Below are 57671 nucleotides of genomic sequence, written 5' to 3'. Positions count from 1 at the left end.
GGACCGACGTCACCTGCGCCGAGGCCGCCGGGCAGATTCGCGCCGCGGCATTAGGCCTGATCTCGCTGGACGTGCAAGCCGGCGACCGGGTGGCCATTTTTTCGGCCACCCGCTACGAGTGGGCGATCTTCGACCTGGCCATCCTGTCGGTCGGCGCCGTCACGGTCCCGATCTACGAGACCTCGTCGGCCGAGCAGGTGCGCTGGGTGTTGCAGAACTCGGAAACCGTCGTGGCGTTCGCCGAGACCGATGCGCACGCCGCGATGGTCACCGAGCTCACCGGCGAACTTCCGGCCCTGCGCCGGGTGCTGCACATCGACGGTTCGGGCCCCAAGGCGCTCGATCAGCTCGTCGAGGCCGGCGCGTCGGTCGACGCGCAAGAGCTGACCGCCCGGCTGTCGGCGTTGCGCCCGGAAGACCCCGCGACGCTGATCTACACGTCGGGAACCACCGGACGTCCCAAAGGCTGCCAGCTCACCCATGCCAACCTGCTCTACGAGACGCGGGGAGCCAAGGAGTGCCTGCCGACGCTGCTGCACGAGGGCCAGCGGCTGCTGGTCTTCCTGCCGCTGGCGCATGTGCTGGCCCGCTCGCTCACGCTGTCCGCGTTCGCCAACAAGGTCACCGTCGGCTTCACCAGCGACATCAAGAACCTGCTGCCCATGTTGGCGGTGTTCAAGCCGACGGTCGTGGTGTCGGTGCCGCGGGTGTTCGAAAAGGTTTACAACACCGCCGAGCAGAACGCCGCCAACGACGGCAAGGGGCCGATCTTCGCCAGGGCTGTGCAGACCGCGGTCGACTGGAGCGAAGCCCACGACAACGGCGGCCCCGGGCTGCTGCTGCGCGCCAAACACGCGTTGTTCGACCGGCTGGTCTACCACAAGCTGCGCGCGGCGCTGGGCGGTGACTGCCACGCGTCGTTGTCCGGCGGCGCACCGCTGGGCGCCCGGCTGGGCCACTTCTACCGCGGCGTCGGCCTGACCATCCACGAGGGCTACGGCCTGACCGAGACCAGCTCGGCCATCACGGTCAACCAGGTCGGCAAGGTCAAGATCGGGACGGTCGGAACGTTGTTGCCGGGCAACAGCATGCGCATCGCCGACGACGGTGAGCTGTTGGTGCGCGGCGGCGTGGTGTTCAGCGGGTACTGGCGCAACGAGCAGGCCACCGAGGAGGCGTTCGCCGACGGCTGGTTCAAGACCGGCGATCTCGGCGCGCTCGACGAGGACGGCTTCCTGAAGATCACCGGCCGCAAGAAGGAGATCATCGTGACCGCCGGCGGCAAGAACGTCGCCCCCGCCGTGCTGGAGGACCAACTGCGGGCACACCCGCTGATCAGCCAGGCGTTGGTGGTCGGGGACGCGAAGCCGTTTGTCGGCGCACTGATCACGATCGACCCGGAAGCCTTCGACGGCTGGAAGCAGCGCAACAGCAAGTCGTCCGGCTCGTCGGTGGGCGATCTGGCCACCGACCCGGATCTGGTCGCCGAGGTCGACGCCGCAGTCAAGCAGGCCAACCTGTCGGTTTCGCATGCCGAGTCGATCCGCAAGTTCCGCATTCTGCCGGTCGACTTCACCGAGGACACCGGCGAGCTGACCCCGACGATGAAGGTCAAGCGCAACGTGGTGGCCGAGAAGTTCGCCTCCGATATCGAGGCGCTCTACGACAAGGAGTAGCCGCCCGGGTCAGGCCAGTGTGGCCGACGAGGGCTTGCCCCGCAGCAGATTGGCCAGGCGGGCGGCCAGAATATCCCAGCGCCACTGCGACGTCACCCAGTCGCGTCCGGCCGCACCCATCGCGGTGGCCCGGTCACGATCGCTCAGCAATTCGGCGACGGCATCGCCCACTTCTTGTACCGAGTTTCCGTCGACGACAAGCCCAGTCTTGTTGTGCTGCACAGCTTCCGGCGCGCCACCCGACTCGCCGGCGATCACCGGCACGCCGGCCGCCGAGGCTTCCAGGAACACGATCCCAAGGCCTTCGACATCCATGCCCGCGCCGCGAGTGCGGCACGGCATCGCGAACACGTCGGCCAGCGCATAGTGGGCGGGCAGCTCGTCGGATGGCACGCCGCCGGTGAATGTCACGTGGTCGGCCACCCCGCAGTCCTGCGCGAGCTTGCGCAACGTGTCGAGGTAGGGGCCGCTGCCGACGATCACCAGGGCGGCGCCGTCGACGCGCTGCCGAATCGACGGCAACGCCTTGATCAGCATGTCCTGCCCCTTGCGGGGCACCAGCCGGGAAAGGCACACGACGGTCGGCCGCTCCCCCAGCCCGTAGCGCTTGCGTAGCTCGTCGCGGCCGGCCGGGTCGGGCCGGAACCGGTCGGTGTCGACGCCGGACGGCAGGTATTCCAACGACGCGGCCGGCCCGAACGCCGTCGCGAACCGGCCCCGTGTGTAGCGGCTGACGAAGGTGACGACGTCGGTGTCGTCACCGATGCGCCGCAGCACCGAACGCGCCACCGGAAGCATCGACCAGCCCACCTCGTGGCCGTGCGTGCTGGCCAGCACCCGACTCGCCCCGGCGCGCCTGGCACGCGCCGCCAGCAGCGCCAGCGGTGCGGCCGCGCCGAACCACACGGTGTCGATGCCGTGGTCGCCGATCAGCCGGCGCATCCGCGCGTCGACCGTCGGCACCGGCAACATCAGCGTGCCCGGATGGCGCACCACCCGATAGCCGGCCGCGTCGGCGTCAAAAGCGTCGGCGCCCTTCCATTGCGGCGCGTACACCAGCACCGAATGTGACCCGGTGTCCACCAGCCGCCCGACGAACTCGCGCAGGTAGGACTGGATACCGCCGCGTCGCGGCGGAAAGTCGTTGGTTACCAGCAGGACCCGGCTCACCTGCGTCAGGCTAGCCGAACATCCATTGCCGCCAGCGCGCGAGCAGGCCTGCCGAGTCGATGCCCAGCACGTCGCGGGCGGCGGTGAACGGGTCGACGTGCGCTACGCCGCAGACGGCCAGGTAGTAGTCGCGCAGCTTGGGCGTTCCGAACGTGTCGGCGACGAAGCGGGCGAACCACCAGGCGCGGTCGTAGGCTAGCGAACGCTGCGGCCCCGGGGTGTCCAGCTCGAGATCCGACGGCAACGACGGGTTCGGCGAGCGAGCCTGCGGCGGCACCGGGGTATTGGGCCGGGCCACGAAATCGGCGACGCCTTCGGCTAGCCATCGCGGCGCATCGAGCGCGGTGTCGGCGCGCGATGCGTAATGAAAAAGTTCATGAGTCAACACAATTCGAAATGCCGACGCACTCATTCCTGCCGCGCCCGGGGCGAATACGATCCGCTGACCGACCACCACCCGATGGGCGGGATCAATCTGATCGGCGACGGTCACCGCGGCGATGTCCGCCCATTGCTCGGGTGCGCCGCCGCCGGCGGCGGCGCGAAACTGGTCGTCGGAGCCGGTGGCCACCACCGAGATATCCCGCGACCAGCCGACCCCCCAGAACGCCTCTACCTTGTCGACCGCGGCGCCCACATCCGACGCGACCCGAGCCAGCAGCGCCTCGGCAGCGGGGCCGCCGAGGCGCAGCAATCGGATCTCGCGGTCGCCGACGATCAGGGGTGCTCGGGCGCCGAGCGGGTGACCATGAGCGGGCGCAGCGAGCTGGGCGCCTCTTATCCGGCCATTACGCGCGTCCAACGGCACGGCCGCTGCCGCGACGAACTCGACAACAAAGACCCACGCCAAAAGAATCGGGAGCCACCGGCGATGCCGACGGAAATGGCCGGGCGCCGAACGATCAGTAACGGCGGGCGTCGTAAATCGGGCCGGAGGAGTTCATCGGCACCACCCGCACCGGCACGCCGTAGGTGGACGAGTGGATCATCATGCCGTCACCGACGTATATGCCGGCGTGCGACGCGTCCGAATAGAAGGTCAACACGTCGCCGGGCTGCAGATCCGACAGGGAAATCGGCTGACCGCCATGAGCGAGCGCCTGGCTTGAGTGCGGCAACGAGATACCGGCCTGCTGGAAGGCCCACATCACCAATCCGGAGCAGTCAAACCCGCCCGGTGCCGAGCCGCCCCACACGTAAGGCGATCCGACCTGGGTCAACGCCGCTTGCACGACGTTGGCACGGTCACCACCGGGACCGCCAGGAATCATCCCCGGCATACCGGGCATTCCACCTGGCGGCGGAGCCTCACCCGGCGGTGGCGCACCGGGCGCCGGCGGGGCGCCGGGCGGCAATGCGTCCGGCGCGGGTGCGCCTGGCGCCGGAGCCGCCGCGGGCAGCTGCCCGGGGTCGGCCAGCGCGGTGCGCTGCTGTGGCGACAGGGACACGTACTGCAACTTCACGACGGCAATCTGAACCTGCAGCTGGCTCTGCTTGGACTGCAGGCTGGCCCGCACCGCGGCGGCCTGCTCGGCCGCGCTCTTGGCATCAGCGGCGGAGCGGGCCGAAGCCTGTTCGGCCTTGGCGGCCTGCTCACCGGCAACCCGGAAACTCGCCATTTGCGTGGACATTTGGGCCGCCATCACGCGCTGGACGGCGATCTTGTCGATTAGCCCCTGCGGCGACTGCGCGGTCAGCATCGCTTCCATGCCGTCGATGCGTCCACCCATGTAGGTCGCGGCCGCGAGCTTGTTGACAGCGATCTGGAAGGTGGCCAGGCGAACCTTCGCCCCATCCACCGCGGCCTGGTCGTCGGTGTGCTTCTTGTCGGCGGCCCGCTGGGCGGCGAGTTTGTCGTTGAGGTCGAGCTGCGCGCTGTGCATGGCCTCGGTGGTCTGCTCGGCCTGCCGGGATAGCTCGGTGAGCTTTGCCAGTGCGTCGTCGGCGGGATCGGCCATCACGTTGGCCGCACAGACACCGGACAAAACGGTGAGGCATGCCAGCGTTCCGACGACTGACCGCGTGATGACACGCGAGATCGAATGCGCGGAGCCGAAACTCAAAGTATTGCTTCCTTAAACTGCCGTCGACGTTCGAGGTCGATCTGGGTTTAGGTCTCAAACAGGTTACGAAACGATATCGGCGTTTGTCCAAACCAGATCGTTAAGAAAATAGATAGATTTCTGTCATAAGTATGTGAACGACACGGGGTAACTGAGGCGGTCCAGGGGTTTTGACACTCAACCCCTCTAGGCGACGCCGAACCCATGATTGCGATGAATGGGCACCAAACGCAAGCGCGGCGCCAATCCCACCTCCGCAAGCACTTCGAGTGCGGCACGTTCGTCGTGCAACAAGGTATCCGGTACCCCGAGTAGCACGCTGATCACGCAATCCCGGCACCCCGGGCCGCGAGCCGCACAATCGTCGCAGTCGATTACCACCGGGGCAACCGGTCCTGACGCCGCGACGCCTTTGCTGTCGGGTCCGCTGCTGTAGGCCATCGGAATCGGTCCTCTCATCCGCACTTGGTCGTGCTGACCCGAACGCTAACCGCGGGCACCGACACTTTTTGGCGAGCACGAACCGGCGTGGGAACGCCGCCGGTGTCGGTCGCGATGCTTAACGTCACGCCCATGGGTGTGACTGGTGGGACTCAACTGAGTTTCGCCGACCTGGGATCCAGCGCGGAATCGAGCTGGACGCCAATCGAAGAAACCCCGCTGCGCGAGACCACCTTCGTCGTGGTGGACCTGGAGACGACCGGCGGGCGCGCCCGCGGCGGCGACGGGACACGTGCCGACGCGATCACCGAGATCGGCGCGGTGAAGGTTCGCGGCGGCGTAGTGCTCGGAGAATTCGGCACCCTGGTGGACCCGCAGCGCAGCATCCCGCCTCAAATCATCCAGCTCACCGGCATCACCACGGCCATGGTGTGTGACGCCCCGACAATCGACGCGGCGCTGCCGATGTTTCTGGAGTTCGCCGGCCTGGACTGCGGGGCGGTGCTCGTCGCCCACAACGCGGGGTTCGACGTCGGGTTTCTGCGAGCCGCCGCCGAGCACTGCGAAATTCGTTGGCCCCAGGCACGAGTGCTGTGCACCGTACGACTGGCGCGCCGCGTGCTGAGCCGTGAGGAATCCCCCAGTGTGCGGCTGGCGGCCCTGGCCCGGCTGTTCGCCGTCGCCACCCAGCCCACCCACCGGGCCCTGGACGACGCCCGCGCCACCGTCGAGGTGCTGCACGCACTGGTCGAGCGCGTCGGCAATCAGGGCGTGCACACCTATGCCGACCTGCGCTCGTATCTGCCCAACGTGACGCCGACCCAGCGCCGCAAGCGTGTGCTCGCCGATCAGCTGCCGCACCGTCCCGGGGTCTACCTGTTTCGCGGCCCCTCGGGCGAGGTGCTCTACGTCGGCACCGCTGTTGACCTGCGCCGGAGGGTGAGCCAGTACTTCACCGGCGCCGACCCTCGCGGCCGGATGAAGGAGATGGTCACACTGGCCGGCGCGGTCGACCACGTCGAGTGCGCGCACGCGCTCGAGGCCGGGGTGCGCGAGCTGCGGATGCTGGCCGCGCACGCGCCGCCGTACAACCGCCGGTCGAGGTTCCCGCAACGCTGGTGGTGGGTGACGCTGAGCGACGAGGCCTTCCCCCGGCTGTCGGTGGTGCGCGCCCCGCGACACGACCGCGCCATCGGGCCGTTTCGGTCCCGCGCCGATGCGGCCGACACCGCGAGGCTGCTGGCACGTTTCACCGGAATTCGAACGTGCACAAGACGACTCGGACGTTCGGCGCTGCACGGACCGACCTGCCCGGAAGTCGAAGTGTCGCCCTGTCCCGCCGCCCGCGACGTGACCGCGGTGCAATACGCCGCGGCGACACAGCGGGCCGCGGCGCTGATCGATGGCGCGGACAACAGCGCGTTAATCGCGGCCGTCGATCAGATCACCGTGCTGGCCGAGCATCGGCACTACGAGAGCGCGGCACGGCTGCGCGACCGCACCGCCATCGCTGTCGAGATGCTGTGGCGAGGCCAGCGGCTGCGGGCGCTGGCCGCCCTGCCCGAGCTGATCGCCGCGGCGCCCGACGGCAGTGGGGGCTACCACCTCGCCGTGATCCGCTACGGCCAGCTCGCCGCGGCCGGCAACGCCAGGCGCGGGGTGCCGCCGATGCCGGTGGTCGACGCCATCCATGCTGGCGCACAAACGATTTTGACGGCCAATGCCCCGCTGGGCGGTGCGCTGGTCGAAGAGACCGCCCTGGTCGCGCGCTGGCTGCTGACCCCGGGAGTGCGCATCGTACGGGTCGCCGACGACATCGGGTGGGCCTCACCGGTGCGATCCGCCGGCGCCTGGGCGGGGTGGGCGGCCGCGGCGCGCTCGGCGCGGCTGGCCCGCACACAGGATCCAGCGCCGGTCCCGGACTCGGACCTGCCGGCAGTGCACTACACGATTACGCAAAGGAGCACCGGGCACCCCAACGCTGAGATCCAATGCTCCTCGGAGGGGGCCTGACCGATGCTTGCTGTGAACCGAGCGGCTGATATCCATCGACGCCCACCCATCGATTCCGATCTCGTGGTGACGATGCTCTGACCGGACTAACTCATCACTGTCGATTACGTCGCCTGGTACAACCGGCTGCACCTCATGCGCCAGCTCGGACGCTTACCACCCGCGGACCAACCTGTACCGCAACAACTTCCATGAAACCCATGCGCCTGAATCGACGTTGGTCAATCGATGGGCCAGGCATAGACGATATGTCGGCCCGGTTGGGCCGGAACGAAATCGCGCACTCTTTGCACTAGGCTCTCGCCGAGAAGTGTCCGAAACACCAAGTTGCGCTTGACTCCCAGATGCCTAGGCGACCTGCTGGCCGAATCGCACCCAACGCGCGAGCAGCTGCTCGGCCGCCCCGGAGTCGATGGCGGCACCGGCGCGCTCCAGCCCGTCCTCCCACGCCGGCAGCCATTCGGCGCGACTGGATAGGCCCGCATGCGCGACGATCGCACCGGCGGCGTTGAGCACGACGGCATCGCGGACCGCGCCCTTGGCACCGCCCAGCACGGCCCGCACCTCCTCAGCGTTAGCCGCAGCGTCACCCCCCACCAATTCGTCGAGCTCGGCGCGGGCGAACCCGAATCCCGCGGGATCAAAGGTCAGCTTGTCGACCGTGCCCGCTTGCACCCGCCAGATCGTGCTCGTGGTGGTCGTGGTCAATTCGTCCAGGCCGTCGTCGCCGTGCACGACCAGCACGCTGGCGCGCCGCGCCGCGAACACCCCGGCCATCACCTCGGCGAGGTTCGCGAACGCACAGCCGATCAACCCGGCTCGCGGCCGAGCCGGGTTCGTAAGTGGCCCAAGCAGATTGAAGACCGTCGGTATCCCGATCTCGCGGCGCACCGCTGACGCGTGCCGGTAGGACGGATGGAACACCGGCGCGAAGCAGAACCCGATCCCGACTTCGGCGAGACTGCGTGCGACCTGGTCGGGTCCCAGATCGATGCGCACACCGAGGGCCTCGAGCGTGTCGGCGCCACCGGACAGCGAGGACGCGGCCCGGTTGCCGTGCTTGACGACCGGCACCCCCGCGGCGGCCACCACGATCGCGGCCATCGTGGACAGGTTGACGGTGTTGACGCCGTCGCCGCCGGTACCGACGACATCGACGGCGTCGTCGCCGATCGCGTCACCAGGGATCTGGCGCGCATGGCTGAGCATCACGTCGGCGAGCTCACTGACCTCGGCCGCGGTGGGCACCTTCATCTTCATCGCGACGGCGAACGCGGCGATCTGGGCCGGGCGCGCGTTACCGGTCATGATCTGGTCCATCGCCCACGCGGCCTGCCCCCGCGCCAGGTTCTCCCCGTCGGTCAACCGGCCCAGCAGCCGCGGCCACGTCGGCGCAGCCCCGCCTTTTGCGCCCGGGGACGTCGCGGAAAACGCCCGGGCCGAAGGAACCTCAGATGACAGAGCCACGCGCCGATGGTCCCACGAGGACCAACCGCTGCCCAACCGTCGTTTCCGGTCGGTGGAATGCGACGCGCGGAGGCGAATTTCCGCCCCGGGTAGTGTTCAACAACTACAAAGCGTCATACTTGCGGATGTGACGAGTGCTGTAGGGACCTCGGGGACCGCGATCACGTCGCGAGTTCATTCGCTGAATCGGCCCAACATGGTCAGTGTTGGCACCATAGTGTGGCTGTCGAGCGAGCTTATGTTCTTTGCTGGCCTGTTTGCGTTCTATTTCACAGCGCGGGCGCAGGCCGGCGGGAACTGGCCGCCGCCGCCCACCGAGCTGAATCTGTACCAAGCCGTGCCGGTGACATTGGTGTTGATCGCATCGTCGTTCACCTGCCAGATGGGCGTGTTCGCCGCCGAGCGCGGCGACGTCTTCGGCCTGCGCCGCTGGTATGTGATCACCTTCCTGATGGGACTGTTCTTCGTCCTCGGGCAGGCCTACGAGTACTTCCACCTCGCCACCCACGGGACGACCATTCACGGCAGCGCCTACGGCAGCGTGTTCTATCTGGCCACTGGGTTCCACGGCCTGCACGTCACCGGTGGACTGATCGCCTTCATATTCCTGCTGGCGCGCACCGGGATGAGTAAGTTCACGCCGGCCCAGGCGACGGCCAGCATCGTCGTTTCCTACTACTGGCATTTCGTCGACATCGTGTGGATCGCGCTGTTCACCGTGATCTATTTCATCCGTTGAGCCGGCGCTAGACGAACAGGAGTGCTCGGTTGAAGAAGTTGGGATTCACCCGATCCCGCGGCCGCAAGCCGCAGAGTCAGCCCCGCAAGCAAGAGCAGTCGCGGCGGCGTCTTCGCCGCCGGCTGTCCGGTGGCCTGCTGTTGATGATCGCGCTGACCATCTCCGGCGGACTGGCCGCTGTGCTGACCCCCACCCCCCAGGTGGCCGTCGCCGACGAGTCGTCGTCGGCGCTGCTGCGCACAGGCAAGCAGCTGTTCGACACCTCGTGCGTGTCCTGCCACGGCGCCAACCTGCAGGGTGTGCCCGACCACGGGCCCAGCCTGGTCGGCGTCGGCGAGGCGGCCGTCTACTTCCAGGTGTCCAGCGGCCGAATGCCGGCCATGCGCGGCGAGGCGCAAGCACCGCGTAAGGAACCGATCTTCGACGAGGGTCAGATCGATGCGCTGGGCGCATTCGTCCAAGCCAACGGTGGTGGCCCCACTGTGGTGCGCAACCCGGATGGCAGTCTCGCGATGCACTCGCTGCGCGGCACCGACCTGGGCCGCGGCGGCGACCTGTTCCGGCTGAACTGCGCCTCGTGCCACAACTTCACCGGTAAGGGCGGTGCGCTGTCGTCAGGCAAGTTCGCGCCCGATCTGGGCGAGGCCAATGAGCAGCAGATCCTCACCGCGATGATGACCGGCCCGCAGAACATGCCGAAGTTCTCCGACCGGCAGCTGTCCTTCGAGGCCAAGAAGGACATCATCGGCTACGTCAAGGGCGTCTCCGAGGAGCGTTCGCAAGGCGGCTATGGCCTCGGCGGCTTCGGACCCGCGCCCGAGGGCATGGCGATGTGGATCATCGGGATGGTCGCCGCCATCGGGCTGGCACTGTGGATTGGGGCGCGAGCATGAGCTCGGAAAGCACCGGGGTCGGTAAAGGCCCAGAGCCGGACCAGGCCGCACTGGCCGCGATGTCCAACCAAGAACTGCTCGAGCTCGGCGGCAAGATCGACGGCGTCGAGACCGTCTTCAAGGAGCCTCGCTGGCCGGTCGAGGGCACCAAGGCCGAGAAGCGCGCCGAGCGCGGCGTGGCCCTGTGGCTTTTGCTGGGCGGCGGTTTCGGGCTGGCGCTGCTATTGATTTTCCTGTTCTGGCCGTGGCAGTACAAAGCGAATGAAGAAGCCGGCAACTTCCTGTACTCGCTGGCCACCCCACTGTACGGCCTGACCTTCGGGGCGTCGGTTCTGTCGATCGCCATCGGTGCGATCCTGTATCAGAAACGGTTTATCCCGGAAGAGATTTCGATTCAGGACCGCCATGACGGGGCGTCCCGCGACATCGACCGCAAGACCGTCGTGGCCAACCTGACCGACGCCTACCAGACGTCGACGATCGGGCGCCGAAAGCTGATCGGGGCATCGTTCGGCCTGGGCATGGGCGCGTTCGGTCTCGGCACCCTGGTGGCGTTTGCCGGCGGCCTGATCAAGAACCCGTGGAAGCCGGTTGTGCCCACCGCCGACGGCCTCAAAGCGGTGCTGTGGACATCGGGCTGGACCCCGCGCTTCCACGGCGAGACGATCTATCTGGCGCGCGCGACGGGGGCCACCTCCGGGGCGCCGTTCGTCAAAATGCGCCCCGAGGACATGGACGCCGGGGGGATGGAGACCGTGTTCCCGTGGCGGGAGTCCGACGGTGACGGCACCACGACCGAGTCGCACGAAAAACTGATCACCATCAAGATGGGCGTGCGCAACCCGGTGATGCTGATCCGGATCCGGCCCACCGACATGCCGAGGATGGTCAAACGTCAGGGCCAGGAGAGCTTCAACTTCGGCGAGTTCTTCGCCTACACCAAGGTCTGCTCGCACCTGGGCTGCCCGTCGTCGCTGTACGAACAGCAGTCGTACCGAATCCTGTGCCCTTGCCACCAATCGCAGTTCGACGCATTGCATTTCGCCAAGCCGATCTTCGGCCCGGCCGCCCGTGCGTTGGCGCAGCTGCCGATCACCATCGACTCAAACGGGTATCTGGTTGCCAACGGTGACTTCATCGAGCCCGTCGGTCCTGCATTCTGGGAGAGGACGACAACATGAGTCCGAAACTGAGTCCCCCGAACATCGGTGACGTCCTGGCCGGCCAGGGCGAGGCAGTCGACTCCCGCTATCACCCGTCGGCGGCGGTGCGCAGACAGCTCAACAAGGTCTTCCCGACGCACTGGTCGTTCCTGCTCGGCGAGATCGCGATGTACAGCTTCTTCGTGCTGCTGATCACCGGCGTGTACCTGACACTGTTCTTCGACCCGTCGATGGTCGACGTCACCTACAACGGCGTCTACCAACCACTGCGCGGCGTCGAGATGTCGCGGGCCTACCAGTCGGCACTCGACATCTCCTTCGAGATCCGTGGCGGTTTGTTCGTCCGTCAGATCCACCACTGGGCGGCGTTGATGTTCTCCGCGTCGATCATGGTGCACCTGGCGCGCATCTTCTTCACCGGCGCGTTCCGCCGGCCCCGCGAGGCGAACTGGGTGATCGGCTCGCTGCTGCTGATCCTGTCGATGTTCGAGGGCTACTTCGGCTACTCGCTGCCCGACGACCTGCTGTCGGGTATCGGTCTGCGGGCCGCGCTCTCGTCGATCACGCTGGGCATGCCGGTGATGGGAACCTGGCTGCACTGGGCACTGTTCGGCGGTGACTTCCCCGGCACCATCCTGATACCCCGGATGTACGCCCTGCACATCCTGTTGATTCCGGGCATCATCCTGGCCTTGATCGGGATGCACCTGGCCATGGTGTGGTTCCAGAAGCACACTCAGTTCCCCGGCCCGGGTCGTACCGAGCACAACGTTGTCGGCGTCCGCGTGATGCCGGTGTTCGCGGTCAAGTCCGGCGCGTTCTTCGCCGCCATCGTTGGCGTGCTCGGCCTGATGGGCGGCCTGCTACAGATCAACCCGATCTGGAACCTGGGCCCCTACAAGCCATCTCAGGTGTCGGCCGGATCGCAGCCTGACTTCTACATGATGTGGACGGAAGGCCTGGCGCGTATCTGGCCGCCGTGGGAGTTCTACTTCTGGCACCACACGATTCCCGCCGTGGTTTGGGTGGCGCTGATCATGGGTGGGGTCTTCATCCTGCTGATCATCTACCCGTTCCTGGAGAAGCGGTTCAGCGGCGACTATGCGCACCACAACCTGCTGCAGCGGCCGCGGGATGTCCCGGTGCGCACCTCGATCGGCGCGATGGCGATCGCCTTCTACATGCTGCTGACGCTGTGCGCGATGAACGACATCATCGCGTTCACCTTCCATATCTCGTTGAACGCGACGACATGGATCGGGCGCATCGGAATGGTGATCCTGCCGCCGTTCGTCTTCTTCATCACCTACCGGTGGTGCATTGGTCTGCAGCGCAGCGACCGCGCGCTGCTCGAGCACGGCGTCGAGACCGGCATCATCAAGCGGCTGCCGCACGGTGCCTACATCGAGCTGCACCAGCCACTTGGCCCGGTCGATGACCACGGCCACCCGCTACCGCTGGAGTACCAGGGGGCGCCGGTGCCCAACAAGATGAACAAGCTGGGCTCGGCCGGTTCGCCGGGTAGCGGCAGCTTCTTGTTCGCCGACCCGGTGTCCGAGGACACCGCGCTACGCGAGGCGGCGCACTCCGCTGAGCAACGCGCCCTGACCGCGCTGCGCGAGCGTCAAGGCAGCACCAACGGATCCACGAACGGCGAGCACTAGCTACAGCTGGCGGCGCGCTGCTGTTGAGCGGCCCGCAGGATGGAGCCCGCGGTCGCAAAGGCGGGCTTATCCCGGTCGGCGGCGCCAACCGGGAGATTGGCGGCGCAACGCAACACCATCAGGGCGAGCGTGCTGTAGGTCGCATACGGAATGATCAGCAGGTTGATCTGTTTATCGCCGCCGCTGATGGTCATCACGTGCTGGCGCTTTTGTTCCCATCCCGGCCAGTTGAAGTCGGGCGGTCGTTGCAGCGGTTGCCAATTGACGTTGATGGCCGTGATGTCCCCCAGCATGGGGGTCAGGATTGCAATCAGGTCGGGCAATTCATTGGTCATGCGGTCTGCGTGTGGCCACCAGGCGCCGTCGATGACGCGGCCAAGCTCACTGGCTACCGACAGCCGGACGGCACCGGCTCTGCCTCGACCGCCGGACGGACGGGTCATCGCAGACGTCGCCGGCCCACGATGGGCGGGGCTGCACAATTCACGGGCATTCCCTTCGCTGTCGACCACTTGACGGTACGCCACAGGTGGACGGCTAACGACCTGCCCCATCGGTGACAGCCACGGGACGCCGAATTGCGCGCCTGCCGTGCGGAAGCCAACTAGCCGGCGGCGACCTCGCGCCGCAGCTGCCGAACGAAAAACCACTCCACCGCAGGCATCGCTGCGGTGACCACACCGGACAGCCCGTAGAAGACCCACGACGGGCCGTCGTGCCCGACGGCCATCGAATAGGTCGCCGCGGCAACGGCAATCAGCGCGATGCCCATCGCGCCCGTCAAAACGACGGTGCCGCGCAACCAGATTCGGTCCACGGCCTCGCCGGACCAGTCCCCTGCCGCGCCGGCCGCCTGGCTCCGCTGCGGGCGGACTCGCTCGACGACGGTGCGGGTTGCGGGTGGTTTGGTCTGCGGGCGCCCCTGCAGAGCTGTCGACCGAACCACCGGCGGCTCGCCCCTGGTCATTCGGCGTGCTCGCAGCAGCACCGGAACGGCCCCGGCGATGATCAACGCGGACACGATGATGACGGCATACAACACCCACGGCGTGCTGTGGGTGTTCCTGGCCGCGCTGTGCAAGCCCCTGCCCAGATCGGCCAGTGCGACGGCAGCAGCCACGCTGACGCCCAGCAACAGCAACCAGATCGCGGCGCAGGTGCCCAGCAGGAGCCGATCGATGACGTCCGGCGGAACGGTATCGGACCCGCGCCGGTACGCGGAATATCTGCTGACCATCAGCAGCTCGTCTGCGGTTGGTCGGTGTTGTTCGACGACAGCACCGTCCCGTCGCTGGTGGTGATCGAGCAATTGAGCCTGCTGACCCGGAAAAGGCTGGACGCCTGGACGGAGCCGACGTCGGATTGCGAGATCGGCGTCACCGTCATCGACCACGGGATGTACACGTTGTGCTGCGTGCGCGACCGGCCCGAGGCGTCGACGTAGGTCACCGAGATGATGTCGCCCGGCGCTTTGGTCCCGGTCACCGAATAGGTGACCTGCCGTGGACCGGCCGGCGTTGTCGTCGGCGGCGGCACGGGCGGGGCCGCGGTTGCCGAGGTTGTGCCCGGCGGTGGTGCGAGGGGCGGCGCGGGTGGCGCCGGCGGAGGCGGGGCCGGTGGCGTCACCGTCACAGTCTGAGTCTCCGTAGCTGTCGGGGGCGGCGGTGGCGGCGGTTCGGTGGTGGGCGGAGGCGGGGGCGGCGGCTTGGTCGTGGTGATTTCGTCCTGCACCGGCTGCGTGGACGGCGTGCTGGTGCCCGGGTTGGCGAGTTTGTTGGCGTCGGTGCGCGCAAACAGCAGTGACACCGAAACCACGAGCGCAATCGCTGCCACGATGGCCGCAACCCCGACCACCCAGGGCCAGCGCGGGGTGCCGTCGTCGTCGTCATCGTCGTCGTCGGGTGTCTCGTAGTTCTCGTAGTCGTAGAGCCTCAGATCGGCCGGCACATACGGCCCGCTGAGGAAATGCTCGGACTCGGGTGCGGAGTAGGCCTGCGAATAAGCGTCCGTCTCACCGGTCTGGTCGGCTGCACCTATTGCGCCGCTATCGGCGAAGGGTTCGAGTTCGTGATGGGAATGCAATTCGCCGTCGTGCTCGTCGACGGGCCCCAATTCATCGCCGGGCTCGCTGCTCGAATTCGGTTCGCGGTTGAGCTCACTGGCGGAATCGGATTCGTCAGGATCGGATCCCGGGGGTTTCGGCCCGCTCATGTCTGCCTGCCCTGTTCAACTGCATTACCTGCGCACGGGGCTTCAGGCGTACCTCGTGTCGCGCGTGCTCGGGAGATTCTCATGTGCCTGCGCAAACCCTACCGAACCGAGCGACGCAAAGAAGTCTTGGCAAACGGGCGGCGGCTCAACTGATGCCCGGATTGTTACCTTCGAGACGCAATTCAGTGCTTCTCCGGGCCCACGTAGTACTCAAAGACCAATCCGGCGGCCGAAGCCAGGATGAACACCACGCCGGCGACGATCAGCCACGGCAGCCATAGCGCGATACCGACCGCGGCCACCGAACCCGACAACGCGACCAGCAGCGGCCACCAGCTGTGCGGGGCGAAGAATCCCAATTCGCCTGCACCATCGCTGATTTCAGCACCCTCGTAGTCCTCGGGCCGAGTATCGAGACGACGCGCGACGAACCGGAAGAAGGTGGCCGTGATCAACGCCAAACCGCCGGTGAGCGCCAACGCCGTGGTGCCGGCCCACTCTTCGCCGCCGGTGGCGAACATCGCTGTCAGTACCCCGTAGAGCACCGCGGTGACGACGAAGAACGCTGCGATGAACTCGAACAGCCTCGCCTCGATATGCATTGCGTGTCCTAACCTACTGGCTGCGTCAGTTCGCCGCGGCGGGTCTCGAACGGATGAGTGGTCACCGCTAGCGGGGACTGGGCAATCGCCTGCAACGCTTGGGCGTTCGTCTTTCCGTCGATCCGCTGCTGCAAATACGCCTTGAAGTCGTTGGGCTCGACCACCCGAACCTCGAAGTTCATCATCGAGTGATAGGTGCCGCACATCTCCGCGCAGTGGCCGACAAACGCCCCGGTCTTGGTGATCTCTTCCACCTGGAACACATTGACCGAGTTGTTTTGCTTCGGCCAGGCCATCACGTCACGCTTGAAGAGGAATTCCGGCACCCAGAATGCATGGATGACATCGGCTGAATTCAATTGGAATTCGATGCGCTTGCCGGCGGGCAGCACCAGCACCGGGATTTCGGTGGGCGTTCCCAGGGTTTCGACCTTGTCAAAGTTCAGGTAGGTCCGGTCCTCGGTGTTGAGCCCGTGCACCGGCCCCACGCGCTCCTCGCCGTGTTCGTCTTTGCCCTCCGGCTTGGAGACCATCGCCTTCTTACGGGCCTCGTCGGCTCCGTCGTAGCTCAGCGTGCCGTCCTTGAAGTTGACGCGCTGATAGCCGAATTTCCAGTTCCACTGAAAAGCCGTGACGTCGATCACAACCTCAGGGTTCTTGTCCAGGTGCAGCATTCTCTCCTGGACCACGACGGTGAAGTAGAAGAGCACCGAAATGATCAGGAACGGCGTGACGGTGAGCACCAGCTCCAGCGGCATGTTGTAGCCGAACTGCCGGGGCAGTTCGGTGTCGGTCGCCTTCTTCCGGTGGAAAACCGCCGACCAGAAGATCAGGCCCCACACGATGACCCCGACGACCAGCGAAGCGATCACCGCGCCGATCCACAGCTCCCGGTTGAGGTGGGCCTGCGGGGTGATGCCCTCAGGCCAACCCAGGGCAAACACCGTTTGCCAGCTGCAGCCGCTCAAAGTGAGCGCCAATACTGCCAGCGTCCCGGCCAGCGCCAGCGGTCGAAGACGACGCGAAAGACCCCGCGATGCATCTGACGAACGGCGCTGAAACATGCCCTGCGACAAACGCTGCGAACGGAACTGCCCGCCGGGTGTCACGTTGGCGCCTCCCTGCTCGAATGTCGAATACTACGCAGCGTAGACCACGCCGCTCAGCCCGGCGACCAAACCCCGACCGGCGCGGTGCGGCGCGCCCAAGCATTGGCGAAGTGCGGCATACTGAGGCGCCGTGTGTGGACTGCTGGCCTTTGTCGCGGACCCGGCCGGCCTGGACGACCAGGCGGCCGGCCCCGGCGTAAACGGGGACGACCACGCCGCTGCCGCGGCGCATGCCGCCCGAGCCGACACCGCAATCACCCGCGCTTCGCATCAGATGCGCCACCGCGGGCCCGACGAGCCGGGCACCTGGACGGATCCGGGCGCCGACGGGTCGGTCGTGTTCGGTTTCAACCGGCTGTCCATCATCGACATCGAGCACTCGCATCAGCCGCTGCGCTGGGGGCCGCCCGAGGCGCCGGATCGCTACGTCCTAGTGTTCAACGGCGAGATCTATAACTACCTGGAGCTGCGCGCCGAACTGACCGCCCAGCACGGCGTCGCCTTCGCCACCGATGGCGACGGCGAGGCCATCGTCGCCGGCTACCACCACTGGGGCACCGCGGTGTTGACCAGGCTGCGCGGCATGTTCGCCTTCGCACTGTGGGACACCCTTACCCGCGAATTGTTCTGCGCCCGCGACCCTTTCGGTATCAAGCCGCTGTTCATAGCGACCGGTACCGGCGGCACGGCGGTGGCCAGCGAGAAGAAATGCCTGCTGGACCTGGTCGATCTGGTGGGGTTTGACACCGCGATCGACGAGCGCGCCGTGCAGCACTACACCGTCCTGCAGTACGTGCCGGAACCCGAGACGCTGCACCGTGGGGTGCGCCGGCTGGAATCGGGCTGCTACGCGCGGATCCGGCCCGGGCTGGCGCCGCAGATCACCCGCTATTTCGTGCCGAGGTTCGCCGCGGTGCCGATCAGCCGCGACACCGAGCAGGCTCGCTACGACGAGATCACCGCGGTGCTCGAGGACTCGGTGGCCAAACACATGCGCGCCGACGTCACCGTCGGGTCGTTCCTGTCCGGCGGCATCGACTCCACCGCGATCGCGGCGCTGGCCATCCGGCACAACCCGCGGCTGATCACCTTCACCACCGGTTTTGAGCGTGAAGGATTCTCCGAGATCGACGTCGCGGTGGCCTCGGCCGAAGCCATCGGTGCCCGCCACATCGCGAAGGTGGTCAGCGCGGGCGAGTTCGTCGCCGCCCTGCCCGAGATCGTCTGGTATCTCGACGAGCCGGTTGCCGACCCGGCGCTGGTCCCGCTGTTCTTCGTCGCGCGCGAGGCCCGCAAGCACGTCAAGGTGGTGCTGTCCGGGGAGGGCGCCGACGAGCTGTTCGGCGGATACACGATCTATCGAGAACCGTTGTCGCTGAGGCCCTTTGACTACTTACCGCGGCCGCTGCGGCGTTCGGTGGGCCAGATGAGCAGACCACTGCCCGACGGCATACGCGGTAAGAGCCTGCTGCATCGCGGTTCGCTGACGCTCGAGCAGCGTTACTACGGCAATGCCCGCAGCTTCTCAGATTCCCAGCTGCGCGACGTACTGCCCGGATTCCGCGAGGAATGGACGCATACCGATGTGACGGCTCCGGTGTACGCCGGATCCGCGGGCTGGGACCCGGTTGCCCGCATGCAGCATGTCGACCTGTTCACCTGGCTGCGCGGCGACATTCTGGTCAAAGCCGACAAGATGACGATGGCCAACTCGCTGGAGCTTCGGGTGCCATTTCTGGACCCGGAGGTGTTTGCCGTCGCGTCCCGGTTACCCGTCGAGGCGAAGATCACCCGCACCACCACCAAGTACGCGCTGCGGCGCGCACTGGAAACCATCGTCCCCGCGCATGTGCTGCACCGGCCCAAACTCGGGTTCCCGGTGCCGATTCGGCATTGGTTACGCGCCGGCGAGCTGCTGGAGTGGGCGTATGCGACGGTGGACGCCTCGCAAGCCGGTCATCTGGTCGACCTCGCCGCGGTACGCCGGATGCTCGACGAACACCGCAGCGGCACCAGCGATCACAGCCGCCGGCTGTGGACGGTGCTGATCTTCATGCTCTGGCACGCGATCTTCGTCGAGCACAGCGTGGAGCCGCAGATCAGCGAGCCGGTGTATCCGGTGCAGCTGTAGCGAAGCATTCCGCGGCCCGGATGTGAACGGCCGTGCGCCTGTTAGGCGAGCACCGCGGCGATCTCGGCGGCGGCCTCGTCACCGTAGGCATCGGCCAGCCGCGTCTTGGCGATGGCGCTGTCCCAATTCCACTCCTGCGTGCCGGTCGACTCCAGCACCAGCACGGCCACCAGGGAGCCCAGCTGCGCCGCACGCTCCAGGCTCAGCCCGGCGCTGCGGCCGGTGAGGAAACCGGCGCGGAACGCGTCGCCGACGCCGGTCGGGTCGGTGAGGCTGTTCTCCGGCACCACGCCGACGTGCGTGGTGGTGCCGTCGCGATCGACGATGTCGACGCCCTTGGCGCCGAGCGTGGTCACCCGCAGGCCGACCTTTTGCAGCACGTCGGACTCTGACCAGCCGGTCTTGTTGAGCAGCAGCTCCCACTCGTAGTCGTTGGTGAACAAGTAGGCGGCGCCGTCGACCAGCTTGTCGATCTCTTCCCCGGACAGGCGGGGCAGCTGCTGGGACGGGTCGGCGGCAAAGTCCAAGCCGAGCTTTCGGCACTCCTCGGTGTGCACCACCATGGCGTCGGGGTCGTTGGCCCCGATGATGACCAGATCCGGCTTACCCACCGACGACACGACGTCGGCGAGCTTGATGTTGCGGGCTTCCGACATGGCGCCAGGGTAGAACGACGCGATCTGGGCCATGTCCTCGTCGGTCGTGCAGGTGAAACGGGCCGTGTGCGCGGTCTTGGAGATCAGCACGTTCTCGCAGTTGACGCCGTGGCGCTCGAGCCATTCGCGGTATTCACCGAAGTCGTCGCCGGCCGCGCCTACCAGCGCGACGTCGCCGCCCAGCACGCCGATCGCGAACGCGATGTTGCCCGCGACGCCGCCGCGATGAATCACCAGGTCGTCAACCAGGAAGCTGAGCGAAACCTTCTGCAAGTGCTCGGCGAGCAGATGCTCGGAAAACCGGCCAGGAAAACGCATCAAGTTATCGGTCGCAATCGAACCAGTCACCGCGATCGTCACGAAATCTCCACCCTTCATCGGTAAGCCCGTCCAGCCTACCCACGCGTTTCGGCCGTGCAGCCGACACCGCCAGCGTCCGCAGCCGCCGAAAGGTTGTGCGCTAGCCTGCCTAGGGAACTCACTCAAGTCGCCGGGACCGAAGACGCGGGCGGTACCCGCTCGTGGTCGGCGTCTACCATCGTAGGAGAACCACTATGGGCGGTCCGCACATGCCGAACCACACTGTCGGCGGCGACGGACCCGTGCCCTATACCGAACCGGTGGACTTCCCGCACGACCCTCCGCCCGGCGATGCAGCCTTCGCGCCCAGGTCAGCCAACGAACGGCCGCCAGGCGCATACCCCGGGCCGACGCCGCCGGGTTATCCGAGGCGGCGATCACCGCGGCGGACGATCATCGGGGTTCTGTTGGCCATCGGATTAGTGGCCGCGATGACAGCGGCGATTGTCTATGGCGTTCGCACCAATGGAGCCAATACCGGGGCCGCGTTCTCCGAAGCATCGGCGAGAACGGCGATTCAGGGCTACCTGAACGCACTCGAGAACCGCAACACCGACGAGGTCTCCCGCAACGCGCTCTGCGGCCTTTACGACGGCGTGCGCGACAAGCGGTCCGACCTTGCGCTGGCCAAGTTGAGCAGCGACGCCTTCCGTAAGCAGTTCTCGCAGGTCGAGCTGACCTCGATCGACAAAATCGTGTACCTGTCGCAGTACCAGGCTCAGGCGCTGTTCACGATGCAGGTGTCGCCGGCCACCGGCGGAGCGATGCGCGGGCAAGTCCAGGGCGTGGCGCAGCTGCTATTCCAGCGCGGCGATGTATTGGTGTGCTCGTACGTGCTGCGTGCCGGGGGCTCGTACTAGCCCCCGGCACTAGCCGCTGAGGCTCAGTTGAAGGAATCCCCGCAAGCGCAAGAACCAGTGGCGTTGGGGTTGTCGATGGTGAAGCCCTGCTTCTCGATGGTGTCCACGAAGTCGATCGACGCGCCTTCGACGTAGGGCGCACTCATCCGGTCCACCGTCAGCGTCACACCGGCAAAGTCGACGGTCAGGTCACCGTCCAGCGCGCGGTCGTCGAAGAACAGGTTGTAGCGCAGGCCGGCGCATCCGCCCGGCTGAACCGCGATACGCAGTGCCAGGTCGTCGCGGCCCTCTTGGTCCAGCAGGGACTTCGCCTTGGTAGCGGCGGCCTCGGTCAGGATTACGCCATGAGTCGTGGCGGTCGGCTCGTTTTGCACCGTCATTACTTCTCCTACATGCCTGTTGTTGGGTAGGTGCCCGGGCACCCGAACTACTCGGGTAGAACCCAATGCCTCAACGGTACCTCGCAGGACCGCTATTCCCGAGTCGCGCCGCCACCTGTGACGCTAATCCCATCAGCTGGTTTGCCGCGTCGGCCAGCGCCAATCCGACCGAGCCGGCATAGTCGGCCATCGACAGCGCCGACATGATGCCCGCCGTGCGCACCGAGGTTTTCTCCAGACCAACCTGCCCGGCCAGCACGATTATCGGAATCCCCAGCGGGCTGGCCGCAGCTGCGAGCGAGCCGACGACTTTTCCGTGCAGAGACTGCTCGTCGAATTTGCCTTCCCCGGTGATGATCAGCTCGGCAATCTCGAGGGCGTCCTCCAAGTGGGTGTGCTCGGCGATGATCGCCGCGCCGGACTCGCAGCGGCCCCCAAGCGCCAGCAATCCCGCGCCAATACCGCCCGCGGCGCCGGCCCCGGGCTCGGAGCTCACGTCTCGTCCGGCTGCCGCCTCCAGTTGCAGCGCCCACGCCTCAAGCCGGACTTCCAGCGCGGCGACCGTGACGGTGTCCGCGCCCTTCTGCGGCCCGAACACCCTGGCCGCACCCCAGGGCCCCACCAGCGGATATTCCGTGTCCGAAGCGGCGATCAGCTGCACAGCGGCCAGTTGCCGGCGCGCCACTTCCAGGCCGCCGAGCTCGGCGATCATGCCTTGCCCGCCGTCGGTGCACGCGCTGCCGCCCAGCCCGACCACGATTCGCTTCGGCCCGGATCGCAGCGCCTCGACGATCAGCTGTCCGACTCCCCGGCTGTGCGCCGCCAGCGCGGTCTCCGGGTCGGGCGGACGGCCAAGCCGCCCCAGGCCACACGCCTGCGCACATTCCAGGTAGGCGGTCCCGGACTCCGGGTCCCACACCCACTCGGCTTCCACGGTCTCGTCCAATGGCCCGGCCACCTCGATGGACCGCTTCTCCCCCAGCCGATTGATCAGCACGTCGAGGAAACCGGGGCCGCCGTCGGACTGCGGCGCCACCAGGAATTGGTCGCCAGGGCGTGACCGGACCCATCCGGTGGCGATTGCGGCGGCAGCTTCTACTGCCGAGAGGCTGTCGCCGTAGCAATCCGGGGCCACCAGGACGCGCATGGCCGGCAACTGCAGACGACCCGGAGAAACGCCAACGGCACCTTCGTCCGAAGCCATCGAGCCGTCGTCCATCACCCGTAGCCGTTCATCACCGTTAAGGGTAGGTCCAAGTATCGCGCGGCCGCAGAGCTATCGCGATGCCTGACGGGCCCATTCGGGAAACGGGCCGGTCGCGAAGTAACCTGGCCCATGTGAAGTTGTTGGGCCGTAAGAAAACCCAAGCGGAGTTCCTGGACGGGGATCTGGTGACACCGGCTGCCGCCGATGCCGCCCCGGATGCAGAGACTCGCGCGACGCGCAGGACCGACCCCAAGGGCCGTCCCACACCCAAGCGCGAAGCCGCCCGACGAAATGCGAAGAAGGGACCCGTCGCGCCAGCACCCAAGACCGCCGCCGAGGCGCGGGCACGCCGCAAGACTCTGGCCGGCCCGAAACTCAGCCGCGAAGAGCGCAAGGCCGAACGCACCGCCAGCCGAGCCCGGATGACCGACCGCCGGGAACGCATGATGGCCGGCGAAGACGCATACCTGCTACCCCGCGACCAGGGGCCGATACGCCGTTACGTGCGCGACGTGGTGGATTCCCGGCGCAACATGCTCGGCATGTTCATGCCCTCGACGCTGGCTCTGATGTTCGTCATGTTCGCGGTTCCGCAGCTGCAGCTCTACATCTCTCCCGCGATGCTGGTGATCACCGCGATCATGGGCGTCGACGGCGTGATCCTGGGCCGCAAAATCAGCAGGCTGGTCGACGCGAAGTTCCCGAGCAACACCGAAAGTCGGTGGAAGCTGGGCCTTTACGCTGCCGGACGGGCTTCCCAGATCCGCCGGATGCGGGCGCCGAAGCCTCAAGTCGATCGCGGCGCCAGTGTCGACTGACCGTCGCCGGAAAGCCGTCTGACCCCAGTGCGCACCCTGGTGCTCGGCGGGATTAGATCGGGCAAATCCCGATGGGCCGAGGAAGCGATCGCCACGTCACTGCTACCCGGCCAGCCGGTCCGCTACCTGGCCTCCGGGCGCAGCTACCAGGCCGATACGGACTGGTCACAGCGCATCGCGAAACATCGCGACCGCCGGCCCACGCACTGGTCGACGGTCGAAACCCAGGACCTCACAACCGAATTGCGGCAATCACCGGATACCCCGACCCTCGTCGATGACCTCGGCGCCTGGCTAACCGGCACGCTGGATCGCCACCAGGCCTGGGAGGACGGATCGATAGCCACTCCGGTCGAAGCGATGATCGGCGCGGTCGGCGCGTTTGAAGCCACGCTGGTGCTGGTCAGCCCCGAGGTCGGGTTGACCGTGGTGCCCGCCACCGCGTCCGGCCGCCGCTTTGCCGACGAGCTTGGTTCGCTCAACCAGCGCGTCGCGGCACTGTGCGAGCGGGTGGTGCTGGTGGTGGCCGGTCAGCCGGTATCGATCAAATCGCCAGGGACGTGATGGAATTCACGCCGGTCTCGCCGCCTGATCCTGCCGCCGCCGCGGCCGCCCGCGCACGCCAGGACACCCTGACCAAGCCGCGCGGCGCACTGGGCCGTCTCGAGGATCTGGCCGTCTGGATCGCGTCCTGCCAGGGGCACTGCCCGCCACGGCAGTTCGAACGGGCCCGGGTGGTGGTGTTCGCCGGTGACCACGGCGTGGCCCACTCCGGGGTGTCGGCGTACCCGCCTGAGGTGACGGCCCAGATGGTCGCCAACATCGACGGCGGCGGGGCGGCGATCAACACCCTGGCCGGGATCGCCGACGCGACGGTACGGATCGCCGATTTGGCGGTGGACGCCGAGCCGCTATCCGAGCAGATCGGCGCCCACAAGGTGCGGCGCTCCAGCGGCGATATCGCCGTGCAGGACGCGCTGACCGACGAAGAGACCGCCAGCGCGATCGCGGCGGGCCAGCGGATCGCCGACGAAGAGGTCGACGCCGGCGCCGACCTGCTTATCGCAGGCGACATAGGCATCGGAAATACCACGGCAGCAGCGGTTTTGGTGGCTGCGCTGACGAACGCCGAGCCGGTCGCGGTGGTCAGTTTCGGATCCGGAATCGACGACGCGGGTTGGGCGCGCAAGACAGCCGCGGTCCGCGACGCCCTGTTCCGGACGCGGCCGGTGCTGCCCGACCCGGTGGCATTGCTGCGCTGCTGCGGCGGGGCGGATCTGGCCGCGATGGCCGGCTTTTGCGCACAAGCCGCGGTGCGGCGCACCCCGCTGCTGCTCGACGGCGTCGTGGTGACGGCCGCCGCTCTGGTCGCCGAAAGCCTCGCGCCCGGTGCGCGGCAGTGGTGGCAAGCGGGCCATCGCTCAACCGAACCGGCCCATACGCTGGCCCTGACCGCTCTGGACCTGGATCCGATTCTGGACCTGCGCATGCGGCTGGGCGAGGGCAGTGGCGCGACGCTGGCGCTGCCGGTGCTGCGCGCCGCGGTGGCCACATTGTCGTCAATGGCGACGTTCACCGAGGCCGGTGTCTCCGATCGGCTCGACGACGTTGCACCGTCCCCGTGATCCGTTCGCTGGCAACGGCTTTCGCATTCGGAACGGTGTTGCCGGTGCCGGCTTCCGGTAACGTGCCGATGGGCCGCGGCACGATGACCGCGCTGCCGGTAGTCGGCGCAACCCTGGGAGCACTGGCCGCGGGCGTCGCCTGGGGCGGCTCGCTGGCATTCGGGGTGTCCAGCCCGGTGCCGGGATTTCTTGCGCTGGCAGCGCTTTTGCTCGCGACCCGGGGACTGCACATCGACGGCGTCGCAGACACGGCCGACGGGCTGGGTTGCTACGGGCCGCCACCGCGTGCACTGGCGGTGATGCGCGACGGGTCGACCGGACCTTTCGGTGTCGCGGCCGTCGTGCTGATGATCCTGTTGCAGGGGTTGGCATTTTCGGCGCTCGGCGTGACCTGGCGGCACGGGGTCGTCGCGATCATCGTGGCGGTCGTCACCGGACGGGTGGCCGCCGTGCTGGCCTGCCGCCGCTCGGTGCCGGCGGCCGACGGCAGCGCCCTGGGTGTCCAGGTCGCCGGCAGCCAACCCATCGGCGTGGTGGCGGGCTGGATCGCCGTGCTGCTTGGGGTTTCGCTGCTGGCGGGTCCGCGACCGTGGCAGGGCCCGGCCGCGGTGGTGCTGGCGCTGTGCTGCGGCTCGGTGTTGGTGGCGCACTGCGTGCGCCGCTTCGGCGGGATCAGCGGCGACGTGCTGGGCGCCGCAATCGAACTCACCACAACCGTCAGCGCCGTGACGCTTGCAGCGCTGGTCCGCTTCTAGCCCAGCCGGGACATCCAGCCGTGCGTGTCGGCGAAGGTGCCACGCTGAATACCGGTCAGCGTGTCGCGCAGCGCCATCGTCACTTCACCCGGCTGACCGTCGGCGATGGTGAACTCGCTGTCGGCGTACTTCACCCGCGCGACCGGTGTGATGACGGCGGCAGTGCCACAGGCGAATACCTCGGTGATCTCCCCCGAGGCGGCCTTCTTCTGCCACTCGTGGATATCGATCTTGCGCTCTTCTATGGTGAATCCGGCATCGAGCGCCAACTGCAGCAACGAATCCCGCGTGATGCCCGGCAGCAGTGAGCCGGACAGCTCCGGGGTGACCAGCCGCGAGGTGCCGCCGCTGCCGAGCACGAAGAACAGGTTCATGCCACCCATCTCTTCGACGAAACGGCGCTCGACGGCATCCAGCCAAACCACTTGGTCGCAACCGTTTTCCGCGGCTTCGGCCTGAGCCACCAGCGACGCGGCGTAGTTGCCGCCGAACTTGGCCGCGCCGGTACCGCCGGGGCAGGCTCGCACGTAATCCGTTGACACATAGACGTCGACGGGGTTAATGCCGTTTTTGAAGTATGCGCCCGCCGGTGAACCGATCAGCAGGTACCGGTAGTGCTTGGCCGGCCGTACCCCCAATCCCGGCTCCGTCGCGAAGATGAACGGCCGCAGATACAGCGCCTCTTCGCCGCCCGCCCGCGGCACCCATGCGTTGTCGACAGCGATGAGCTGACGCAGGGATTCGAGGAAGAGCTCGTCGGGCAGCTCGGGGATCGCGATCCGCCGGGCCGACGAGCGCATCCGGGCGGCGTTGGCGTCCGGGCGAAATGACACCACCGAGCCGTCGGCCCAGCGGTATGCCTTGAGCCCCTCGAACACTTCTTGCGCGTAGTGCAGCACGATCGCCGACGGGTCCAGCTGAATCGGGCCATATGGAATGACCCGTGCGTCGTGCCAACCCTGGCCCTCGTCGTAATCGACCGAAACCATGTGGTCGGTGAAGAATTTGCCAAAGCCGGGGTCGGCCAGGATGGAGTCACGTTCTACGCCACTAGCGGGATTAGACGCGCGTTGAACGGTGAACTCGAGAAGGCCGCTCGTCATGCGGAGATTGTATATGCGCGTGCCAACGGCTTTTTGCCGCGTGAACACAAGGCGGCTAGCGGGTTTTCAGCTCGACGAACGGCGGACGCACTACTTCGCATTCCGCGGCACGGCCACGCACGTCGACGGTGATTTGCTGACCGTCTTCCACGCCCGCGTCGGTATCGATCAACGCGAGTGCGATGCCGGCCTGCACGGTCGGCGAAAACGTCCCGGACGTGGTGATCCCGACCGGCTTGTTCCCGGCGAGCACCGTCAGCCCGGGCCGCAAGACACCGCGGCCCTGCATCCGCAAGCCCCGCAGCAGCCGTCGCGGCCCCGCCGACTTCTCGGACAGCAGCGCATCGCGACCGAAGAACGCGTCCTTCTTCCAGCCGATTGCCCAGCCGCAGCGGGCCTGCAGCGGCGAGATGTCGAGCGACAACTCGTGGCCGTGCAGCGGGTAACCCATCTCGGTGCGCAGGGTGTCGCGGGCACCCAGGCCGGCCGGTTCGCCGCCCGCGTTCGACACCGCCGTCACCAGCGCGTCGAACACCACGCCCGCGGTGTCCCAGGGCGGCAGCAGTTCGTAGCCGTGCTCGCCGGTATACCCGGTGCGGCAGACCCGCACCGGAACTCCCGAGAAGGAGGCGTCGGCGTAGGCCATGTAATCCATGTCGGTCGGCAGGCCCAGCTCGCCGAGCACGTCGGTCGATCGCGGCCCCTGCACCGCAAGCACCGCGTAGGAGCGATGCTCGTTGGTGATCGTCAGGCCGGCGGGGGCGGCGGCCGCCAGCGCCTCGACCACTGCGGTGGTGTTAGCGGCATTGGGCACCAGAAAAATCTCGTCGTCGTCGACGTAGTAGGCGATCAGGTCGTCGATAACGCCACCGGATTCGGTGCAGCACAACGTGTATTGCGCCTTGCCCGGCGCGATCCGGCCCAGGTCGTTGGTCAGCGCGGAGTTGACGAACTGCGCGGCGCCCGGCCCGCGGATCAGCGCCTTACCGAGGTGACTGACGTCGAACAGACCCACCGCATTGCGCGTCGCGTTGTGCTCGCTGACGGTGCCGGCATACGACACCGGCATCAGCCAGCCGCCGAACTCGGCGAAATTGGCACCCAACTCGCGATGACGATCTTCCAGCGGTCCCTTGAGTGGCTCCGTCGCTGCGCTCACGACGACCAACCCTAATCGGCTCTGCACCTGGCAGACTTCTGTAGGTGTCCGATTCGCCCGACTTCGAAGCGCTTGCGGCCGCCGGAATCGCGGATCCGCACGAACGGGCCGACCTGATCAAGTATCTGGACGACCTCGGGTTCACCGTCGAGGAGATGGCCGAAGCCGAACTCCGCGGCCGGCTGTTCGGACTGGCCGGGGACGTTCTGTCGTGGTCGGGCCGGCCGATCTACACATTGCAGACCGCGGCCGAGGAGCTCGGGATCACAGCCGACGAGGTCGCACGCGCCTGGGCTTTACTCGGCCTCACCGTCGCCGGTCCCGAAGTTCCGGCGCTGAGCCAGGCCGACGTCGACGCCCTGGCCACCTGGCTCGCGATCAAGGTGGTGGTCGGCCAGGACGGCGCATTGGGACTGTTGCGGGTGCTGGGCGCCGCGATGGCCAGGCTGGCTGAAGCCGAGTCGACGATGATCCGTGCCGGAACGCCGGACATCCAGATGACCCACACCCGTGACGAACTCGCCACTGCGCAAGCATATCGCTCGGTCGCCGAGTTCGTCCCCCGGATCGGGGCGCTGATCGACATCGTGCACCGCCACCATCTGACCAGTGCTCGCACCCACTTCGAGGGTGTCCTTCGCGACACCTCGGCCTCCGTGGTGTGCGGTGTCGGTTTTGCGGATCTTTCCGGCTTCACCGCGTTGACTCAGGCACTGACGCCGGCGCAGTTGTCGCATTTGCTCAACGAATTTGCCGGCACCGTCTCCGACGTGGTGCATGCCGACGGCGGCCGGGTGATCAAGTTCATCGGCGACGAGGTGATGTGGGTGAGCTCGTCGCCCCGGCAACTGGTGCGGGCGGCGGTTGATCTCGTCGAGCACCCCAAGGCGCGCGAGGAAGGACTCCAGGTGCGCGCCGGCCTCGCCTACGGCACGGTGGTGGCCATCAACGGCGACTACTTCGGCAACCCGGTCAACCTGGCCGCCCGACTCGTGGCGGCGGCGACGCCGGAACAGATCCTGGCCACACCCGCACTGCGTGACGAGCTGCCCGACTGGCCCGCCGTCGCCTATGGCCCGTTGACCCTCAAAGGGTTTGAGGACCAGGTGACCGCGTTCGACCTACACGCCCGGACGCTGCCGAGCTAAGGACCACTCCCGGTGACTAGGGTGACTACGCGTGAGTACCGAACCGGGATACCAGGCTCCTTCCGTCACTGTCGCCGCGTCGCTGCCGAAACGTGCTGCGGGATCGTCGGTGTTACTCGTGCCGGTCGTCTCGACCGGTGACGAAGACCGGCCGGGCGCGACGCTGCTGGCCGCAGAGCCCTTCCTGTCCGCCGAGGCGGTCGCCGAGATAGAAGCCGGCCTGCGGGCGCTGGACGCGACCGGCGGCAGCGAGCAGGCGCACCGCCTGGTGGTGCCGTCACTTCCGGTCGCCAGCGTGCTCACGATCGGCCTCGGCAAGTCGCGATCCGAATGGCCCGCCGACACCATCCGGCGTGCCGCCGGGGTGGCCGCACGCTCGCTGAGCGGAGCCGAAACCGTGATCACCACCCTGGGCGAGCTGCCCGGCGAAGATGTCGCCGCCGCCGCGGTCGAGGGACTGATCCTGGGCAGCTACCGGTTCACCGCTTTCCGCAGCGGCAAGACCGCGCCCAAAGACAAAGGGCTGAGCAAGATCACCGTGCTGGCCTCGGAAAAAGTCGGGGCTAAGGAAGCCAAGAAGCAGAGCGCGCACGGTGCGGCCGTCGCCACCGCCGTCGCCACCGCGCGCGACTTCGTCAACACCCCACCCAGTCACCTCTTCCCGGCCGAATTCGCCAAGCGGGCAAGGGCTTTGGGCGAATCCGTTGGCCTCGAAGTGGAAGTGCTCGACGATAAGGCACTGCAAAAAGGTGGCTACGGCGGGATCGTCGGCGTCGGGCAGGGCTCGTCGCGGCCACCGCGGCTGGTGCGGTTGATCCATCACGGTTCGAAGCTGGCCAAGAAGCCCAAGCAGGCCCGCAAGGTTGCGTTGGTCGGCAAGGGCGTCACGTTCGACACCGGCGGCATCTCGATCAAACCGGCTGCCTCGATGCACAACATGACCTCGGACATGGGCGGTGCCGCCGCGGTGGTCGCCACCGTCACGCTGGCCGCGCAACTCGGGCTGCCGATCGACGTGATCGCCACGGTGCCGATGGCCGAGAACATGCCGTCGGGGACTGCACAGCGGCCGGGCGACGTGCTGACGCAGTACGGCGGAATCACCGTCGAAGTGCAGAACACCGACGCCGAGGGCCGACTCATCCTGGCCGACGCCATCGCGCGGGCGTGCGAGGACAACCCCGACTATCTGATCGAGACGTCGACGCTGACCGGCGCCCAGACGGTGGCGCTGGGCGCCCGCATCCCCGGGGTGATGGGCAGCGACGAGTTCCGCGACCGGGTCGCCGCGATCTCGCAGCGGGTCGGCGAGAACGGCTGGCCGATGCCGCTGCCCGACGAGCTCAAGGACGACCTGAAGTCGACGGTGGCCGACCTGTCCAACATCAGCGGGCAGCGCTTCGCCGGCATGCTGGTGGCCGGGGTGTTCCTGCGCGAGTTCGTCGCCGACGGGGTGGACTGGGCGCACATCGACGTGGCCGGCCCGGCCTACAACACCAGCGGCCCGTGGGGGTACTCGCCGAAGGGGTCCACCGGTGTGCCGACCCGGACAATGTTCGCGGTGCTCGAAGACATCGCCGAGAACGGCTGAGCCTGCCTAGATCACCCGGAACCGCGCTGTGCTGCGCAGTGCCTGCGGCAGCAGCCGCGAAACACCATAGAGCGCATAGGCTTCCGGCGCCACCGGGCGAATCGGCTTGTTTTTCTGGACCGCCGACAAGATTGCGTCGGCGACCTTTTCGGGCCCGTACCGACGCAGTGCGAACATCTTGCCCAGCTGACCTCGCCGACCGTCGACCTGCCCGTCCTGTTTGCCGGAGGGCGCGTCGAACCGGGTGGCGTTGATGATGTTCGTATCGATGACGCCGGGGCAGATCGTGGTCAGCCCCACGTTGGCGGCGTCGAGTTCGGCGCGCAGGCAGTCGGAGAACATGTAGGTCGCCGCCTTGGACGTGCAGTAGGCGTTCAGCGACTGCAGCGGGGCGTAGGCAGCCATCGACGACACGTTGACGATGTGCCCGCCGGTGCCCCGCTCGACCAGGCGCCGCCCGAACGCCCGGCTGCCGTTGACGACGCCGCCGAGATTGACGTCGAGCACCCGGTCGAACTGTTCGGCCGGGGTGTCGAAGAACTGGCCCGCCTGCCCGATGCCCGCGTTGTTGACCACGATGTCGGGCACGCCATGTTCGGTGCTGACCCGTTCCGCGAACGCTTCGACTGCGGCGGTGTCCGACACGTCGAGGACGTAAGCGTGCGCGACGCCGCCCCGCGCGGTGATCGCGGCAGCAGTCTCCTTGACCGCGGCTTCGTCGATATCGCTGACGACCAGCTCGGCGCCCTCCCGAGCGAAGGCGGAGGCGGTCTCGCGCCCGATTCCGCTGCCGGCGCCGGTGACCGACACCAGGGTGTCGCCGAACGCCCCGCGGGGACGGCCTATCTGCGCGCGCAGCAGCGCCCGGCTGGGCGCTTTGCCGTCGGCCAGGTCGGCGAACTCGTGCACCGCGGCCGCCATCACCTGCGGGTGCGACATCGGCGAAAAATGACCGGCCCTGATGTCGCGCCGCCACAGCCGCGGCACCCACCGTGCGGTCTCGTCGTAGCCGTACGGCCGGACGTATTTGTCGCGGGTGTTGACGATCAGCTGCACCGGCACATCGACGACGTGGATAGCCTGGCCCCGCTCGGAGAACGAACGAAAGTAGTTGGCGGGATAGGTTTTAACCGAGCTGGCCGCATCCGCGGCGATGCTCGCGGAGTGATGGATCTGCTCATCGGGAATGTTATCGACGACGCTGCGCCGCACCGCGCGCGCCGAGAATGCGGCCCGAATCAGCAGCGGAGCCAGCACCGGGATCGAGAAGAAGACCATGTAGGTCAGCCGCAGCGCCTGACTGATCGAGCGGGCAAACCTGCGCGGGCGCCACGGTTGACGCAGACCACTGAAGATGTATTCGACCAGTTGCTGCTGGCTCGGCCCGGACACCGACGTGAACGAGGCAACCCGGTCGCCGGCACCAGGCCGTTTCAGGTACTCCCAGATGCCCACCGAACCCCAGTCGTGGGCCAGCACGTGCACCGGCCGGCCGGAGCTCAGTTCGCTTGTCACCGCCGCGAAGTCGTCGGCGAAGTGCGCCATCGTGTACGCCGAGACCGTCTTGGGCGCCCCGGACAGCCCGACGCCGCGGTTGTCGTAGCGCAGGATCCGGAACCGCTGCGCCAGCTGCGGCACGACGCCGTCCCACAACACGTGCGAGTCCGGCCACCCGTGTACCAGCACGACCGTGGGGCCGTCGGGGTTGCCTTCTTCGTAGACCGCGATCCGGACACCGTCCGCACTGTCGACGAACTTCTGGGGTGCCTGTGTTGTCGGCATTGAACCTCCGCCTCCCCGCGGTTTCGCTCTGACTACCAGCGGCCACACTATGGCGAGCCGGGTCAGCCCTGGCTGTGTGCCGACGCAGAGGCAATGACAGGATAGTTTTGACGTCAACTTCCAGTACACCGCGGTGTGGTAAGTCAGATGTCGACCTGCGCCGGCCCACGAGCAATCGAGGAGTCAAAAGAGATGGCCTTCTCTGTCCAGATGCCGGCACTCGGTGAGAGCGTCACCGAGGGGACGGTCACCCGCTGGCTCAAGCAGGAAGGTGACACGGTCGAACTCGACGAACCGCTCGTCGAGGTGTCGACCGACAAGGTCGATACCGAAATCCCGTCGCCTGCGGCCGGTGTGTTGACAAAGATCGTCGCCCAGGAGGACGACACCGTCGAGGTCGGCGGTGAGCTGGCCGTCATCGGCGACTCCGCCGCGGACGGCGCCCCCGCGGCGCCCGCCCAGACGCCCAGCCAGCCGGCGGCCGAATCCGCACCGCCGCCGGAGCCCGAGCCCGCTCCCGCCGCACCGGCCCGACCGGAGCCCGAGCGTCAGCCCGAGCCCGCGGCGCAGGCCGCACCGGCGAGTTCCGGCGCGGGTAGTGCGACGCCGGTGCTGATGCCCGAACTCGGCGAGTCGGTCACCGAGGGCACCGTGACTCGCTGGCTCAAGAAGGTCGGCGATTCGGTTCAGGTCGACGAAGCGCTGGTGGAGGTGTCCACCGACAAGGTCGACACCGAGATTCCGTCACCGGTGGCCGGCGTGCTTCTCAGCATCACCGCCGACGAGGACGACATCGTGGCGGTCGGCGGCGAACTGGCCCGGATCGGCTCCGGTTCCGCCGCTCCGTCCGCACCGCCGCCGCCCGCGCCGAAACCGGAGCCCACGCCCGAACCGGCACCTCAGCCCAGGGTCGAGGCTTCGCCGCCGCCCGCCGCCAAACCCGCTCCCGCACCCGAGCCGCAACCCAAGGCCGAACCCGCACCGGCTGCTGCGGCACCGGCGCCGAAAGCCGAACCGGCACCGCCGGCGGCAGCCCAGGGTGACGGCGCTCCGTACGTGACCCCGCTGGTGCGCAAGCTCGCCACCGAAAACAACATCGACCTTTCCCAGTTGAAGGGCACTGGTGTCGGTGGCCGCATCCGCAAGCAGGACGTGCTCGCCGCCGCGCAGCGCAAGCAGGAAGCCGCGAAGGCGCCCGCTGCCGCCGCACCGGGTACCGCCGCGCCGGCTGCCAAGGCCGCGGCGGCACCGACGCCGGCTCCCGCCCTGGCCCACCTGCGCGGCACCACGCAGAAGGCCAACCGCATCCGCCAGATCACCGCGAAGAAGACGCGCGAATCCTTGCAGGCCACCGCGCAGCTCACTCAGACCCACGAGGTCGACATGACCAAGATCGTGGGGCTGCGGGCCCGAGCCAAGACGGCGTTCGCCGAGCGCGAGGGTGTGAATCTGACCTACCTGCCGTTCATCGCCAAGGCGGTGATCGACGCGCTGAAGACGCACCCCAACGTCAACGCCAGCTACAACGAGGACTCGAAAGAGATCACCTACTACGACGCCGAGCACCTCGGCTTCGCCGTCGACACCGATCAGGGCCTGCTCTCCCCCGTGATCCACAATGCCGGCGACCTGTCGCTGGCCGGGCTGGCCCGCGCGATCGCCGACATCGCCGAGCGCGCCCGGTCGGGCAACCTGAAGCCCGACGAGTTGTCCGGTGGCACCTTCACCATCACCAACATCGGCAGCCAGGGCGCCTTGTTCGACACCCCGATCCTGGTTCCGCCGCAGGCCGCCATGCTGGGCACCGGCGCGATCGTCAAGCGGCCGCGCGTGGTGGTTGACGACAGCGGCAACGAATCGATCGGGGTGCGCTCGATTTGCTACCTACCGCTGACCTACGACCATCGGCTGATCGACGGGGCCGACGCCGGACGATTCCTCACCACGGTCAAGCACCGGCTTGAAGAGGGAGCGTTCGAGGCCGACTTAGGGCTTTAGAAGGGGCTTGAGCAAATTGGCCAAGCCCGTCATCGCGATCGCGGGCTCGTCGGGCCTGATCGGCTCCGCCGTGGCTGCCGCCCTGCGCGCCGCCGACCATCGGGTGCTGCGCATCGTGCGTCGGACACCGTCGAACTCCGATGAACTGCACTGGAATCCAGAAAGCGGCGATTTCGATGCCGAGGCACTCACCGAGGTCGACACCGTCGTCAACCTGTGCGGCGTCAACGTCGGTGAGCGCCGGTGGTCGGGAGCCTTCAAGCAGAGCCTGCGCGACAGCCGCATCGCTCCGACGGAGGTGCTGGCCAGCGCGGTCGCCGACGCCGGCGTCCAAACGCTGATCAACGCCAGCGCGGTCGGTTTCTACGGGAACACCAGAGACCGCGTGGTCGACGAAAATGATGGGGCCGGAACGGGTTTCCTAGCCCGACTCTGCGAGGACTGGGAGGCCGCGACGCTGCCGGCCCAATTCGGCGGTACCCGGGTGGTGCTGGCCCGCACCGGCCTGGTGATGGCCGCGGCCGGCGGCGCGTTGCGCCGGATGCGACCGTTGTTCTCGGTGGGCCTCGGTGCCCGGCTGGGCAGTGGCCGTCAGTACATGTCGTGGATCAGCCTGGAAGACGAGGTGCGGGCCTTGCTGTTCGCGATCGCGCACCCGACGCTGTCCGGCCCGGTGAATATGACCGGACCCGCGCCCGTCACCAACGCCGAGTTCACCACGGCCTTGGGCAGCGCGATCAACCGTCCGACCCCGATGATGCTGCCTGCCTTCGCGGTGCGAGCCGCGTTCGGCGAATTCGCCGACGAGGGGCTGCTGACCGGTCAGCGGGCCATCCCGTCCGCGCTGGAGCGCGCCGGTTTTCAGTTCCACCACAACACAATTGGCGAGGCGCTCGGCTACGCCACCGCCCGGCGAGATCAGGACTAGACATGTATTTGATTACCGGTGCGGGCGGCGGCATTGGCGGCGTAAGTCGCATGGTGGTCGAACAGTTGCGCTCGCGCGGTGAGCAGGTACGCGCCATGGTGCACCGCGACGACGAACGAGCCGGCGCGCTGCGCGCGTTGGGCGCCGAGGTGGTGGTCGGCGACCTGACCGAGCCGCGCGACGTCGTCGACGCGATGGCCGGAGTCGACCGGATGTTCTTCTCGATGAGCGTCTCGCCCGAATACCTGCAGGCGACGGCGGTGGTGTGCGCGGCGGCGCTGGAGTCTGGTCGCCTCGAAGTGATCGTGAACATGTCGCAAATGACGGTGTCGCAGATGACGCTGACGAGCACCGACGAGTCTCGTCAGCATCGCCTGCACTGGCTCGCCGAGCGGGTGATGAATTGGTCGGGCGTGCCGGCGGTGCACATTCGGCCGACGACGTTTTTGGACAACCCGATCTTCACCGCCCTGGCCGCGCCCGCCTTGCGCGAACGAAATGTCTTGCAGCTGCCGTTCGGGACGGGCCGGACCTCGCCGATCGCCGCCAGCGACGTGGCCCGCGTGGTAGCCGCGGTACTGCTGAATCCGGCGGATCGCATCGGCGCCGTCTACGAGTTGACCGGCCCGGCAAGTCTGGACATCGACGGGCTGGCCGCCCAGTACGCCCGCGCTTTGCACCGCCCGATCACCGGCGCCGACGTCGCGCACGACACCTGGGTCAAGGAGGTTCTGCAGCCCCTGGGCCTGCCCGCACACGTCGCACAACACCTCGCGACAATGGCGAAGTTGCACCGCGCGGGCCGCTACGACCGGTCCACCGACGACGTCCGGCAGATCACCGGCCAACCCGCGTTGAGCGTCGAGCAGTACGTCGCGGCGAATCCACAGCTGTTCGCGTAGCGTTGACCAGCGTGATGAGCTCCATCCGGTCGCAGACCACCGCGATCGACGTCCGTCAGCTGGGAACCGTCGAATACCGCACCGCCTGGGAACTCCAGCGCGATCTGGCCGACACCAGGGTGGCCGGCGGCAACGACACGCTGCTCCTGCTGGAGCACCCCGCGGTCTATACCGCCGGACGGCGCACCGAGCCGCACGAACGACCGGTGGACGGCACTCCAGTCGTCGACACCGACCGCGGCGGCAAAATCACCTGGCACGGTCCCGGACAGCTGGTCGGCTACCCGATCATCGGCCTGGGCGAACCCCTCGATGTGCTCAATTATGTCCGGCGCCTTGAGGAATCGCTGATCAAGGTGTGTCGCGATCTGGGCCTGGACGCGGGCCGGATCGACGGCCGCTCCGGTGTTTGGCTGCCCGGCCGGCCGGCGCGCAAGATCGCCGCGATCGGAGTACGGGTGTCGCGGGCCACCACGCTGCACGGCTTCGCACTGAACTGTGACTGCGACTTGGCCGCGTACTCCTCGATCGTGCCCTGCGGCATCACCGATGCCGGAGTGACGTCGTGCTCCGCCGAGTTGCGACGCACCGTCACCGTCGACGAGGTCCGCGCGGCCGTCGCCGAGGCGGTGTGCGATGCCCTCGACGGCGTCTTGCCGGTGCGGGAGCACGACGCCGCCCGCGTAGCATCAGCGATGTGACTGTCGTACCCGAAGGCCGCAAACTGCTGCGGCTGGAAGTGCGCAACGCGCAGACCCCGATCGAGCGCAAACCACCGTGGATCAAGACGCGGGTCCGGATGGGACCGGAGTACACCGAGCTCAAGAACCTGGTCAAGCGCGAGGGTCTGCACACCGTCTGCGAAGAGGCCGGCTGCCCCAACATCTTCGAATGCTGGGAGGACCGGGAAGCCACCTTCCTGATCGGCGGCGACCAGTGCACCCGCCGCTGCGACTTCTGCCAGATCGATACCGGTAAGCCCGCCGAGCTGGACCGTGACGAGCCCCGGCGGGTGGCCCAGAGCGTGCAGACTATGGGGTTGCGCTATGCCACCGTCACCGGCGTCGCCCGCGACGACCTGCCCGACGGCGGGGCGTGGTTGTACGCGGAGACCGTGCGTGCCATCAAAGAGCTCAACCCGTCGACCGGTGTCGAACTGTTGGTCCCCGACTTCAACGGCGAGCCCGCGCGCCTTTCGGAAGTCTTCGAGTCGCGCCCGGAAGTGTTGGCGCACAACGTCGAAACGGTACCGCGCATCTTCAAGCGGATCCGGCCGGCGTTCACCTACCCGCGAAGCCTGGGCGTGCTAACCGCGGCGCGCGACGCCGGCCTGGTCACCAAGAGCAACCTGATTCTCGGCCTGGGTGAGACCCCGGACGAGGTGCGCACCGCGCTGGCCGACCTGCACGACGCCGGCTGCGACCTCGTCACCATCACCCAGTACCTGCGTCCGTCTGCGCGCCATCACCCGGTGGAACGCTGGGTCCGGCCCGAGGAGTTCGACGAGTTCGCGCAGCACGCCGAGGCGCTGGGCTTCGCGGGCGTGCTGGCCGGGCCACTGGTGCGCTCGTCGTACCGCGCGGGCCGACTGTATGCGCAGGCCGTGCGCAGCCGCGCCTCGGACGCCCTGGGGTAACTCGGGCCATCGCCGACCCGACGCGTACGTATTCTTAGTGATTATGGCTAAACCCCGCACCACCGCCGAGAACAAGGCCGCCCGGGCAGCGGCGACCGCCGCCCGCAAGGCCGCGGCCAAGGAGCGCCGCGGCCAGCTGTGGCAGGCGTTCAACATGCAGCGCAAGCAGGACAAGCGCCTGCTCCCCTACATGATCGGCGCCTTCGTCGCGATCGTGGCCGTCTCGGTGACGGTGGGCGTGCTGGTCGGCGGGTTCACCATGATCATGCTGATTCCGCTCGGCGTGGTGCTGGGCCTGCTGGTGGCGTTCATCATCTTCGGCCGCCGGGCCCAGAAATCCGTCTACCGCCAGGCCGAGGGGCAAACCGGCGCGGCGGCCTGGGTGTTGGACAACCTGCGCGGCAAGTGGCGTGTCACGCCGGGTGTTGCGGCCACCGGCCACTTCGACGCGGTGCATCGGGTGATCGGCCGCCCAGGCGTCATCTTCGTCGGTGAGGGATCGACGGGCCGGGTGAAACCGCTTCTGGCCCAGGAGAAGAAGCGAACCGCGCGGCTGGTCGGCGACATCCCGATCTACGACATCGTCGTCGGCAACGGCGACGGCGAGGTTCCGCTGAGCAAGCTCGAGCGGCATCTGACCCGGCTTCCGGCCAACATCAGCGTCAAGCAGATGGACACCCTGGAGTCGCGGCTGGCCGCGCTGGGGTCACGGGCCGGGGCCGCCATCATGCCGAAGGGCCCGCTGCCCAACGCCGGCAAGATGAAGGGCGTGCAGCGCACCGTCCGCCGCAAGTAACCGCTTTAGCGGCCTGGATCAGCGGCGCACCACGGCCGTATTGGTCACCCGGTCTTGGATTCCTCGCCCGTCCCAGTCGGTGAACAACGCCGGGATCACCAGGGCAACCAGCAGCCCGCGCGCGATTGCCCGGCCAATGCCGAGGTGCCCGTCCAGCGCCACTACCCCAAGGCCGAGCGCCAGCTGGCCGGGTGTGAATGCGAACAGCCGCACCGCCACCAGGCCGAGCAGAAACCAGATCACCAACACCGCCGTCGACAACATCCGCTCGGAGAACATGCCGAACGCCATGGCCAGCGCCGCCAGGCCGTAGGCGATCAGCCAGTCGATCGACAGTGCCGCCAGGCGGCGGCCCATCGACGCCAACGATCCCGGCCCGCTTTGCGGCAGGCCGAGCGTCTCACCGGGGTATGTCGGACTCGACTGGGCCATCAGCGGCCTTTCGCCGGGTCGGGAGCCATGTCGGCAGCCATGAAGCCCACCTGCATCGGGGGCCGGGACTGACTGCTGCGCCCATATGGCAGACCAGATACGATCTTGCGATCCATAGGCCTCACAATAGAACCCGCCGTTGCTCCACTTGAGATCTGTGGGACGCGTGGTCACGTAACCTCCGCGCAACACGGGGTTGACGGGCGGGCAACATCATCTCCATAGCGTCAGGCCGCGGATTATCAAGCAAAGGAGCAATTCAGTGACGGAAAAGACGCCCGACGACGTCTTCAAGCTGGCTAAGGACGAGAACGTCGAATTCGTCGACGTCCGGTTCTGTGACTTGCCCGGCATCATGCAGCACTTCACGATTCCGATTTCGTTCTTCGACCAAAGCGTTTTCGACGACGGTTTGGCCTTCGATGGCTCGTCGATTCGCGGATTCCAATCGATCCACGAGTCGGACATGCTGCTCCTCCCCGACCCTGCCACCGCGCAGATCGACCTTTTCCGTGAAGCCAAGACGCTGAACCTGAACTTCTTCGTGCACGACCCGTTCACCCTGGAGGCCTACTCGCGCGACCCCCGCAACGTCGCGCGCAAGGCGGAGAACTACCTGATCAGCACCGGTGTTGCCGACACGGCGTACTTCGGCGCCGAGGCCGAGTTCTACATCTTCGACTCGGTGAGCTTCGACTCCCGCACCAACGGCTCGTTCTACGAGGTGGATGCGATCTCGGGTTGGTGGAACACCGGCGAGCCGACCGAGAACGACGGCACTCCCAACCGTGGGTACAAGGTCCGCCCCAAGGGTGGCTACTTCCCGGTTGCTCCCGTCGACCACTACGTCGACCTGCGCGACAAGATGTTGCAGAACCTGATCACTGCGGGCTTCAGCCTGGAGAAGGGCCACCACGAGGTGGGCACCGGCGGTCAAGCCGAGATCAACTACAAGTTCAACACGCTGCTGCACGCAGCCGACGACATGCAGCTGTACAAGTACATCGTCAAGAACACGGCCTGGCAGAACGGCAAGACCGTCACCTTCATGCCCAAGCCGCTGTTCGGTGACAACGGCTCCGGCATGCACTGCCACCAGTCGCTGTGGAAAGACGGCAGCCCGTTGATGTACGACGAGACCGGATACGCCGGCCTGTCGGACACGGCTCGCCACTACATCGGCGGCCTGCTGCACCACGCGCCGTCGCTGCTGGCGTTCACCAACCCGACGACGAACTCGTACAAGCGCCTGGTGCCCGGCTTCGAGGCCCCGATCAACCTGGTCTACAGCCAGCGCAACCGGTCGGCATGTGTGCGTATTCCGATCACCGGCAGCAACCCGAAGGGCAAGCGGCTGGAGTTCCGCTGCCCGGACTCGTCGGGCAACCCGTATTTGGCGTTCGCGGCCATGCTGATGGCCGGCCTGGACGGCATCAAGAACAAGATCGAGCCGCAGTCTCCGGTCGACAAGGACCTCTACGAGCTGCCGCCCGAAGAGGCCGCCAACATCCCGCAGGCACCCACCCAGCTGTCCGCGGTGATCGACCGGCTGGAAGAGGACCACGAATACCTCACCGAGGGAGGCGTTTTCACGCCCGACCTGATCGAGACGTGGATCAACTTCAAGCGCGAAAGCGAGATCCTGCCGGTCCAGATCCGGCCGCACCCGTACGAGTTCGCGCTGTACTACGACGTTTAGGCAGACGTCTAGACACGTCGAAAACCACTAACGGCCACCCGGTCGGCGATCAGGCCCACGATCGCTCACCGGGTGGCCTATTGGTATCCGGTTCTGCCCAGCATCCCGGCGAGTTGCCGGAGCAGGGCGGTCCGGAAGCGATCCGCCGACGTGCTGGGAAAGCGCAGCACCCGCGGGATCATGGCGCCGGCGAGCGTGGCGAGTAGCAAATCGACGAGATCCTCCGGCGCGACCGCGGGCGTGAAGACACCGGCGTCGCGGCCCTCGATCACCGTTCGCAGAAACGGCGCTCGGTACCGGTACCAGCCTTCTTCGCCGTAGTCACGTAATTCCCCGTCGCGGATGCCCGAGCGCCAGAACTCGAGCAGCAACTGGTGGCTGCCGACCGGCGTGTTCAGGTTGCGGTCGATGATCGCCACCAGGCAATTCCACGGGTCTTTCTCCGTGTCGGCCACCGCCTCCAGCGCGGCCACCTCGACTTCGGTCGCGTGGCGCATCGCCTCGATCAGCATGTCCTCGCGCGAGCCGAAGTAGTTCTGCAGCGTGCTGATGGCCGTCCCGCTGGCTCGTGCTACATCGGCGAAACGGGAGTTTTCGTAACCCCGCTCGGCTAGCACGCCGGCGGCAGCTTGGACCACCGCAGCTCGGCGCGCTCCCCCGGCCCGGCGCGTTCGACTCTCTACAGCCATTTTTGTATGGTACGGACATACCGACGGTAAGCAAAGCCCATCGGCGCCGGGCGCGAGGCGCGTCTTAAGCGGCGAAATGCGGCCGAATGTTGTGGTTGAGCCGGAATCTGTTGGATGGGTCGTGGAGCGCCTTGACCGTCCGCAGCTTTTCGTAGACCGTGGGATCGTAGGACTTCCTGGTGCGCTCCTCGGACGTATCAGCCGGCCCGACGAAGCTCGGGCTAGCCATATCATGCAGCCAAGTCTGCAGTGCCGCAGGGAGTTCGCGTCCAGAGTCGCGGTATGACGCGACTTCCTGCCCGGGCGGTACGACGGTCAGACCGAAAATCCCATACGCGGCGTCGCGCGCACCCACCGCGTTCGGGAAAGGCGGCGGCTTGCTGAAAGCCCCTTGTAGATGCCGGATGTCGACGATATTGATCTGACTACCGGAGCCGGGTCCCACCGCATCGACGATTGCCTTCACGGTGTCCTCGTTCAATTCTCGAAGCAACCCGAAATGCTCGACAGCCGGTGCGGGATCGGTCGGGTCATTGCTGATGGTGGCGAACTGGGTGTACGGGATGCTGGCCACGCCGTCCGCCAGCACCGGAGCCGCCCGGCGTAACGGGTCGATCAACTGCGCGCCGACATGCGCGTCGCCGACGTAGGAGACGCGCACCGATACGGTCAACTGCCCCTGCATAAATGGCGGAAGGCTGGGAAGTGGGGGCAGATTCACCAGCGCGAATGACGTCGTCAACTCGTCGGGCGCCGATGCGGTGAGTTCTCGGTAGGCCTGCAGTACTTCCCGGGTGTGTGCGCCGGAGAAGAAGAGCGCGCCGGCGTACAACGAGGTCACCGGAAAGAGCGCGAACTCCATCGCTACGACAACACCGAAGTTGCTCTTTCCGCCCAATAGAGCGCTGAACAAGTCAGATTCGGATTCTGCTGACACACAGTGTAATTCACCGTCCGCGGTCACCACCTCAATGGCGCTGACATGATCGGCGGCCCAGCCATACTTGCGCCCCATCGTCGAGCTCGCCCCACCACTGAGGGTGTAGCCTACAACGCCAACCCCGGGCGAGGAACCGGGCAGCGGAGCCAGTCCGTACGTTGCGGCCACTTCCACAAGCTCACCGAATCGAACTCCTGAATCTACTCTTGCCCAATATTTTTCGGCGTCAACGGCAAGACCGATCATCCTGCTCGTCGTGATCATCAACGTGTCCTCGCCGGCCGATACCGTCGGTCCGTGACCGGTGTTGAGGACGGCGATGTTCAGGTCGTGGCGCCCGGCGAACCGCACTGCCTCGGACACGTCTGCGGCGTTGGCGGCGCCGACCGCGACCGCGGGCCGGTGCCTCACCGCCATGTTGAACACCGCAACCTCGTTGTCGTAATCCGGATCCTCAGCCGTGAACACGGGTCCCTGCAGGGCGTCCCGAAGCTCCGAAAGTTTGTCACGCCACGATGCCATCGCGGTTCTCCTCGCTCGCAAGATCGGTATTGCTATACGGTACGACTATACCGATTATTCGGATGCACGGATCAAACGGTCAAACAGGCAGGATGACTCCACGGCCGTCGTTACCGGTGGTGCCCGCAGTCGGGATTGGCCGGCTTGGCCGGCCACGCGCACGCGTCGATATCGGTGGTGCTGCCGTAGCCGCCGCCGGAGAACACTCCGTAAGAGTTGCCGTTGGTCCCGGTGTAAGTCGCGCCGCCGCCTTCGCCGCCGCCACCCGAGCTCACCACGGTCACCGCCCAGCTCGCACCCTCCAAAGCGGCCTTATATCCGCCCATGGCGTCGCTCGGCGACCCGTTGACCAGGAAGTGCAGATGGATGCCGTTGTCCGCGATGGAATCGGGACCGTCGGTGCGCTGCGTGTTCGCCGGCGTGGGTATCAGTGACCGCAGATCTGTCGGGGCGGCCGACGTCGTCGTGGCTTGCGACACCGAGGTCGTGATCGTCTTGGTGCCCGTCGTATTGCTGCTCGACGCGGTGCTCGAATTAGGCGAACTGCTGCACGCCGCCGCGACCAGACCGATGGCCATCGCCGCGGCCGCCGAGACGAACGGTTGACGTCGCATGTTTCCCCCTATACGGACCTACCGAGAAGGTCTGACTCCCAGAACCCCTCGCGACGCGCCGGCGGGCTGCCCGTCGGCCATTTCGACAATCTCCAGCCAACTGCCGGGAGCGATGTAGTGCCGGGTCACGTCTTCGCGATGCATGTCGATGACCAACACGCCCGCATCCGTGACCTGGTACTTGTCGAATACGCCGTAATCGCGCGGTTCGCCGTTGCTGAACACAACCGTGAAGGGCATGCGTCGAGTATGGCCGCGAGGCATCCCGTCGTCTAGCCGTCGAGCGCGAGATCCTTGCGGAAGCGTTGCATGCCGTCGATCTTGTCGTCCAGCGTGGCGTCGGGTCCGGTGTAGAACATCCACGGCATCGTGATGATGCCGGTGATGCCGGCATCGGCGACGCGCTGATAGTCGGCGGTGGTGAACGCGTCGGTGAGCGGCGTCAGGATAGTGAAATCATGCATGGTCAAACCCATTTCGAGACGCAAGTCGCGCAGCTTGCCCACCGCCTCGATGGCGTGTTCGGTCTTGATCAGGTCACCGATCCAGCCGTTGTTGCGCGCAGCGCGACGCAGGGCGGCGTCGCTGAGCCCACCGGCGTAGACCGGTATCGGTGGCGGAGTCGGTTGCATCTCCAGCCGTGGCGTCTTGTAGAACCGGCCGTCGAACTCCGTCCAGCCCGGCGCCCACAGCTCCCGCATCAGCTCGATCATCTCGTCGGTGCGTTTGCCCCGGGCGTCGAACTGTTCGCCCATCAGCGCGAATTCTTCGCGGCACCAGCCGACTCCGATGCCGAGTTCGATCCGCCCCGGCGCCAAGACTGCCGCGGTCCCAATCGCCTTGGCCGCCGAGTAGGGATTGCGCATCGCGGGAATGTAGACCGTGGTGACAAATCGCAGCCGGGTGGTGACTTGGGCCAGCGCGCCGGCCAGAACCCAGGGGTCGGGCCAATCAGTGAACGGCTGCCAGCGTCGTTCCCCGTCTTTGGTGTACGGGTACGGCGTGTCCAGGGTCTCCAGGTTCACCACGTGATCGGGGATGCCGATGCCGTCATAGCCCAGCTCGTCTGCGGCCTTGGCGATTTCGATGATCTCCCGGGTGTTCAGGAAGGCGCTGCTGATGTAGAACTTCACGGGGCTTCCCGCGCCCAGGCCGGTTCGATGAAGACGCCTTCCGACTCCACGGTCACCCCTTTCGCATCCGAAATAGTGCCCCGCGCAAAGACTTTGACGCCCTCGCTGCGATCGATCCAGGCATCACACCGAAGTGGTCCCAAAGGTGTGCCGCGCAAGTACTTCACGGAGATGGTTCCGGTGAAACGTGCCTTGGACAATCCGTCGCTGGCCGCCTCGCCGAGCATATGGTCGAGCACCAGTGCGCTGACGCCGCCGTGCACCAGGCCGGGCGGGCCCTCGTAGGCCGACCCGAGGAAGAACTCGCTATGGCAGCGCCCGTCGCCGTCGTGGTGGACGACGATCGGCGGGGCGATCGGGTTGCACAGGCCAACCACGGCATTACCCAACGGCAGTGTCCGGCCATCGACGCGAAAGCTCACTCCGACCGGCCGGGTTCGCTGGCGCAGCAGCGCGGTGACGGCCTCGATCTCGGTGCGTGCCCTGGCGACGACGTCGTCGGCTTCGGTCCGGATGGTGGCGTCGATGAGTTCCCGGACCGCCTCGGCCAACGGAGCGTAGAGAGCCGTCACTCGATCAGCCTCTGCCGTGCTGAGCACCTCGAACATCGCGTCGTACGCGCCGGCTCCCTGATTCAACTCCCGAACACCTTGCGCACCACCGCTTTTGCACGTCGCGTCACCCGCAGATAGTTGTCCAAGAACTCACTTCCATCATCGTTGTGCCAGCCCGCGGCGACTGCCACCGCATTGAGCTGACGTCCGGGTCCCGGCAGCTGGTCGGTGGGCTTGCCCCGAACCAGCACCAGCGCGTTTCGCGCCCGCGTGGCCGTCAGCCAGGCCTCGCGCAGCAGGTCCACCTCGTCCGCGGGGACCAACCCCTGCTCGGCGATCACGTCGAGCGACTCCAGGGTCGAGGTGTTGTGTAGCGCCGGGATCTCGTGCGCGTGCTGCAGTTGCAGCAACTGCACCGTCCATTCGATGTCGGCCAGTCCACCGCGCCCCAGCTTGGTGTGCGTGTTGGGGTCGGCACCGCGCGGCAACCGTTCGGATTCCACCCGGGCCTTGATCCGGCGGATCTCGTGCACCGCTTCCGCGGACACACCGTCGGACGGATAACGCGTCGTGTCGGCCATCAACATGAACCGCTGGCCCAGTTCCGCGTCACCAGCGACCGCGTGCGCACGCAGCAGCGCCTGGATCTCCCAGGGCTGCGCCCATTGCTCGTAGTAGGCGGTGTAGGAACCCAGGGTGCGGACCAGTGCGCCGCTGCGGCCTTCGGGACGCAGGTTCGCGTCGACTTCCAGTGGCGGGTCGACACTGGGCGTCCCCAGCAGCGTGCGAACCTGCTCGGCGATCGTCGTCGACCATTTGATCGCGGCCGAGTCCTCGACGCCAGCGGCCGGCTCGCAAACAAACATCACGTCGGCGTCGGAGCCGTAGCCCAGTTCGGCGCCGCCCAACCTGCCCATGCCGATGACCGCGATGACCGCGGGAGCCTTCCCGTCTTCGGGCAAATTGGCCCGGGTCAGCGCGTCGAGCGCGGCCTGCAGCACAGCCACCCATACCGATGTGAGCGCCTTGCACACGTCCCGCACTTCGAGCATGCCGAGCAGATCCGCGGAACCGATGCGGGCCAGCTCTCGGCGGCGCTGGGTGCGGGCGGCGGCGATGGCCCGCACCGGGTCCGGATGGCGGGCCGCCGAGGCGATCAGCGCCCGGGCGACGACCTCGGGCTCGGTCTCGATCAGTTTCGGGCCGGCCGGCCCATCGCCATAGTCCTGAATCACCCTGGGGGCCCGCATCAATAGGTCCGGTACGTACGTGGAAGTTCCCAGTACGTGCATCAGCCGTCTGGCCACCGCGGGTTTGTCGCGCAACGTGGACAGGTACCAGTTTTCCGAGCCCAGCGCCTCGGACAGGCGCCGGTAGGCCAGCAACCCGGCGTCGGGGTCCGGGGTGTAGGACATCCAGTTCAGTAGCCGGGGCAGCAGCACGGACTGCACGCGACCGCGGCGGCCGCTCTGGTTGACCAACGCCGACATGTGCTTCAGCGCGGTTTGCGGCCCCTCGTAGCCGAGCGCGGCCAGCTGCCGCTCCGCGGCTTCCGACGTCATACCGTGCGAGATCTCCAGGCCGGGAGGCCCGATCGACTCCAGCAGCGGCTGATAGAAGAGCTTGGCGTGCAGCTGGGACACCCGCACGTTCTGGTGCTTGAGTTCCTCGCGCAGCACCCCGGCCGCGTCGTGCCGGCCGTCCGGGCGGATGTGGGCCGCTCGCGCCAGCCAACGCACCGCCTCGTCGTCGTCGGCCTCCGGCAGCAGATGGGTGCGCTTGAGCCGGTGCAGCTGCAGCCGGTGCTCGAGCAATCGCAGAAACTCGTAGGAGGCAGTCAGATTCGCGGTGTCTTCGCGGCCGACGTAGCCGCCGGCGCCCAGCGCGGCCAGCGCGTCGACCGTGGACGCCACATGCAACGATTCGTCGCCGCGGCCGTGCACCAACTGCAGTAGCTGCACGGCAAACTCGACATCGCGTAAGCCGCCACTGCCGAGCTTGAGCTCTCGATTGCGAACATCGGACGGCACCAGCTGCTCCACCCGGCGCCGCATGGCCTGCACTTCGACCACGAAGTCCTCACGCTCGCAGGCGATCCAGACCATCGGCATCAACTCGGCCAGATAGCGCGCGCCCAATTCCGCGTCCCCGGCGGCGGCGCGGGCCTTCAGCAGCGCCTGGAACTCCCAGGTTTTTGCCCAGCGTTTGTAGTAGGCGACGTGCGATTCGACCGTGCGGACCAACTCACCGCTGCGCCCCTCGGGCCGCAGCCCGGCATCCACTTCGAAGCATGCCGTCGACGCCACCCGCATCATCTCGGTGGCTATCCGGGTGGACAGCGCGTCGGCTTGCTCGGCGACGAAGATGATGTCGACGTCGCTGACGTAGTTCAGTTCGCGGGCACCGCATTTGCCCATCGCGATGACCGCCAGCGGCGGCGAAGTGCGGTCGCCGCATACGGTCGCCTCGGCCGCGCGCAGCGAAGCCGCCAGCACCGCATCGGCGGTGTCCGACAGCTGGGCGCCGACCACCGTAAACGGCAGCACCGGCTCGTCCTCGACCGTCGCGGCCAGGTCGAGCGCCGCCAGCACCAACAGGTGGTCGCGGTACAGGGCGCCCAATCGGGGCACCACCGAATTCGGCTCGGCCAACGCGTCGTCGACGCAACCGCTGAATGCTTGCTGCAGTTCGTCACGAGTGGGCAGTTTGACCTTGCCCCGCAGTAGCTTCCATGACTGCGGATTGGCAACCAGATGGTCGCCGAGGGCCAGCGACGATCCCAGCACCGAGAACAGGCGCCCGCGCAGGGCGGGCTCATTGAGCAGCGCGGTGTTGAGCTCGTTCCACCCGGTATCCGGATTCTCCGCGAGCCGAACCAGGGCGCGCAGCGCGGCGTCCGGGTCGGGTGCCCGCGACAACGCCCACAACAGGTCGACGTGTGCCTTGTCGTCGTGAGTCCAGCCCAGTTGCGCCAGGCGCTCACCGGCGGGCGGATCGACCAAACCGAGCCGGCCGACGCTGGGCAGCCGGGGGCGCTCGGTGGTGGGTTTGGTCACGACCACGACGGTAGCGCAACCCGCCGATCTGTCAGACCATCCGGGAGCCCCTGTGAGCTAGAGCGACAGGTAGGTGTTCAGCTCGTAAGGCGTGACGTGGCTGCGGTAGTTCGCCCATTCCGCGCGCTTGTTCCGAAGGAAGAAGTCAAAGACGTGCTCCCCCAACGTTTCCGCGACAAGCTCCGAAGCCTCCATGGCGTGCAGCGCGCTGTCGAGGCTGGTGGGCAGCTCGCGGTAGCCCATCGTGCGGCGCTCTTCGGGGGTGAGGTCCCAGACGTTGTCCTCGGCCTGCGGCCCCAGCACGTAGCCCTTCTCCACCCCGCGCAGTCCGGCCGCCAGCAGCACGGCGAATGCCAGGTAGGGGTTGCACGCCGAGTCGGGGCTGCGGACTTCGACCCGCCGCGACGACGTCTTGTGCGGCGTGTACATCGGCACCCGCACCAGGGCGGACCGGTTGGCCGCGCCCCATGACGCCGCGGTCGGCGCCTCGCCGCCGTGCACCAGGCGCTTATAGGAGTTGACCCATTGATTGGTGACCGCGCTGATCTCGGAGGCGTGCTCGAGAATCCCCGCGATGAACGACTTGCCGACGTCCGAGAGCTGCAGTGGATCGTCGGGGCTGTGGAAGGCGTTGACGTCGCCCTCGAACAGGCTCATGTGGGTGTGCATGGCCGAGCCCGGGTGTTCGCCGAATGGCTTGGGCATGAAGGACGCTCGCGCACCGTTTTCGATCGCGACTTCCTTGATGACGTAGCGGAACGTCATGACGTTGTCGGCCATCGACAGCGCGTCGGCGAAACGCAGGTCGATCTCCTGCTGGCCGGGTGCACCCTCGTGGTGGCTGAACTCCACTGAGATTCCCATGAATTCGAGAGCCTCGATCGCGTGCCGGCGGAAGTTCGACGCCGAATCGTGCACGGCTTGGTCGAAGTAACCGGCGTTATCGACCGGGATGGGCGGTGTTCCGTCGTTGGGGCCGGGCTTCAGCAGGAAGAATTCGATTTCGGGGTGCACATAGCAGGAGAAGCCCAGGTCGTTGGCCTTCTGCAGCTGGCGGCGCAGCACGTGCCGCGGGTCCGCCCAGGACGGCGAGCCGTCGGGCATGGTGATGTCACAGAACATCCGCGCCGAGTGGTGGTGGCCACTGGGCGAGGCCCAGGGCAGCACTTGGAAGGTCGACGGGTCGGGGTTGGCCACGGTGTCGGATTCCGAGACCCGCGAGAAGCCCTCAATTGAGGACCCGTCGAAGCCGATGCCCTCTTCGAAGGCGCCTTCGAGTTCGGCCGGGGCGATGGCGACCGACTTGAGGTAGCCGAGCACGTCCGTGAACCAAAGCCGCACGAAGCGAATGTCCCGCTCCTCCAATGTGCGGAGGACGAATTCCTTCTGTCGATCCATACCCCGAACACTAGGCAACGGCTGTTACTTCTGTGTTACAGGAGTGCTGATTAGCGTCCACCCGGGTTAAAGACACGCAGGTCAGCAATGGGCACCCGGCCCACCGACACAACTGCGCAAGGCATCCTGACCGGGTGGAAGCGGCAGACGTCGTTCGCTGGCGGCGGTGCCGGTCTTTCGGTATTTACCATCGGCGCTGGCCGCTCCAGCGAACTTTCCTTGCTACCGTCACCCATGGGAGGAGCCAGCCATGTTCGAGATCGAAGGCACGTTCGAGATTCCGAGGCTGGAGCGTCCAAGCCGCCGTGAGTTCGAGGAGCGTTTCCTGTTGCCGCAGCGCCCGGTGGTCGTTTGCGGCGCTATGGAGGATTGGCCCGCGCGCAAGCAATGGACCAACGACTACCTCACGGAGAAAGTGGGCGCCCGCACCATTCAGCCCTCCAAAGCTAACAACGAGGGCAGGCACCTCCATGCGAGCCCGAAGAAGTCGATCGTCGTCACCACGTCGTCGATGAAGCTCGCCGACTACATCGAGCTGCTTGCCGGCGGCGACCTCTCCGATGGCCAGCTCTACGTCGTCCAGTTGCCCATCAAGACAGGCCTGCCCGAGCTCTGGCCCGATATTCGTTTTCCGCCCTTCGTAGATGAGCAGAAGTACTCCGCCGTCAATTTGTGGTTCGGCCCGGGCAACAACGTCACACCGCTGCATTACGACCTCCCCAACAATCTGCTCACCCAAGTCCGCGGCCGAAAACAAGTGGTCCTCTGCCCGCCCCGGGAGATCGCCCGCGTCTACCCTTTTCCGTTCGGTTACCTGGGCAACCACATCTCGCAGGTCAATGTCGCCGACCCCGATCTGACCCGGTTCCCGGCCTGGGCCGACGCCGATCGCGCTCTCGTCGAGCTCGGCCCGGGTGACATGCTCTTCATCCCCGCCTGCTGGTGGCACGCGGTCTGCGGCATCGACCAGAACATATCGATCAACTACTGGTGGCGTTGCCGCAGCATCAACTACCTCAAGCTCCCCCGCCAGATGGCCCGTCTGGTCGCACAGGCCGGACTTAATGTCGGCTCTGCGTTGGCGCAAAAGGTCATCCGCAGCGCCGGACGCCAACCTTCCAGCGGGCAGGCCGGCGAGCAGGCGCAGTCCCGGGCGTAATCGTTGAACGCGGGACCGACCATCGGGTCGATGCCCCGTCGAACACCATCGCGCGGACGTGGTCGCGGAACGCTGTGTTGGTCATTTCAGCTCCCGGTGCGCTATGACACCGGATCATGTCAGGAAGTAAGGGACAGGATAATCCCAAAGAATATTGAACTACTTGAAGTGCACTATCGACCAGAAGTCCAGAAAACGGGAAACAGCGGAAAAGGTAGCGTGGTCATCGCGTGTGGTCATATGCCTCGCGTCGTTCTGGGGATCAGATGGTGCGCGTTCTGGCAGGGCGGCCCAGGCAATCGCTGTAGTCACGGCTTCTGATCAGAGCTTGAACCGCAGACCTCCGCGCGCAATGTCGGTTGCTGTCAACCGCTTGTTCGACACGCACGGTGATCTCAATGACTCATCACTGTGAAGGTATTCCTACCTCCGGTGCATTTGTGCGCTTCGTCAACCCGCCACGCACTTGGCGGCGGATGCTCCTCAATGTGCGGCACCGAGTTCGATAAGTAGGACGCCACCCACGATAAGGACAAGTCCGACGCCCATGATCCAGGTCAGGGGTTCTTTGAAGAAGATTCGGCTGAGGACAGCGGTGATCGCGACTCCGCTCGCGGCCCAGATACCGTACGCAACTCCGAGAGCGACACCTTCGGAGAGCGCGACTGAGAGCATGACGAAAGCGAAAACATAGCCAAATCCGACGCATACCCACCAGAGCTTGTTTCCGACGCTGGCCATACGGAGCGATACTGTCCCACCTACCTCTCCGGCGATCGCTCCTATCAAGGTGGCTAGTGCCAGAATGGTCATCGTGCCACCTCCGTGCTCTTGTGGGAGGCGTATGAGCCGAGTTCTACGAGCAGCACGCCAGCCACTACAATCGCTATGCCGATGCCCATAATTAGTGTGATCGGCTCATCGAAGATAAGTAGGGACATCACAGCGGTCAGCGCAACACCGCTGGCGCCCCAGATGCCATACCCGACGCCGAGTGCCATACCGCTGCGTAACGATTTGAACAGCGATAAGAAGGATCCTATGTATCCAACCGTGACCAGTGCATACAGGCCAGGGACATCTAGGGCGCCTTTAAGTGAGATCGCTCCGGTGACTTCGAGTGCAATTGCTGTGGCGAGAAAATACCACTTCTTCATATGTCCGATCTCTTGTCGATGAGGTTAAATGCGATGTCGAGGACGGCCGCGCGCTCGGCGGGCGAGTGATCGACTATCCCAAGAGAGCGGTCAATCCAGGCTCCATCCGCGATCAGCCGTGCCGCGACAATGTATGGGTCAGCAGACTCGCCGAACCAGGTATCCATGCGCGCCGCCCAGAGGGTGGAGAGCTTGTCACGTAATCGTGTATCGGCGAGCAGGGCGAGGTTAGCGGAATCCATGTCGCCCATGAGGGTGTATTCAACGTAGGCGCGAAGTCGGGCACTGGCGCTGGTTTCATCGCCAGCTAGATCCTGCAAATCCAAGGTCCATTTTCCGAGCAAGTGTTCCACAACGGCGATCGCGAGTACCTCCTTGGTGGCGAAATGATGCACTAGGCCAGGTTTTGTCAGGCCGGCAGCCCGAGCTACTGCATCTATCGTCAGAGTCCCGCCCTGTCGCAATTGCTCGAGAGCCGCATCAAGTATCTCTCGCTTCGTCGTCACCCGAGAAGCCTACCATACATATGGTAGGTAACCAAGATTGTGACGGTCGGAGAGGCTCCACTAGCGAATGCTTCATCAATGTAGATGGTCCATTTCGCTCTCGGCTCTGGCGTCGAGCAAGCGGTTGTGGGAGCCGGCGAAGTTGGCGTGCAGATGCTCGCCGACGGTCATTCGTTCATACCGTGGTTGGAGGAGGCGCGGATGTCTCTGCGCAGGTTCTAACATTCACTTTCTTCATTTATTGAATATGGGTGTCCATGAGTGAAGGAGGGTTGACCAGCACATTGCAGTCGCGCTCCAGTAAGAGTCCACAAGTTTGTTGGCGCAGCCTCTCACTAGCGCCGACGATGATCCCGCCGTGGGCAATGTTTAACAGCCAGGCGTCGTAAAGCAAGCTGGCGATCATTCGTGGGTTATTGAGGACAGGGATTGACGATGGATCCGACGACCCAGGTAGTTCCACATGCAGATGAAGTAAGCGGATGTCATTTGAGTCAAAGCCTACTGGGTGCGACGTGCGGCTCTGGGCCCGGGCGTCGCGGAGATTCTTCGCCTTGATGATGCGAATTCCGCGAGTGCATACGAGGTGTGGTGGAAGGAGATACAGGGTTCGCTCCACGCTCATTCTGGCTCCCTATTATCCTCTAGCCGAGGGAAGGTTCCTTTGTGAAATATTAATGGAGTCGCCAACCGGTTGTGATGATGCTTACGTTTAGTGGACATCCTCTCTCCGATAATCGACTCGACTACGTCTTTAGGCAGTTGCTCGTTTCTAGGATTCCACAAAGCTGCTTCAGAAATATCACTCCACAGGGTGATATTTACCTCGGCTGAGACCTGTACTTTCGATTCAGCGGCCCGTCCGTTCAGGAATCGATGGGCAACGATGATTAACAGTAGGCATTGCAGGCCATGCCCTATGCCCGCCAGAGAGGTTGTATATGTCACGTCAAATGCATCTAGTGCAATTCGCCACTACTGGACCAAGTATCTGGAGACATCCGACGTTTCAAAATCGAATTCTTGATTCCAGTTTTTGGGTCCAGTATTCGAAGATGCTGGAAGAGGCAAAATTGATGCAATATTCTTTGCTGACTTAGCATCCTTTAGCAACCAGGCTCTGGAGACTGGTAACAGTTTGTACCTTCTCGATCCGATTCCGTTGGCCGCAGTTATCGGGCATGCAACTGACAATATTGGTATTGGGGTCACGGCCTCTACGAGCTTGTTGTCGGCGTACGGCATAGCCCGGTCTCTTGGCACTGTAAATGTTCTCAGTGGCGGGCGTGTTATATGGAATGTTGTGACCAGCAGAAGGGATGACGAAGCGCAGCGATTTGGCATGTCGCAAATGTTGCCGAAATCCGAAAGATATGACCAAGCGGATGAGGTTGTTGATGCTTGTATTAAATTATGGGATAGTTTCAGCAGTGATGCATTTACTGCGGATCATGAAGCTTCGCAATTTATCGATCCCGCTAAAGTGACACCGTTTAATTACGATGGCCGCTACGTACACACTAAAGGACCACTCACTGTGCCTCAAAGCCCTCGAGGTCGCCCGGTTATCATGCAAGCTGGTGCTTCTGAGCGTGGTCTGCAATTCGCAGCCCGATGGGCCGAGGCCATTTTCTGTGGGCTTCACACGGCCGATGACATGAAGGCTTTCAATCTTGACATGCAGGGGCGCATGCGCGCGTTTGGTCGTTCGCCGGAATCTTGCAAAGTCCTCCCGATGATATCCACCATCGTGGCGGAAACGGAAGACATTGCGCAACAGCGGAAGCGTTACCTGGAATCCAAAGCAGATATACGTGATGTAGTATCGCTGTTGTCGGGATATCTAGACTTTGATCTAACACAATTACCGCTCGATCAGCCGCTACCAGAAATTCCTACCAGTGAGGGTGCTGCGAAGGGTGCGGTCGACCTCGTCTCCAGAGTTAATGAATCAATGGGTAACCCGCCTCTCCTGGAGCTAATGCAGGCCATGTCGCTTAGCCATGGAGGAGTACCTCTTATTGTTGGGAGCGCCACTCAGGTGGCAGACGAAATACAACAACTCTTCGAAGAGTCTGGAGTCGCCGGTTTCATTCTTTACCCGTTGCTAGTTCCTGATTCAGCGGAAGAGTTCACACGTGCGGTAGTTCCCATCCTGCAACGACGTGGTGTATTCCGGACTGAGTACACTGGACAAGAAATTTCTGCACAGCCTAGGGCTGCCTTAAGATGAACCGGTCTGTCGAGATAGGCTCGGTGACAATACGTTGAATACTATCGCCTGGGCGAATTCATTATGATCCCGGCATCTATTTAATGACGTCATCGAAGTAATTGTGATGGACTGTCAAGATCTGATACTTCTACGTCCGTTGTTAGTATCTGCACTTTTGCTGCACTAGATCATTCGCAAGCCAAGCCCGAGGCGACGCGGCAAGTGGGTTCATAGACAAGGTGCCCACCCCGCCGAGACTCGTTGAGCGGCGAGTTTATCGAACCCCGATGTAGTTCCGGTGATCAGAATCACCTTGTGATTGGTAGATACATTGTGTGCCAACTCAATCGTCCTAAATTTTATCGCGGCTGATTGATGTCAGCGAACGTGACAAGGAGCGAATATCGTGCCACTATCTGAATATATGTCTTGTTCAGATTTATCATCGCTGTGCGGCTCGGCGCTCCCTCTCCAGAGTGACTTTGAATCACCTCAGAGGGTGATCCAAGGTCGTTGGTCAACGTTAGTGTGAGCGTCGCCATGCGGACCGAGTGCTCTCTGACCAGCCAGCTGCGTGTCTTGGCGCTGTCGGCGGCGGCTACAGATGTGGTGCTGTTCAGCCTTAATGGGTTGCCCGAGTCCGCTTTGGCGAAAGTTGCGCTATTTGGGGCACTGATTGTCGGTTCCGGACTTGCGCTGGTTTTGCCGCCCAGGTTTGCCGGATATGTATGGATTTTCATAACTTTTGTGCAAGCCACCGGTGCGTGGGCCTTCCGCAATGAGCCTGTGATTCAACCTGTCGCTCCCGCAGCATTTCTTGTGGCGGGGTTATCTGACGGGGGCGTGGTGGTCCTATCGGCGTGCTCTCATAGCGTTGTTCGTGGTGATTGGTGAGATTGTCGTTAGAGACGACTTTCTATGGCGGATCCATACCGCTGATCCGCGGACGTGGGCGGTGTGGTGTCTGGGTGTCGTCACCTGGGCAGGGCTACCTCTTTTGGTGGGCAGGTACAACACGGCGCGGAGCGCCCACGTGGCAGCGCTGGAGCACATAGCTGACCGTCGTCGATTGCTCGAAAGCGCTGCCCTAACGCAGGCAGTTGTCGAGGAACGTGCTGCGATCGCTCGCGATCTGCACGATGTTATCTCTCACCACGTCAGTGCTACGGGGATGCAGGCTGGCGCAGCTCGACGAGCTTTGGGCAGCGGCAATACGGCAAGAGCGAGTACATCCCTAGAGGCGATCGAGCGCTCCAGCCGAGCTGCCGCATCGGATTTGCATCGTCAGTTAGATCTGCTTCATGGCAAGGACATTGATGGACATCGTCAGCCTTCCATTGCCAATCTCGATCAGGTGCTTGAGACAGTGCGAGGGGCGGGTCTTGAAGTTAAGGCCGATATCGATACTGTGCCGCCCAGCTTAGAGCAATCTCTGGACATTGTCGTATATCGGATTGCTCAGGAGCTGCTAACAAATGCGCTGAAATACGGTGAAGGGTGCGCACTGTTGACCATCAAAATGACCGACACTCAAATTGACATCGTGCAGAAGAACTCTATGCCTTCTACTATGGCAGAGGACAGAGTTTCCGCCGGCCGCGGTCTTGCGGGCATCAATCAACGCGTATCGATATTTGGCGGAGTATTCGAATTCGGCTCAGACCGCTCAACGTCAACCTGGTGGGCGACAGCAACGATCCCTTTGGGAGAGTGGTGACAGTGGGAAATTCTTCTCGGACCGTAACGGTGCTCATCGCAGATGACCATCATATGTTCCGCTCAGGTCTGCGTGCGGCTCTCGAGTCTGAACCGACAGTCCACTGCGTTGCCGAAGTGACCAATGGGCGAGACGCAGTCACGGAGGTGCTTCGTTTGCGGCCAGATGTGGCCTTCCTTGATGTCCGGATGCCTAAGCTGGATGGAGTTAACGCGGCCAGAATGCTCCAAAGTGCACGCAGCTCAACCCGGGTTCTTGTCTTAACTAACTACGATGATGAGGAAACGCTCCAGCAAGCGCTGAATGCAGGAGCAAGTGGTTTCCTGCTCAAGAGCCTGCCTCCAGGAGAACTTCTTGCCGCGATCAAAGTCGTCACCCGAGGCGACGCATTAATTGACCCATCTATTGTGCGCCGTTTAGCCCCGCGCCTGAGCCAGGCACTTAGCTCTCCGCGTACGTCCTCACTGCCGATTGAACTTGAAAACCTGACCAAGCGTGAACGAGATGTCCTTCTTCTAATCGGGAAGGCGCTCAACAATACCGAAATCAGCCATCAACTGGGGATCGGCGAACAGACAGTCAAGACGCATGTATCACACATCCTCGCAAAGTTAGGCTTCCGTGATCGAATTCAGGCCGCCGTCTATGCCCATCGGAACAATCTACTACCCATAGAATCGCGGGGCGGAAAGTTGGCCTGAGACCGGGGCCGCACCGATGGTCTGGTCGAGCGACGCCGCAGACCACTAGACGACGGCATCGGCGGCGCCGCCGCCCTGGTTGCCGAGGGTCTCGGGTCATCGCTGGACGATTTGGCGGATCAGGTGATGTCCC

The 57671-nt window shown here is 65.6% G+C and carries 53 protein-coding genes (1 of these 53 running past the window's edge); 25 read left to right on the top strand and 28 right to left on the bottom strand.

Features of this window, described 5'->3' with window-relative positions; all coding sequences use genetic code 11:
- Positions 1–1676, top strand: partial view of an AMP-dependent synthetase/ligase gene (locus tag H7K34_RS02090; protein ID WP_264059372.1) — the 3' portion only. The gene continues 127 nt to the left of window position 1, outside the view; the window shows 1676 of its 1803 coding nt (coding positions 128–1803); its start codon lies beyond the left edge, outside the window; it ends in the stop codon at positions 1674–1676.
- 9 nt (positions 1677–1685) lie between these two features.
- Here the strand turns inward: H7K34_RS02090 and pimB are convergent, their stop codons facing one another.
- The 4 genes from pimB to H7K34_RS02070 form a co-directional block, all read right to left on the bottom strand.
- Complete coding sequence (gene pimB / locus H7K34_RS02085; protein ID WP_264059371.1) at positions 1686–2846, bottom strand: GDP-mannose-dependent alpha-(1-6)-phosphatidylinositol monomannoside mannosyltransferase; 1161 nt, start codon at positions 2844–2846, stop codon at positions 1686–1688.
- Between the two features lie 10 nt (positions 2847–2856).
- A complete protein-coding gene (locus H7K34_RS02080; RefSeq protein WP_372510683.1) occupies positions 2857–3654 on the bottom strand; it encodes a hypothetical protein in 798 nt (265 codons plus the stop codon).
- 94 nt (positions 3655–3748) lie between these two features.
- Positions 3749–4909, bottom strand: coding sequence for a peptidoglycan hydrolase RipC (ripC, locus tag H7K34_RS02075; protein ID WP_264059369.1), 1161 nt, complete (start codon positions 4907–4909; stop codon positions 3749–3751).
- Between the two features lie 186 nt (positions 4910–5095).
- Entirely contained in the window at positions 5096–5350 is a 255-nt protein-coding gene (locus H7K34_RS02070) for a hypothetical protein (protein WP_264059367.1), read from the bottom strand.
- A 114-nt stretch (positions 5351–5464) separates the two neighbouring features.
- Between H7K34_RS02070 and H7K34_RS02065 the strand changes: the two genes are divergently transcribed.
- Positions 5465–7363, top strand: coding sequence for a DEDD exonuclease domain-containing protein (locus H7K34_RS02065; protein ID WP_372510682.1), 1899 nt, complete (start codon positions 5465–5467; stop codon positions 7361–7363).
- A 348-nt stretch (positions 7364–7711) separates the two neighbouring features.
- On the opposite strand, the gene trpD is transcribed toward H7K34_RS02065, so the two are convergent.
- Positions 7712–8830 (bottom strand): anthranilate phosphoribosyltransferase, encoded by a 1119-nt coding sequence (gene trpD / locus H7K34_RS02060; protein ID WP_264059365.1) that lies wholly within the window; start codon positions 8828–8830, stop codon positions 7712–7714.
- Between the two features lie 127 nt (positions 8831–8957).
- Here trpD and ctaE point away from each other — a divergent pair, with 127 nt between their 5' ends.
- Genes ctaE through qcrB form a run of 4 tightly spaced genes read left to right on the top strand, consistent with a single transcriptional unit; the run spans position 8958 to position 13289 of the window.
- Positions 8958–9569, top strand: a complete 612-nt coding sequence (ctaE, locus tag H7K34_RS02055; RefSeq protein ID WP_108921396.1) for an aa3-type cytochrome oxidase subunit III — start codon at positions 8958–8960, stop codon at positions 9567–9569.
- Positions 9570–9598: 29 nt separating this feature from the next.
- Entirely contained in the window at positions 9599–10462 is an 864-nt protein-coding gene (qcrC, locus tag H7K34_RS02050; protein ID WP_108921397.1) for a cytochrome bc1 complex diheme cytochrome c subunit, read from the top strand.
- Entirely contained in the window at positions 10459–11643 is a 1185-nt protein-coding gene (gene qcrA, locus H7K34_RS02045; RefSeq protein WP_108921398.1) for a cytochrome bc1 complex Rieske iron-sulfur subunit, read from the top strand. Before qcrC ends, qcrA begins: the two co-directional genes overlap by 4 nt.
- Positions 11640–13289: a cytochrome bc1 complex cytochrome b subunit gene (qcrB, locus tag H7K34_RS02040; RefSeq protein WP_264059361.1), complete on the top strand. Its 1650-nt coding sequence runs from the start codon at positions 11640–11642 to the stop codon at positions 13287–13289. Before qcrA ends, qcrB begins: the two co-directional genes overlap by 4 nt.
- Here qcrB and H7K34_RS02035 read toward each other — a convergent pair.
- From H7K34_RS02035 to ctaC, 5 genes are all read right to left on the bottom strand, one after another.
- The gene (locus H7K34_RS02035; RefSeq protein ID WP_108921400.1) at positions 13286–13732 is read right to left on the bottom strand and encodes a DUF5994 family protein; all 447 of its coding nucleotides are present in this window, start codon (positions 13730–13732) and stop codon (positions 13286–13288) included. The two genes, qcrB and H7K34_RS02035, sit on opposite strands and share 4 nt — an antisense overlap.
- A 161-nt stretch (positions 13733–13893) precedes the next feature.
- Positions 13894–14526 (bottom strand): DUF2561 family protein, encoded by a 633-nt coding sequence (locus H7K34_RS02030; protein ID WP_264059357.1) that lies wholly within the window; start codon positions 14524–14526, stop codon positions 13894–13896.
- The gene (locus H7K34_RS02025) at positions 14526–15500 is read right to left on the bottom strand and encodes an MmpS family protein (protein ID WP_264059351.1); all 975 of its coding nucleotides are present in this window, start codon (positions 15498–15500) and stop codon (positions 14526–14528) included. The genes H7K34_RS02030 and H7K34_RS02025 overlap by 1 nt, the downstream gene beginning before the upstream one ends.
- A 182-nt stretch (positions 15501–15682) precedes the next feature.
- Positions 15683–16102: a cytochrome c oxidase subunit 4 gene (locus tag H7K34_RS02020; RefSeq protein WP_108921402.1), complete on the bottom strand. Its 420-nt coding sequence runs from the start codon at positions 16100–16102 to the stop codon at positions 15683–15685.
- Between the two features lie 8 nt (positions 16103–16110).
- Positions 16111–17211, bottom strand: coding sequence for an aa3-type cytochrome oxidase subunit II (gene ctaC / locus H7K34_RS02015; RefSeq protein ID WP_264059344.1), 1101 nt, complete (start codon positions 17209–17211; stop codon positions 16111–16113).
- Positions 17212–17341: 130 nt separating this feature from the next.
- Here ctaC and asnB point away from each other — a divergent pair, with 130 nt between their 5' ends.
- On the top strand, positions 17342–19342 hold the full coding sequence (gene asnB / locus H7K34_RS02010; RefSeq protein WP_264059341.1) for an asparagine synthase (glutamine-hydrolyzing): 2001 nt from the start codon (positions 17342–17344) through the stop codon (positions 19340–19342).
- 41 nt (positions 19343–19383) lie between these two features.
- Here the strand turns inward: asnB and H7K34_RS02005 are convergent, their stop codons facing one another.
- The gene (locus tag H7K34_RS02005; RefSeq protein ID WP_264059339.1) at positions 19384–20358 is read right to left on the bottom strand and encodes a carbohydrate kinase family protein; all 975 of its coding nucleotides are present in this window, start codon (positions 20356–20358) and stop codon (positions 19384–19386) included.
- Between the two features lie 194 nt (positions 20359–20552).
- On the opposite strand from H7K34_RS02005, the gene H7K34_RS02000 reads away from it, so the two are divergent.
- Positions 20553–21218 carry an Rv0361 family membrane protein gene (locus tag H7K34_RS02000; protein ID WP_264059337.1) on the top strand — a complete coding sequence of 222 codons (666 nt, stop codon included), beginning with the start codon at positions 20553–20555 and terminating at the stop codon, positions 21216–21218.
- 23 nt (positions 21219–21241) lie between these two features.
- Here H7K34_RS02000 and H7K34_RS01995 read toward each other — a convergent pair whose 3' ends face one another.
- Both H7K34_RS01995 and H7K34_RS01990 read right to left on the bottom strand, forming a co-directional pair.
- Positions 21242–21598 (bottom strand): HesB/IscA family protein, encoded by a 357-nt coding sequence (locus H7K34_RS01995; RefSeq protein ID WP_108921406.1) that lies wholly within the window; start codon positions 21596–21598, stop codon positions 21242–21244.
- Positions 21599–21668: 70 nt separating this feature from the next.
- Entirely contained in the window at positions 21669–22745 is a 1077-nt protein-coding gene (locus tag H7K34_RS01990; RefSeq protein WP_264060447.1) for a glycerate kinase family protein, read from the bottom strand.
- Between the two features lie 242 nt (positions 22746–22987).
- On the opposite strand from H7K34_RS01990, the gene H7K34_RS01985 reads away from it, so the two are divergent.
- The 4 genes from H7K34_RS01985 to H7K34_RS01970 are packed head-to-tail and all read left to right on the top strand — an operon-like array spanning position 22988 to position 26003.
- On the top strand, positions 22988–23623 hold the full coding sequence (locus tag H7K34_RS01985) for a DUF3043 domain-containing protein (protein WP_372510681.1): 636 nt from the start codon (positions 22988–22990) through the stop codon (positions 23621–23623).
- A 27-nt stretch (positions 23624–23650) separates the two neighbouring features.
- Entirely contained in the window at positions 23651–24187 is a 537-nt protein-coding gene (gene cobU, locus H7K34_RS01980) for a bifunctional adenosylcobinamide kinase/adenosylcobinamide-phosphate guanylyltransferase (RefSeq protein ID WP_108921409.1), read from the top strand.
- Positions 24187–25248: a nicotinate-nucleotide--dimethylbenzimidazole phosphoribosyltransferase gene (gene cobT / locus H7K34_RS01975; RefSeq protein ID WP_276059175.1), complete on the top strand. Its 1062-nt coding sequence runs from the start codon at positions 24187–24189 to the stop codon at positions 25246–25248. The genes cobU and cobT overlap by 1 nt, the downstream gene beginning before the upstream one ends.
- Positions 25245–26003, top strand: a complete 759-nt coding sequence (locus H7K34_RS01970) for an adenosylcobinamide-GDP ribazoletransferase (RefSeq protein WP_264059331.1) — start codon at positions 25245–25247, stop codon at positions 26001–26003. Before cobT ends, H7K34_RS01970 begins: the two co-directional genes overlap by 4 nt.
- On the opposite strand, the gene H7K34_RS01965 is transcribed toward H7K34_RS01970, so the two are convergent.
- The gene (locus H7K34_RS01965; protein WP_264059324.1) at positions 26000–27106 is read right to left on the bottom strand and encodes a branched-chain amino acid aminotransferase; all 1107 of its coding nucleotides are present in this window, start codon (positions 27104–27106) and stop codon (positions 26000–26002) included. The genes H7K34_RS01970 and H7K34_RS01965 overlap by 4 nt on opposite strands.
- A 55-nt stretch (positions 27107–27161) precedes the next feature.
- Positions 27162–28265, bottom strand: a complete 1104-nt coding sequence (gcvT, locus tag H7K34_RS01960) for a glycine cleavage system aminomethyltransferase GcvT (protein ID WP_264059318.1) — start codon at positions 28263–28265, stop codon at positions 27162–27164.
- A gap of 44 nt (positions 28266–28309) precedes the next feature.
- Between gcvT and H7K34_RS01955 the strand changes: the two genes are divergently transcribed.
- Positions 28310–29413 carry an adenylate/guanylate cyclase domain-containing protein gene (locus tag H7K34_RS01955; protein ID WP_264059316.1) on the top strand — a complete coding sequence of 368 codons (1104 nt, stop codon included), beginning with the start codon at positions 28310–28312 and terminating at the stop codon, positions 29411–29413.
- Positions 29414–29444: 31 nt separating this feature from the next.
- A complete protein-coding gene (locus H7K34_RS01950; protein WP_264059313.1) occupies positions 29445–31004 on the top strand; it encodes a leucyl aminopeptidase in 1560 nt (519 codons plus the stop codon).
- Positions 31005–31010: 6 nt separating this feature from the next.
- Here the strand turns inward: H7K34_RS01950 and H7K34_RS01945 are convergent, their stop codons facing one another.
- Positions 31011–32786, bottom strand: coding sequence for an SDR family oxidoreductase (locus H7K34_RS01945; RefSeq protein ID WP_264059310.1), 1776 nt, complete (start codon positions 32784–32786; stop codon positions 31011–31013).
- Positions 32787–32978: 192 nt separating this feature from the next.
- Between H7K34_RS01945 and sucB the strand changes: the two genes are divergently transcribed.
- From sucB to H7K34_RS01915, 6 genes are read left to right on the top strand one after another with little or no spacing between them, the layout of a single operon-like run.
- Positions 32979–34784 carry a 2-oxoglutarate dehydrogenase, E2 component, dihydrolipoamide succinyltransferase gene (gene sucB, locus H7K34_RS01940; RefSeq protein ID WP_264059307.1) on the top strand — a complete coding sequence of 602 codons (1806 nt, stop codon included), beginning with the start codon at positions 32979–32981 and terminating at the stop codon, positions 34782–34784.
- Positions 34785–34800: 16 nt separating this feature from the next.
- Positions 34801–35712, top strand: a complete 912-nt coding sequence (locus H7K34_RS01935) for a TIGR01777 family oxidoreductase (protein ID WP_264060443.1) — start codon at positions 34801–34803, stop codon at positions 35710–35712.
- 2 nt (positions 35713–35714) lie between these two features.
- The gene (locus H7K34_RS01930) at positions 35715–36614 is read left to right on the top strand and encodes an NAD(P)H-binding protein (protein ID WP_264059305.1); all 900 of its coding nucleotides are present in this window, start codon (positions 35715–35717) and stop codon (positions 36612–36614) included.
- Positions 36615–36625: 11 nt separating this feature from the next.
- Complete coding sequence (lipB, locus tag H7K34_RS01925; protein WP_108921609.1) at positions 36626–37315, top strand: lipoyl(octanoyl) transferase LipB; 690 nt, start codon at positions 36626–36628, stop codon at positions 37313–37315.
- Positions 37312–38250, top strand: coding sequence for a lipoyl synthase (lipA, locus tag H7K34_RS01920; RefSeq protein WP_264059299.1), 939 nt, complete (start codon positions 37312–37314; stop codon positions 38248–38250). The genes lipB and lipA overlap by 4 nt, the downstream gene beginning before the upstream one ends.
- A 43-nt stretch (positions 38251–38293) precedes the next feature.
- Complete coding sequence (locus tag H7K34_RS01915; RefSeq protein ID WP_108921420.1) at positions 38294–39046, top strand: DUF4191 domain-containing protein; 753 nt, start codon at positions 38294–38296, stop codon at positions 39044–39046.
- An 18-nt stretch (positions 39047–39064) separates the two neighbouring features.
- Here the strand turns inward: H7K34_RS01915 and H7K34_RS01910 are convergent, their stop codons facing one another.
- Positions 39065–39481, bottom strand: a complete 417-nt coding sequence (locus H7K34_RS01910; protein ID WP_264060439.1) for an RDD family protein — start codon at positions 39479–39481, stop codon at positions 39065–39067.
- Between the two features lie 259 nt (positions 39482–39740).
- On the opposite strand from H7K34_RS01910, the gene glnA (H7K34_RS01905) reads away from it, so the two are divergent.
- Positions 39741–41177, top strand: coding sequence for a type I glutamate--ammonia ligase (gene glnA / locus H7K34_RS01905; RefSeq protein ID WP_264059292.1), 1437 nt, complete (start codon positions 39741–39743; stop codon positions 41175–41177).
- Between the two features lie 77 nt (positions 41178–41254).
- Here glnA (H7K34_RS01905) and H7K34_RS01900 read toward each other — a convergent pair whose 3' ends face one another.
- From H7K34_RS01900 to glnA (H7K34_RS01865), 8 genes are all read right to left on the bottom strand, one after another.
- Positions 41255–41866, bottom strand: coding sequence for a TetR/AcrR family transcriptional regulator (locus H7K34_RS01900; protein ID WP_264059290.1), 612 nt, complete (start codon positions 41864–41866; stop codon positions 41255–41257).
- A 64-nt stretch (positions 41867–41930) separates the two neighbouring features.
- On the bottom strand, positions 41931–43328 hold the full coding sequence (locus tag H7K34_RS01895; RefSeq protein WP_264059288.1) for an FAD-dependent oxidoreductase: 1398 nt from the start codon (positions 43326–43328) through the stop codon (positions 41931–41933).
- A gap of 110 nt (positions 43329–43438) precedes the next feature.
- Complete coding sequence (locus H7K34_RS01890) at positions 43439–43942, bottom strand: hypothetical protein (RefSeq protein WP_264059286.1); 504 nt, start codon at positions 43940–43942, stop codon at positions 43439–43441.
- Between the two features lie 18 nt (positions 43943–43960).
- Positions 43961–44182, bottom strand: a complete 222-nt coding sequence (locus H7K34_RS01885) for a hypothetical protein (RefSeq protein ID WP_264059285.1) — start codon at positions 44180–44182, stop codon at positions 43961–43963.
- Between the two features lie 32 nt (positions 44183–44214).
- Positions 44215–45075: a TIGR03619 family F420-dependent LLM class oxidoreductase gene (locus tag H7K34_RS01880; RefSeq protein WP_264059283.1), complete on the bottom strand. Its 861-nt coding sequence runs from the start codon at positions 45073–45075 to the stop codon at positions 44215–44217.
- Positions 45072–45713, bottom strand: a complete 642-nt coding sequence (locus H7K34_RS01875; protein WP_264059281.1) for a PaaI family thioesterase — start codon at positions 45711–45713, stop codon at positions 45072–45074. Before H7K34_RS01875 ends, H7K34_RS01880 begins: the two co-directional genes overlap by 4 nt.
- On the bottom strand, positions 45710–48691 hold the full coding sequence (locus H7K34_RS01870; protein WP_264059279.1) for a bifunctional [glutamine synthetase] adenylyltransferase/[glutamine synthetase]-adenylyl-L-tyrosine phosphorylase: 2982 nt from the start codon (positions 48689–48691) through the stop codon (positions 45710–45712). Before H7K34_RS01870 ends, H7K34_RS01875 begins: the two co-directional genes overlap by 4 nt.
- 51 nt (positions 48692–48742) lie before the next feature.
- A complete protein-coding gene (glnA, locus tag H7K34_RS01865; RefSeq protein WP_108921428.1) occupies positions 48743–50083 on the bottom strand; it encodes a type I glutamate--ammonia ligase in 1341 nt (446 codons plus the stop codon).
- A 250-nt stretch (positions 50084–50333) separates the two neighbouring features.
- Here glnA (H7K34_RS01865) and H7K34_RS01860 point away from each other — a divergent pair, with 250 nt between their 5' ends.
- Positions 50334–51242 (top strand): cupin-like domain-containing protein, encoded by a 909-nt coding sequence (locus tag H7K34_RS01860; RefSeq protein WP_264059272.1) that lies wholly within the window; start codon positions 50334–50336, stop codon positions 51240–51242.
- 483 nt (positions 51243–51725) lie between these two features.
- Here H7K34_RS01860 and H7K34_RS01850 read toward each other — a convergent pair whose 3' ends face one another.
- Genes H7K34_RS01850 through H7K34_RS26710 form a run of 3 tightly spaced genes read right to left on the bottom strand, consistent with a single transcriptional unit; the run spans position 51726 to position 52905 of the window.
- Complete coding sequence (locus tag H7K34_RS01850) at positions 51726–52055, bottom strand: DMT family transporter (protein WP_264059270.1); 330 nt, start codon at positions 52053–52055, stop codon at positions 51726–51728.
- The gene (locus H7K34_RS01845) at positions 52052–52399 is read right to left on the bottom strand and encodes a DMT family transporter (protein ID WP_264059264.1); all 348 of its coding nucleotides are present in this window, start codon (positions 52397–52399) and stop codon (positions 52052–52054) included. Before H7K34_RS01845 ends, H7K34_RS01850 begins: the two co-directional genes overlap by 4 nt.
- Positions 52396–52905 (bottom strand): TetR/AcrR family transcriptional regulator, encoded by a 510-nt coding sequence (locus H7K34_RS26710; RefSeq protein ID WP_264059263.1) that lies wholly within the window; start codon positions 52903–52905, stop codon positions 52396–52398. Before H7K34_RS26710 ends, H7K34_RS01845 begins: the two co-directional genes overlap by 4 nt.
- 1036 nt (positions 52906–53941) lie before the next feature.
- Here H7K34_RS26710 and H7K34_RS01835 point away from each other — a divergent pair.
- The 3 genes from H7K34_RS01835 (at position 53942) to H7K34_RS01825 (ending at position 57538) form a co-directional block, all read left to right on the top strand.
- A complete protein-coding gene (locus H7K34_RS01835) occupies positions 53942–55138 on the top strand; it encodes an NtaA/DmoA family FMN-dependent monooxygenase (RefSeq protein WP_264059261.1) in 1197 nt (398 codons plus the stop codon).
- Between the two features lie 1015 nt (positions 55139–56153).
- On the top strand, positions 56154–56837 hold the full coding sequence (locus H7K34_RS01830; RefSeq protein WP_264059260.1) for a sensor histidine kinase: 684 nt from the start codon (positions 56154–56156) through the stop codon (positions 56835–56837).
- The gene (locus H7K34_RS01825) at positions 56801–57538 is read left to right on the top strand and encodes a response regulator (RefSeq protein ID WP_264059258.1); all 738 of its coding nucleotides are present in this window, start codon (positions 56801–56803) and stop codon (positions 57536–57538) included. The genes H7K34_RS01830 and H7K34_RS01825 overlap by 37 nt, the downstream gene beginning before the upstream one ends.
- Positions 57539–57671 lie beyond the last annotated feature (133 nt).

It is taken from the genome of Mycobacterium montefiorense (genome assembly GCF_025823255.1).
GTDB lineage: Bacteria > Actinomycetota > Actinomycetes > Mycobacteriales > Mycobacteriaceae > Mycobacterium > Mycobacterium montefiorense.
The sequence above is the reverse complement of the archived record's forward strand: the minus strand, read 5'-3'. Positions and strand labels throughout refer to the sequence as shown.

Coding starts and splice junctions, on each gene's coding strand:
- H7K34_RS01895 (WP_264059288.1), bottom strand. CDS start 43,328: ATGGCATCGTGGCGTGACAAACTTTCGGAGCTTCGGGACGCCCTGCAG.
- H7K34_RS02035 (WP_108921400.1), bottom strand. CDS start 13,732: ATGACCCGTCCGTCCGGCGGTCGAGGCAGAGCCGGTGCCGTCCGGCTG.
- H7K34_RS01995 (WP_108921406.1), bottom strand. CDS start 21,598: ATGACGGTGCAAAACGAGCCGACCGCCACGACTCATGGCGTAATCCTG.
- H7K34_RS02065 (WP_372510682.1), top strand. CDS start 5,465: ATGCTTAACGTCACGCCCATGGGTGTGACTGGTGGGACTCAACTGAGT.
- H7K34_RS01900 (WP_264059290.1), bottom strand. CDS start 41,866: ATGGCTGTAGAGAGTCGAACGCGCCGGGCCGGGGGAGCGCGCCGAGCT.
- qcrB (WP_264059361.1), top strand. CDS start 11,640: ATGAGTCCGAAACTGAGTCCCCCGAACATCGGTGACGTCCTGGCCGGC.
- H7K34_RS01860 (WP_264059272.1), top strand. CDS start 50,334: ATGTTCGAGATCGAAGGCACGTTCGAGATTCCGAGGCTGGAGCGTCCA.
- H7K34_RS01965 (WP_264059324.1), bottom strand. CDS start 27,106: ATGACGAGCGGCCTTCTCGAGTTCACCGTTCAACGCGCGTCTAATCCC.
- H7K34_RS01915 (WP_108921420.1), top strand. CDS start 38,294: ATGGCTAAACCCCGCACCACCGCCGAGAACAAGGCCGCCCGGGCAGCG.
- glnA (WP_108921428.1), bottom strand. CDS start 50,083: ATGGATCGACAGAAGGAATTCGTCCTCCGCACATTGGAGGAGCGGGAC.
- H7K34_RS02030 (WP_264059357.1), bottom strand. CDS start 14,526: ATGGTCAGCAGATATTCCGCGTACCGGCGCGGGTCCGATACCGTTCCG.
- H7K34_RS01930 (WP_264059305.1), top strand. CDS start 35,715: ATGTATTTGATTACCGGTGCGGGCGGCGGCATTGGCGGCGTAAGTCGC.
- sucB (WP_264059307.1), top strand. CDS start 32,979: ATGGCCTTCTCTGTCCAGATGCCGGCACTCGGTGAGAGCGTCACCGAG.
- H7K34_RS02070 (WP_264059367.1), bottom strand. CDS start 5,350: ATGGCCTACAGCAGCGGACCCGACAGCAAAGGCGTCGCGGCGTCAGGA.
- H7K34_RS01850 (WP_264059270.1), bottom strand. CDS start 52,055: ATGACCATTCTGGCACTAGCCACCTTGATAGGAGCGATCGCCGGAGAG.
- qcrA (WP_108921398.1), top strand. CDS start 10,459: ATGAGCTCGGAAAGCACCGGGGTCGGTAAAGGCCCAGAGCCGGACCAG.
- H7K34_RS02020 (WP_108921402.1), bottom strand. CDS start 16,102: ATGCATATCGAGGCGAGGCTGTTCGAGTTCATCGCAGCGTTCTTCGTC.
- H7K34_RS01885 (WP_264059285.1), bottom strand. CDS start 44,182: ATGCCCTTCACGGTTGTGTTCAGCAACGGCGAACCGCGCGATTACGGC.
- H7K34_RS02025 (WP_264059351.1), bottom strand. CDS start 15,500: ATGAGCGGGCCGAAACCCCCGGGATCCGATCCTGACGAATCCGATTCC.
- H7K34_RS01990 (WP_264060447.1), bottom strand. CDS start 22,745: ATGCGCGTCCTGGTGGCCCCGGATTGCTACGGCGACAGCCTCTCGGCA.
- cobT (WP_276059175.1), top strand. CDS start 24,187: ATGGAATTCACGCCGGTCTCGCCGCCTGATCCTGCCGCCGCCGCGGCC.
- H7K34_RS01945 (WP_264059310.1), bottom strand. CDS start 32,786: ATGCCGACAACACAGGCACCCCAGAAGTTCGTCGACAGTGCGGACGGT.
- H7K34_RS01845 (WP_264059264.1), bottom strand. CDS start 52,399: ATGAAGAAGTGGTATTTTCTCGCCACAGCAATTGCACTCGAAGTCACC.
- H7K34_RS02000 (WP_264059337.1), top strand. CDS start 20,553: ATGGGCGGTCCGCACATGCCGAACCACACTGTCGGCGGCGACGGACCC.
- H7K34_RS01890 (WP_264059286.1), bottom strand. CDS start 43,942: ATGCGACGTCAACCGTTCGTCTCGGCGGCCGCGGCGATGGCCATCGGT.